Consider the following 57671-nt stretch of genomic DNA (forward strand, 5'->3'; position numbering starts at 1 on the left):
AAGAGTACGATACATTTAAAGAATTTATTAGAAATACTTTTGCCCGAGGAAAACGAGAAGCAGAAAGTAAGGAAAATGCTGAAGATAGAAGAAAAACGTTAAGCAAACCTATTATCGTTACCCCAAAAGAAGAAGAGGAAAATTAATTTCTTAACCTTCCTCTTTCTATTAAAATTATCTTTCTTTCATGATGGTATGACCCATTTTATCTCTTTTAGCTTTTAAGTAGAGTTCGTTATGCTTGTTAGATTCAATTTCTATTGGTACATTATCAACTACTTCTAAGCCGTAACCTATTAAACCCGCTCTTTTTGTAGGATTATTAGACATTAATTTCATCTTTCTAACACCTAAGCTCCTGATAATCTGAGCCCCTACCCCATAATCTCTTTCATCCATACCAAAACCTAAAGCTATATTAGCTTCAAAAGTATCCATTCCGTTTTCTTGTAGATTATAGCTTTTTAGTTTATTTACCAAGCCTATGCCTCTACCCTCTTGGTTCATGTAAACAATTAAACCCTTCCCTTCTTTCTCTATCATCTCCATGGCTTTATGTAATTGCGGACCACAATCGCATCTGCAAGAGCCAAAAATATCTCCAGTGATACAAGAACTATGTACCCTAACCAGGATAGGTTCATCGTCTTCCCAACTTCCTTTCACAAGTGCTAAATGGTTTTCTCCGGTATTAACCTGAGTAAAAGCAACCATTTCAAAATCACCCCATTCTGTTGGCAATTTAACAGATACTTCTTTTTTGATAAGGGACTCGGTTCTTAAACGATAGCTAATTAAATCCTGAATAGAAACAATCTTCATATCCAGTTCCTTTGCCATTTCTAGTAGTTCTGGTAAGCGAGCCATTTCACCTTCTTCATTCATGATTTCACAAATCACTCCGGCAGGTTCAAAACCGGCTAGTTCTGCTAGATCAACCGCAGCTTCTGTATGTCCGGCTCTTCTAATAACACCACCATTTTTAGAAATTAAAGGAAAAATATGTCCTGGTCTACCTAAATCTTCCGCTTTTATTTTAGGGTCTATAAGCGCCATAATAGTTTTAGAACGGTCTGATGCAGATATACCGGTGGTGCAACCGTGACCAATCAGATCAATCGAAACCGTAAAATTGGTTTCAAAAGTGGCTGTGTTTTTACCTACCATAAGTTCAAGGTTTAGCTCACGACATCTATCTGTTGTGATAGGAGCACAAATTAAACCTCTTCCATGCTTAGCCATAAAGTTAATCACTTCTGGTGTGGCGTTACGAGCAGCTGTTAAAAAATCCCCCTCATTTTCGCGGTCTTCATCATCTACAACTATGATGATTTTACCTGCTTTAATATCCTCAATTGCTTCTTCTATTGTATTAAGCATGTTTTATAATTTATGTATCTAAAACGTAAACAAATATTGGCTACAAAGTTTAGTTTTTTTGATACAGACAAATTTAATGATTTTAAATACCAATTTTATGTTTGGATGGTTTATAGCGTCAAGCCTTTGCAATAATTACTGAATATTTTTTTCTTTCCTTTTCAGTAATTTCTTAAAGAAATTTTTATAGGAATCTGTATCAAAAAGTGCAGAATCTACCGTTGCCTTGTAAGTTAAAAATAATCCTAGAGGGGTAAGTACAAATATAGCTATCCACATTCCCATTACTGGTGATAGCGAACCTTCTTTAACAGATTTCTCGCCAACGGTACTGATGACATGATAGACCAAAAAGAAAATAACAGAAACTACTACAGGTAAACCTAAACCACCTTTTCTTATAATTGCACCCAAAGGAGCTCCTATGAAGAAAAGAACTAAACAAGAAACAGATAGGGTAAATTTACGGTTATACTCTACTAAATACCTTCTAATGGTTTTCATAAACTCTTCTGCTTGAAAAGTATGAGTTTCTAAACCATCTTTAGCATATCTAACATTATCAAGTGCAGCAGTTACAGCAGCGGCATGCTGGGCGCTATCTAAACCTGCTAAAACACCATCTTTTTTAAAATTCAAACCCGTTTTCCCTACTGCAGAACCATACTTAGCTGTGCCATAGTATATTTTGTAGTAAGACTCTAAAGATTTTGCTCCTAAAGTTCTAATGCTATCATACCTCACCCTAGTATCTTTCTCGGCAGAATCCAACTCTTTCAAATTCATCATCTGAAAGTTGTTTTTAAATAAATTTTCATCCTCCCTTTTGAAATTAAATGATGATAAATCAAAACGTTGTTCGGTTTCCTTGAAATTAAAGCGTGTTAAACGTTCTCTAGGATCATATCCTTTCCCATTACTTTCTTCGTACCGTACACCATCTTTAAGTTTAAGAATAAGGAATTTTTTATCCTCAGTCTTGTACATTTCACCTTCATTAGCCATCAACACATTTGTATTTCCTGTTCCTTTAGATTGGTCGTAAATGACGATATCTTTTAAGACATCACCACTATCTGTTTGTAGCTTTTGCTTAACTCTGATAGAGTAACCCGGGATACTATTATTAAAAACGCCTTCTTCTATTAAAAAAGCTGCCTTTTGATTTCTAACATCATAAAGTAAAGAACCCATTTTTAGATTAGCAACGGGCAGCATAAAATCTGAAAAAAGGAAGGCTGCAATACTTAAACCTACCACCATAGCTACTAAAGGAGCCATTGCCTTTTGTAAAGAAATACCAGCAGATTTTATGGCAACCAATTCGTAATTCTCGCCAAGGTTACCAAAAGTCATGATAGAAGATAACAATACAGCTAAAGGCAATGCCATGGCTACGTTGGTAGCAGCGGCGTACATTAATAACTGTAGAATTACGTACCACTCGAAACCTTTTCCTATTAAATCATCAATATATTTAAACAGAAAAAGCATCAATAAAACAAACATCACAATAAAAAATGTGACGATGAAAGGCCTAATGAAAGCTTTAATTATGAGTAGGTGTACCTTTTTCACTTTGCAAAAGTAGCAAAAATCAGGCTCCTATAACACTTAAAAGGTTTTCTATTTGGATATTCCAAATTAATTGGCGGTCTTTTAGATTTTCTGGAAGTGCAAAATCTGTAATAACCAATGCTACATCATTGGTTAACTCATCCTTGATAATCTCTAACTCAAAAAACGTATAAGGTTCATCATCTAACCAAGCAAATTTAACAGATTTAGACTCCTTTGAAGATAACATTTTGGCTTTTTGTTCTTCTCCATCATCCCATACAAAAGTATAAACATGATCTTTAAAATAAACGTCATCAGCAAACCATTGGGACAATCCATTAGGTTCACTTATAAAACCATATAAAATTTTTGGTGAGCATTTAATCTCGTATTCTAATGTAAACTTAACTTTATCAGCCATGTATAAGATGTATAAATTGCCAGAGTAAAAAATATCAAAGTTTTTTTCACAAACTTTTCTAAAGAAAGGTATTTTACTTTATATTTGCAAACCTTTTCAAAAAGACCATATAGGAATAGGATAATTTAAGTGTCTTTGATTTTTATATAAAAGACCACCAGAATTAAACTCTGGTTAAAATACAAGTAAGCCCTTGGCGGGGTAGCTCAGATGGTTAGAGCGCAGGATTCATAACCCTGAGGTCGGCAGTTCGATCCTGCTCCCCGCTACTACAACCAAAAGCCACTTAAAGTGGCTTTTTTTGTTTATGTTTTAAAATTCAAGTAGTTTATTTTCTAATGATTAATTGTTATCGTCTTTATAAATGAGCAAAATTTAGACGTGTATTTTTTTCCCCTAATCGGGAAATCAACATTACACAACCTGTCCGAATCAGAAATAATAGTTTATTTTAACAAACAACCACAACAATAAAACAGTTAATATTTCTTTAAAATTAAAAAATAAACTGGTATCTGCTTTGTTACCCCAATAAAAAACAATTATTTGTAAATGATAAATTTTGTACTTAAGTATTCGAGAAAGTCTTTACTCTTTCTGTTTTTATTAAGTTGCTTTTCTACCCTAGCCCAACCTAATAAAGATGGTAATTTAACTATAACCACAGCAAAAACTGTTGTGAATAGATATACAAGAGTTGTAGCAGACATCAATGCAGGAACTAATAAAATTATTGTTAGTGATATTAATGATTTAAACAGGGATAATATCACCTATTTACCTGCCGGTTATACGACCAATAATAGTGTTTTTGCAAATAATGTTTTAGCTAATGGCGATTTAATTTTGATTTATCAGGCACAGGGTGCCAGAATAAACACTTCAAACACCGTTAATTATGGTGATATTTTAGATTTTAACGGTGCTGGACGATACGAGTTTGCTTATGTAGAAAGCACAAACGGAAATGAAATAACGTTAATTTGCGGTACTAAGTTATCTTATTTCTCTAGATTTTATGTACAGGTAATAAGGGTTCCACAATACAATAGCCTCACTATAAATACAGGCGCTAGCGTAACGTCTATTCCTTGGGGTTCACCATCTTTTGGTACAGACCCTGATAGGAATGGTGACATCAACGGAATAACATTAGCCCCATCCTCTTTAACCAGAAGAAGAGGTGGTTTTACTGCCATACATGCTACAAATATTGTAAACAATGGCTCCATCAACAGTAATTTTGCTGGGTTTAGAGGTGGTACTATAGACCCTTACACTAATGTGGCAGGATCGGAAATTGTTAAAGAATATCGATCTAAAGATCCTAATAGAGGTGCGGAAAAAGGAGAAAGTATTGCTGGTTATCGCGAAGACTATGAAGACCGACCTTATCCTAATACGATAGAAATTGGTAGATGGGGCCGTGGTGCACCTGCCAATGGTGGTGGTGGCGGTAACGCTCACAACGCAGGCGGCGGCGGTGGCTCTAATGGAGGAAACCCTAACAACTGGTTTAGAGGTGCTGGAGTCATGAATGATTTTGGGGGCTCTTGTGCTTCAGATGCCTGGAAGCTAGATCCTGATTATATTGCGAATAACAATCAACTAACAAATTCTTCTGGTGGTGGTAGAGGTGGCTATACTTTTGCGGGACTAATAAATTTCGCCTTGGTTGATGGAGATGCTTGTACTGTAGGGCCTTCTTATGCTGCAAATGAAATTGCTCCAAATATCCCTCCTACTGATATTTTAAACATCAGTTGGGGTGGAGATTATAGAGTAGCAGCCGGAGGTTTAGGTGGCAGACCTTTAATATCTCCAAACTTAAGAAATCAATTGTTTTTTGGTGGCGGTGGTGGTGCTGGAGATGGTAATGATTCTTCTAATAGCGACGGCGGCGATGGCGGAGGTATACTTTTCTTAATCGTATCTAATGGATTAACCGGAAACGGCTCTATAGAAGCCAATGGAGAAGACGCTACTAATACTATAAATACTAACAATGATGCTCCAGGCGGTGGTGGTGGCGGTGGTACAGTACTTATCCAGTCTAATACTATTGCCAGTACGTTAACTATCAATGCTAATGGTGGTAAAGGTGGCTCGCAACTGATCACCAATTTCGAATCTGAAGGTCCGGGCGGTGGTGGCGGTGGTGGTGTAATTTCTATTAACGCTACTAGCGATGCATCAATAAAAAATGTTAAAGGTGGGATAAACGGCAGAACAACCTCTTTAGCTATGACAGAATTTCTGGCCAATGGCTCTACCAGTGGTAGCGAAGGCTCAATCATCAATATACCTATTAGGTTAGATGTTGGTGCTTGTGACGTTGATTTAGAGATTAGAAAAACTATCAATAACAACACACCTAATGTTAATAGTAATGTAACCTTCACTTTAGAGGCTATTAACAATGGCCCTGGTGATATAACAGGTGTTGTAGTTGAAGATTTATTACCAAATGGATATACGCTTGTAAGCACTAGCGCAACCAAAGGAAGTTACACAACACCTAACTGGAATATAGGCAGTTTAACAGCTAGCGAAAGAGCTACTTTAACTGTTGTAGCAACTGTATTATTAAATGGTAGCTATACCAATACTGCGGTTATAAGAGGCGATAAATCTGACTCAAATGTAGCTAATAATACTTCTACGGTTACACCAAGTCCAAGAGGAATTGCTGATTTAGAAGTAACTAAAACACTACCAAGTAATTATCAAGTGGCGGGTACTACAACTTCTTTTACCATAACTGTAAAAAACAACGGACCAAGCGTTGCCAGAAACATTATTGTTAATGATGTACTACCAACAGGTTATACTTTAGTAAGTGCAACTTCTTCTGCAGGTATTTGGAATGCTCCAAACTGGGTTTTAGATATCCTTAACAGCGGACAAAGCCAAACTCTAGTAATTTCTGCTACTGTTAATGCTACAGGCAATTATACCAATACAGCAACGGTTAGTTCAAGCTCTCAAACAGACCCCAATCCGTTAAATAATATTTCAACCATTACGCCAAAAGTAATTGGCGCAGGTAATGATGCCGGTAATGTTAATGGAAAAACTGGTGGTGTAGCCATTGTAAATATTTTAGTTAACGATAATTTAAATGGCTTACCAGCATCTGTTAATAATGTTGATATTATCCAAATTAGCACTACCAATAGCACCATCAACATCAGTACAAATAATGGGCAGGTTGTGGTACCACCAGGTACTGTCCCAGGCATATATACCATCAATTACAGGATTACCGATAAAACAGACCCTTTAAATACGACTACAGCTACTGTAATTGTAACGGTTAATAGTTCACCTGTATTAGGTTTGGCAAAATCTGCAAGTGCGGTTGCGGTAGATGCAAACGGAATTAATACAGTAACTTATACCATCACAGCAGAAAACTTAGGTAATATTGAACTTAATAATCTTAATATTACAGATAATTTAAGAGTTACTTTTCCTGATCCATTAGAATTTAATTTAATAGGAGGATTAACCACTACAGGCAACTTAATTGCTAATAATAGTTTTAATGGTATTTCTGTTATCAATCTTTTAAATGGTGGCAGTTTAATACCTGGCGAAAGACAAAGCGTAAGTTTTACACTTCAAATCAATACCAAGAAAAAAAATGGTACTTACCTAAATACAGCTAATGCAACTGCTGAGAGTATAGACGGAACGGTTAATGATACTTCTACTAATGGTATAAACAGCGACCCTGATAATAGTGGTGTACCTGATGAACAAATACCTACACCTGTTATCTTAAGAGGAACTTCTATTTATATTCCAGAAGGTTTTTCTCCTAACGGCGATAGTACTCATGATAATTTTGTTATAGAAAATCCTAATAATGATTTATTACTATTAGAAATTTATAATAGATGGGGTAATCTTGTATTTAAAGATCCAAACTATCAAAATACATGGAACGGTATTTCAAATCTAGGTATAAGAATAGGTGAAGACCTCCCAGACGGAACATACTTTTATATCCTCATTGTAAATCAACAAGAAAGATATACTGGCTATATCACGCTAAAGAGATAATAATATGTACACAACATCAAAATATATCATCGGCTTTTTGCTTGCTTTCTTTTGTATAAACGTCGTTTATGCACAACAAGAAGCCATGTACTCGCAATACATGTTTAATACACTTGCTATTAATCCTGCTTATGCCGGAAGTAGAAATGTTGTAAGCGCAACTGCCTTATACAGAAACCAGTGGGTAGGTATTGAAGGAGCGCCAAGTACACAAACTATTTCTTTTGATGGCGCAACATCAAATAAAAAAGTTGGTTTAGGCTTTCAGGTATTTAATGACGAAATAGGAATTAGTAAAACTACCGGAGCATTTGCCAGCTATGCGTATCGTATCAGAATGGATAAAGGAACTCTAGCATTTGGTTTACAGGCGGGTGCAGCATTATATTCTGCTAATTTTAGTCGTGTTGCATTAAATCCAACTGGTGCGCCAGATGTAAGTTTTGCACAAGATGTTAGAACCGTACAACCCAATTTTGGTGCTGGCGTTTATTATAATTCTGATAAGTTTTATTTGGGTATTTCTGTACCACAAATGCTGGGTAATACCTTAAATAACAATACCAATATATCAAGCAGTAGACTTATTGCAAGACAGTATACCCATTTATTTATTGCAGCAGGCTATGTTTTTGATATCAATAAGGATATAAAAATTAAACCATCTGTATTGTTTAAAGGTGTACAAGGTGCTCCATTGCAATTAGACATTAATAGCAATGTTTGGTTTTTTGATATCTTTTCTATCGGTTTACAATACCGTACAGAAGCTGATATAGCAGCTATGACAGAGATTCAGTTAAATTCGCAAATAAGATTTGGTTATGCTTATGATAGAAGCACCACCAGACTTGCAGACTTCAACTCTGGCAGTCATGAGTTTATGTTACGCTATGAATTTGGTTCTGCAAAATCTAAATTATTATCTCCACGATATTTTTAAGAAAGATGTTTATGAAATTTAGCACTATACTATATACCATTTGTTTGTTACTTTTTAGTTTACGAGCAAAATCTCAACTTTTTGAATCGCATCTTAAAGCTGGCGAAAAAGAATATCAAGCGTTAAGGTATAAAATGGCTGTCCCGCATTTCTTAAATGCTTATAAAAAAGATACCACAAATAGCTTAGTTATAGAGCGGTTAGCTAATAGCTATCGTTTAGTGAAAGATTATGATAATGCCGAGATATGGTATACTAAACTTAGTAAAACCAAAAAGAGCCTAAATACCAATGATTTAAGATACCATGCAGAAGCTTTAGCAAACAACGGCAAGTATGAGGAATCTCAGATGATTTCTAATAAAATAACCAATGCTAAGTATAGAAAAGATTATATTAATAATACTTCCGATAGTAGCAGATGGAAAATAAAGTTAACTAATTTTAACACACAGTTTTCAGAATTTAGCCCGGTATATTATAAAGATGGACTTGTGTTTACAAGTAACCGAACCTTAGATAAACTGGTAAAACACATTTATGGTTGGGATTTATCGCCTTATAACAACCTATACTTTATAAGTAATGATAAAATTATCACCACCGACTCTAGTAATGCCAGCTCTATCACAAAAAGTAAATATCCTTACATTTTTAATGATGATGATACTAAAGCAACTAGTAATGATAGTAAATTATTAAACACTTACAGCCTCAGTACAAAAACCAATACTAGTATTTATACTGATAATTTTGTAGAAGCCAAGAAATTTAGTACCAATTTAAAATCAAAATTTCATGATGGAACAGCTACTTTTTCTGAAGATGAAAATGAAGTTTTCTTCACCAGAAATCATGAGAAAAAAGATCAGAATGGAACTTATAAATTAAAAATCATGACTTCTACCTTTCGAGATGGAGCATGGACCAAACCTACAGCGTTTGCATACAATAGTCAAGAATATTCTACAGGACACCCTTCTTTATCTAAAGATGGTAAAATTTTATTCTTTTCATCAGACAAACCTGGCGGCTTGGGAGGGTCTGATATTTATTACTGCACAAGAAGAGGAAATAATACATGGAGTAACCCAACCAATTTGGGAAACATGATTAATACCGCAGGTGAAGAACAATTTCCATTTGTTGATGATGATGGTAATTTATATTATGCTTCAAGCGGCAAAGGAGGTTACGGCGGACTCGACATATTTTTCGTCCCGCTTAAAGATTTAAAACCGAATGGACCAGTAAGAAATCTAGGCGCACCTTTAAACTCTAATAAAGACGATTTTGGCTTTATCATCAACAAACAAAAAACAGAAGGATTTTTTACTTCGAACAGAAATTATAACGATGATATCTTTAGCTTTGTGCAATTACCCTCAAATCGTTTAGATTTAATTGTGGATGTTGTTGATGAGAATGACACCCCAATCGAAGGAGCACTTGTTAAGTTAACATCATCAAGCAGTTATACTTTTGAACAACTTAATGATGTAAATGGGAAAGCATTTTATGAGTTAGAGCCCAATTTAAACTATATCATAGAAGGCTCTAAAAAAGGCTTTACAGCTCAGCAAGTTAGCATTAATACTGTAGATAAGTTACCTAACCAAACCTTATATGCTAAAATAGTATTGAGCAAACCACCTAGGGGTATAAAAACAGTTAATGTTGACATTAAACTTAGCGCCAAATGCGATTCTCTAAAGAAACATTACTATTTACCAGAAATTTATTATGATTTAGACCAGTCATACATCAGGGCTGATGCCGTACCAACCATGCAACGCTTACTTGGCTTATTATTGGCAGAACCAGAACTTAAAGTATTGATAGGCTCTCATTGCGATTCTAGAGCCGGAGTCTTGTATAATTTAGATTTATCTAAAAGAAGGGCACAAGCTGCAAAAGAATATTTAATGCAAAGAGGCGTGGCAGAATCAAGAATTATAGCTACTTTCTTTGGTAAATCTAATCTTACTAATGGTTGCGCAGATGGTGTACCTTGTCCAGAAAATTTACAACAACAAAATAGAAGATCAGAATTCCAGATTATAAGAAATGGTAGAAATTTAAATATAGAATGCGGCTTTGGCTTCTAGTCAAATAGCTCACGATAGTTATTTCTATATAAATAGGCTGTTTTAAAAACCATTTAATTAAGTTGAGCGCTTTGCTGAACATGAGATGGTAATTTAAACAGCCTATTTACATTTAAAAAAATTTTACTTTTATAAGATGTTTCAAAAGCGTTTTGGATGTTAATGCGGCAACTTATCTTTGATGACACCATAAAGATACGTTCCGCCTAAGGCACCTGCTATTACAATAAGCATAGCAAAATATCCGTAGCCAACATTTACGAACATTGGCCCAGGGCAAGCACCTGTTAAAGCCCAGCCTAAGCCAAAAATTGTACCGCCAAGGATATATTTTTTCCAGCTTTTATCTTTATCCTGAAAAACAATAGGATTACCTGCTGTATCTCTTAAGCCAAATTTTTTAATCAAAAAAACGGCTAATACACCCAAAGTTACCGCAGTACCAATAATGCCGTACATGTGGAAAGATTGAAAGCGAAACATCTCTTGGATACGATACCAAGATATAGCTTCTGATTTAGCCATGATGATTCCAAAAACTAATCCTGCTAGTATAAATTTTAATCCTTTCATGTCTTAGAATATTAATGGTAAAATAAAATATGTCATGGCTAAGCCTCCTATAAAAAAGCCTATTACTGCTACTAAAGAAGGTATTTGTAAATTTGATAAACCACTTATAGCATGGCCAGAGGTACAACCACCAGCGTATCTTGATCCAAAACCTACTAATAAACCACCTATCAATAATACCAATATGCCTTTAAAAGAAGTGGCAAATTCTAACCCAAAAATATGGGAAGGGTTTAGTTGCCCGTCAAATGCAATTCCCAGTTGTTTTAAATCTTGTATGGTTGATACTGAAAGCGATAAAGGCTCATCATTTTTTAAAATGGTTGATGCTATAATACCTCCAATTACAGAGCCCACTAAAAATAGTAGATTCCATTGCTGTGATTTCCAATCAAAATCAAAAAACTTTATTTTCTTACCGGCGCCTGCCATGCTACACATGGTTCTCAGGTTTGATGAAAAACCAAATGATTTCCCAAAAAACAGCAATAAAATCATTATAAAAGCTATAGCCACACCAGATACATACCATGGCCATGGCTGTTTTAAAATTTCTAACATCATAAACTATTTAAATGATAAGTAAGAACTGGTTTAGCGCAATGGTTGATTAAACGCTCTGCCACGCTACCAAATAATAAATGACCAAACCCTTTACGTCCATGCGTTCCTATGCAAACCAAATCCATTTCATGGTCTTTATTAAAATTGTATACACCTTCATCAACCTGATCATCAGAATGAAGAAAAACGTTATAATTTTCCAAGTTATTGATAACCGCAAACTCTCGCATATTATACTCTATATCTGCTATCATACCTATTTCATTAGGTTTTAAAATATGTAACAAGTTGATACAAGCATCTTGATCAGCAATTTTATGAATAAAATCTAATTGAGGGTGTGTGCTTGGCTTTTCAAAATCTAACAATAATAAAATCTGCTGAAGTTTAGTTGGAGTACTATATTGGTTTACCGTAATGATGGGCACAGCAGCGCCTCTTGCTACGTGTTGTGCTTCTGAACCTACTAAATGCTCCATTAAACCAGAAGAACCTTTTGTTCCCATGATGATGACATCTACACCTAACTCTATAGCCATTTCATTAATGGTTGAGGTAATAGCTCCTTTTTTTAAAAGATAATCAAACTTCCAGTTTAATTGTAAAGCTTTAAACTTTTGTTTTGCCTCATCTATTAGGGTAAGTACTTTATTTTCTGCGGCTTCTTCATCTAAAATATTTCCGTTTACAGGTATAACATGCAACAGGGTAACCTGAGTATTTACCTTTTTTTGAAGTAAGCTAACCACAGCATCTGCTGCGTTAAAAGTGCTAGAAAAATCTGTTGGCACTAAAATTTTTAATGTTTCCATTTGATTAAGATTTCATGGTGCTTGGACAAACATAAGCGCTGATGTTAAATTTCTCTGTTTCTTTGATGGCTTTAAAACCACCTTTTACATCAATCAAATTCTCGAAACCGCGGGCTCTTAAAATAGAGTTAAAAATCATGGAGCGATAACCACCTGCACAGTGTACATAATAAGTCTTATTCTTATCTAAAGTACTCATTTGGTTATTGATATAATCTAAAGCCACGTTTTCTGCCTCCACAACATGCTCGGCAAAATACTCTGTATCTTTTCTTACGTCAACCATATTTACGGTTTCACCTGAAGCCATTTTTTGAGCTAATTCCTCAGCAGAAATAGATGCTATTTTATCAACTTCTTTACCTGCTGCTTCCCATGCTTTCATACCTCCGGCTAAATAACCAATAGCAGCATCGTAACCTACTCTTGCTAAACGGGTTACCACTTCTTCTTCTCTACCTTCATCAGTTATTAATAATATTTCTTGTTTGATATCTGGAATTAAAGAACCCACCCAAGGTGCAAAATTTCCATCAATACCGATATTAATAGCGTTAGGGATAAAACCTGCTGCAAAAGTTTGTGCATCTCTGGTATCTAACAAAATGGCACCTGTTTCATTAGCGGCCGCTTCAAAAGCATCCGGAGATAAAGCCTGCGTACCTTTTTCTAAAACTTTCTCAAAACTTTCATAACCTTCTTTATTCATTTTTACGTTTTCAGGGAAGTAGGCTGGCGGCGGAGTTAAACCATCTGTAACTTCTTTTACAAACTCCTCTTGTGTCATGTTTGCTCTTAAGGCATAGTTGTATTTTTTCTGATTGCCTAAAGTATCAGTAGTTTCTTTACTCATATTTTTACCACAAGCAGAACCTGCACCATGTGCTGGATATACAATAACCTCATCTGGCAAAGTCATCACTTTATTTCTTAACGAGTTAAACAAAGTAGCTGCTAGTTCTTCTTGGGTCATGTGTGCTGCTTTTTGAGCTAAATCTGGCCGACCAACATCACCAATAAACAAGGTATCGCCAGAGAAAAGAGCCGTTTCTTTACCATTTTTATCTAATAGTAAATAACAGCTAGACTCCATGGTATGGCCTGGAGTATGTAATACTTTAAAGCTGATATCGCCAAGTTTGAAAATTTCTCCATCTTTAGCTATATGCGCATCAAAACTTGGATTTGCTTGTGGTCCGTAAATGATTTTTGCACCTGTTTGCTTACTTAAATCAACGTGACCGGATACAAAATCTGCATGAAAATGGGTCTCAAAAATGTATTTGATGGTAGCGCCATTGGCTTTAGCTTTTTCTATGTAAGGACCAACTTCTCTTAAAGGATCTATAATGGCGGCTTCATTACCTGATTGAATGTAGTATGCACCTTGTGCTAAACATCCGGTATAAATTTGCTCAATTGTCATCTATATAATTTTTCTATTTTATGTATTCAAATTTCGACTTCGTTTGTGATTTATTTGGTGACTTTTATCACTTTACAGATATATTTCTTTAATCAGTATATATATCCCCATCAACAATACAAACCAACCAAAACCTTTTTTAAGTTTATCTCCAGTTATCTTCTTTCCTAAAATTCCTCCTATAAAAATCCCTGCTATCGCTATCGTACTTATGGTTAACAAGAAAATCCAATCGATTTTAAAATGACCTAAGTCTCCGGCAAAGCCTATTAAAGAGTTTAAAGCAATGATGAGTAAAGATGTGCCGATAGCTTTCTTCATGGGTAGTTTAACCAAGAACACTAGTGCGGGGATTAATAAAAAGCCACCTCCGGCACCTAAAAGACCGGTTATAATACCAATAGCTATACCATACCCTAACAGCTTTAAAAATTTAATACAATCAGTACATTCTTTATCAGGAGCTGCTAAATTCCCGTTTTTTATCATACTTACAGATGCTGCCAGCATTAAAATGGCAAACAAAACCATGGTAAAAACAGATGAAGAAAACTCAAAACCTGCTACCGTAAATAAATGATGAGGAATACTAGGCACCAAAAATTTTCTTGTTAAAAAAACAGTGATGATAGATGCTGCACCAAAATAGATAGCGGTTTTAACGCTTACCAAATTATTTTTAAAATTATTGTAAGAGCCAATTAAGCTAGTTAAACCTACTATAAACAAAGAATAAGAAGTGGCTAATAAAGGATGTATCCCAAATAAATAAACTAGTACGGGCACTGTTAAAATAGAACCCCCGCCACCAATTAATCCTAATGATATTCCAATAAGAGCCGAAGCTAAGTAACCTGCTATTTCCATTTATTGTAATTTACAACAAAGATGCTGCAATGGCTACTGCTTATTGGTGACTTTTGTCACATCGTTAAAAAAACATCAAAAAAATTATTTTAACCACTCTACATAGTTACGATGCAAAATAACATCGCCTCTTTGCTCTATTTTTTTAAGTAGCCTTGAGATTACTTCTCTGGATGAGTTTAAATCGGCCGCAATTTCTTGATGTGTTAAGGGTAATTGCTTGGTATTGAGTTTTTCTGCTTGTTTTTTGAGGTAGAACATCAAGCGTTCATCTAAACCTTTAAATGCTACACTATCTATCACTTGTAAAAGTTCTTCAAAACGATTTCTATAGGTTTCGAGTGTAAAATAATACCAGGTTTTGTAATTACGAACCAAATCGTCCATAATTTCTATCGGGATAGATAAAACCGTGGTCTTTTCTACGGCTTTAGCCATTACCTCGCTGGTTTCTTGCTTAGTGGCACAAATTAAAGACAAAGCACAGGCATTACCTGGTTCTAGATAGTACATAAAAAATTCGCCACCATCTTCGCCTTGTCTATAAAGTTTTACCTTACCGGCTACCACCAACATGGTAGAACGAAAATACTGTCCAGGTTGCATCATCAACTCGCCAGTTTCAAATGTTTTGATACTGGTGTGCTGAGCTAGCTTCTCTTTTAAGGCCAGTTCAAACTGAGGGAAATATTTATTTAGATAATCGTTTGCAGAAAGGCTTGCCATTATTTATAAAATGATTTTTTTCTAAGATAAAGCTTTTACCTTTTTGATATTGAGTTTTTAAACATTTATGATGATGATTTAACAAACCAACATCGGCTTAAAGCCAAATAATGGGATATTTTATAACTAAATTTCTAATAACTTCTTCTACTTGAGGTTGATGATTTAAAGCCGCCCAAGTTTTAAACCACTGTGTTTGTTTAAAAGCATTTGCCCCAAAAACTAGTGCTGGTTGCGCCACAGGCCACTCGTTCCAGTACATCACATCAGGTTTTAATGGCCATTTACTTTTATCAGTTAGGTAAGGATATAAAAAAGTAATACCTTTTTGGATAGATTTTCCATCTTCTGTTTTATAAGCCCATAAATTATCTTGAGGGGTTGATAATATTTGGCAAAGTGTGGCCATAGCATCTAAATTAAATAGCGAATAACCATAAGGTTTGGTACGAGCCATTTCTAAAGGAAAACTTCCATCTAACGCCATTTGATTAGGTAATAAAACAGTTTTATACCTGTTTCTACAAAATTCTAGAAGCTTTTCATCGCCAGTTAGTTTAGCAAAAGAAGCTACCTGCATGGTAAAGCAAGTACCATGATTATTTTTAGCTTCCATTTCTGCCTTACCGTAAGGGTGTGTCATTAGCCAGTTCAAATATTGGGTAAACCAATTTTTTATGGCTTTTAAATCTTCTGGTAAAATTCCTTTTTCCATAACGATTACACCTTGTGCAACATCCATGAGGTGAATGGTATCAATAATACCTATACCTCTGCCTGTAAAACGACCTTTTATGGCCTGTGCATATAAAAGATGAGGATTCATCTTCGTATCAGCATTTATAAACCAAGCTTTCAAATGTTTTACAGCGTGGTTAATATATTTTTTATCTCCGGTTAGCTTGTAAGCTGATGCTAAAGAGCCAATAATTTTACCTAACCTAATCACCGCAAAACGATGGGCAACAAAATTATCTGGATTGGTTAAACCATCCTTTTGTATATAAGGCCCATCTGGGTTTTGAGGATCTGGCCACCAATAATCGCCTTCAGAGTAGAAATCATTTTTGCCACCAGCACTTCTTGGTGATGAGCTTGCTGTTAAGGTAACAGGTTGCTCTTTTAAAGCCCAAGTAGCTTCTTGAAGTATTTGCTTTTTTAATACTTGGGTAATTTGTTTTTCTAAATGAGGAGCAGCATTAGCGCTTAAGCCTAAGAAGAAAAGGCAAATAAAGATTAAAATACGGTTCATTTTGGTTTAATATTTAAGCTAAAATATCATTTAAAAAAGGGATTAAATAACGATGACCCATTTATTTAGTACTTGTAGGTGCTTTAAAAATTATTTCTTGCAACTTTCCAAGCTGGCCCTACCTTTTCTGTTAACCAAAATGGCTTTTTTAAGTTGTTTTTCAATTGCCAAACTCCATCAGATTTTATCAATTCTTGTTTAGCTTTCACAAAACCTTGGGTCAAATTAGCTCCCAACAGCTGATTATTTTCCAATTGTAAGTTCTTAGGTTGATCTTCTAAAGTCATTAGCTTTTGAGGGTTAGCGATATAATTCTCTGTTATTTTAACGCCATCTGGCACCAAAACACGGGTAGCATTTTTACCCGAACCCAAATTAAAAGCCTCTGTACAATCTGCTATAATATTTTTGCTAATCACAGCATTTTTCACTTGCCAATACTCATTAAGTTTTGGTTTCTCAACAGCATTCATCACAGAAATGGCAGCTCTTAAACCTGTTCCGCTTAAGCCTTGTAAATAATTACCTTCTACTCTTTGGTTTTCACCGATGATTCTGATACCGCCTGTATTTTTCTTTTTGTTACCGAGGAAATAATTATCCAATACTTCAGAAAAATTACCATGTCTAAAAGTTAAGGTTCCATCACACTCGTAAAACAAATTGCTTTTTATGGTATTATGACCAGATTTTATGGAAATAATCTCTGTTTCTCCATCGCATTTATCAAAAATATTATGAGATACCTGTGTGTAAGAATCATGCATAGACCAATCGCTAGTACCAATTCTAATGGTTTCGCCTCCGTTGGCCTCTAAAGGCGGACGAGGACCAAAATAATTATGGTCTATCTGATGATAATTATGTTTATCAGCCAACCAAACTACTAATGTTGTGCCCATGTGGGTTTTACCTGTAAATTCACAATGGTCTACCCTATTGTAGCTTCCGTATAAAGAAATCCATTTATAATCGGTTTCTCGTGAAGGCGGATTATAATTGATGATACTACTATTGGTTAACCTACAGTTTGATGATGTTGTTGAAAAATAAATAACATGCCCCTTATCTAGGTAACCATCGGCGAAAGCCAAACCATCTACAACCAGCCATTCTCCATCAATTTTCAAATTAGAACTTCCTGTCAATTTTATTGTACCCGGGTTTGCTGTGGTTAAAGTAATTGGCTGCTCTTTGGTCCCTTTTCCTTTAAAATTCAGTTGTTGGTTAGACCAATCAGAGGCTTGCATCACCACCTTATCTCCGGGTTTTAATACTAAAGCATTTAACTCGGCAGCAGATTTAATTTTATAAATCTTTCCTTCTAAAAGTGCTTGACTTGCTATAGCTGAAACCAATTTAGGTTTGGCAGCATGCGCCATAAAAGCCTGACTTATAATTATCATGAACAGGCTGGTTAGCATATTTTTAATTTTCATATGTGTTAAGGTTTATTATAAATTGGCACCTAAAGTTTTCCCTGTTGTTGATTTATCTGACAAAGCAGACCCCGGCTTAAGATTGAAATTAAAAGAAGAGCTATCTATAAAATCGGGTTTAATTTGATAGATATTTTTACCTGCCACGGTGCCGTAAAAAGAGTCTATCCTACCAGCATTATAAAAGTTACAATAATCTACCTTGATATCATCCCATCTAAACTCTCTAAATTCTATAGAGCGACCGCCTTGCCCGCTATTCATAAAAATACTATTGGTAACCACAGCCTGTTGCGCACCAGATAAACGAACAACAGTACCTTGCTCTCTATTTTCTACTTCATTAAAAGTGCAATAATCTATAGTTACAAATGGCCCTAAAGTACTTTCATCATTTCCGCCACGGTATACATTTATGGCAGAGCCTAAAATATTGGTAAACACACAGTTTTTGATGATGGTATTTTCTACACCATATATCCCTTTGTCTTCCTTCTCCTCGGCCAAATTAATACCCATTCCAGAAATGTTTCTAAACAAAGAGTTGGTTATTAATAAGGTATCAGCAAAGGTACTTTTACTTGCTTTAAAGCCAGAAAAAGTGCTCTCGTTATAATCATAAAACTCACAACCATCTATTTTTACGTTGTAATGCTTATTCATGGCTTGGTCTGTAGAGCGTATACCACATTGTACATCGCCATAGCTTTCAAAATTTCCTTTAAAAGCTAAACCTTTTACTGCTAAAGAGCCGCCGTTAGCAATGGTAATAAAAGCGGGAAGGGTTTTAAAGCTGCTGTTTACTAAAATTGGTTTGCCTTTTAAGCTTTTATCAGCTATTAAATGCAGCATTTTATCTAAAACTATTTCTTTATCTAGCTTATAAAAAGTAGCATCTGTAAAGCAAATGGTATCACCAGAAATGGCATTTGCTATAATTTTATGAATTTGTTGGCTTTGAGCCGATGCTAAACTAAAAGTCTTATTGGCTCTTGAAGGTTTAACTTCTTCTTTTACATACCAACCAGCTCCTGTTTGTGATTTTTGCACAAATGGTAGCTTTTTAATATCGGCACCATAATTTTTATGATAAGGAATGGATAAGGCATCCTTTTTATGTTGATTTACTTTGATAAGAGTAAAACCATCTGTTAATGGGGCTTTGGACAGGTTTACAACAGCGTTATTTTTAAGACTGATACCCCCATCTTTATTAGTATCATCTATTAAATTCCCTGTAGGATTTACCATTAAATTACTAGAAAATGTAACGCTTTGAGGCGATAAAGTCCGCTCGGCATCTTTACCAGCGCCAAATAAAACCGGACCACAATTGATAAAAGTATTACGCTCTATCTGGGCATCTTTAACCTGATAATATCTGTTGATTAAGGAATTTGGTACACCATTCATCACCGCCAAAGCCGAGCGAAAAGCTGTCCCTTTTAAATCTTTAAACACATTATTGAAAACTTTATGACCAGGATTAATGACCCTAACCCCACCTGTAAATGGTTTATGATTGCCTAAAAACAGATTACCCTCCACAGTATTGTTTGAGCCATGTCTTAATACTAATGAGCCTTCACACTCGTAAAAAGTATTGAAACTGATGTTATTTTCACCAGATTTAATAGAAACAATTTCTACCTCGCCATTACATCTTTCAAAATAATTGTTGATGATTTGAGTACGAGATGCAGTTAAAGAATAACGCGAAACACCTATCCTAATAGTTTCGCCACCGTTAGAACCAAAACGTTGTCTGCCTTTAAAATAATTAGCATCTATACTATGGTAATTTTCCTGACTACGTTCATCATTTAACTCGGCAATGATAACAGGGCCAGCACTTAATTTATCAATAAAAGTACAATGGTCTACCCTATTACGTTTACCCCAAAAAACCACCCACACATCATTTTTAAAACGTTCTGGCTGACTAAAATCTTCTATCACAGATTCTGTTAGTCGGCAATGATTAGCCAATAAATCATTATTAATTCTAAAAGTTATTACCTCTCTTTGCGGGCTGTAACCATTTTTAAAATGCAAGCCTTTAATGATTAAATGTTCGCCCGCAATACGTAAAAAAGACTGTCCGCTAATGATTACCTTTTTTGTAGCCTTCGGCATAATCACAATAGGTTTTATGGCAGTTCCTTTCCCATAAATGGTTAAAGCAACATTTTTCCATTCTTGATTTGCTAAAAAAACCGTATCGCCTGGCTTAGCTTGTTTAACAGCGTCTTCTAAGGCATTTGCATCTTTAACTATTTTATTTTGTGCCCAAATGAAAGGGCTGTACAATAGTATTAACAAGTATAAAATAATCTTCATGATGGAAAGGTTTAGGAAATGGTAAGGATAATTGGCTTCAAGCGTATATCCTAGAATGCTTTGAGGGCTTGTTTTTCCCTCAAAGCGATAAATATTTAAGAGAAACTTATACCTCCGTTAATATCTATGTTGTTACCTGTAATGTAAGAAGACTCATCTGAAGCTAGATAAGCTACCAAATCTGCCACTTCTTCTGCCCTACCTTCTCTTTTAACAGCTGTTGCAGCAGCAACATTAACCCTAACTTCTGGCTTGGTGAAACTGTCATGAAAAGCAGTAGCTATCATGCCCGGTGCTACAGCATTTACACGAATGCCTTTAGGACCTAACTCTTTTGCTAAAGCTCTGGTATAAGTCATGATAGCACCTTTTGAAGTTGCATAAGCACTTGCGCCAGGGCCACCACCGTCTCTTCCTGCTAAAGAAGAAAAGTTAATAATAGCAGAACCCGCAGGCATGAAAGGAATCACATTTTTAACAGCTAAAAACACCGATTTTAGATTTAAACTCATCACATAATCCCAAAAATCTTCGTCCATTTCTAGGGTAGCTTTTCTGGCTACTAAACCACCAGCAACATTAACTAAAACATGAATTTCATTGCCAAAAGCAGCTTTTGTTTCTGCTACTAATTGCTCTACTTCGGCAGCTTTTGTCATATCTGCTTTTACAATGATACCTTCACCACCTACTTCTTTAACTAATTTTAAAGTTTCGTTGGCATTATCCTCATTACCTAAATAATTGATGACAACTTTTGCTCCTTCTTTTGCTAATTGAACAGAAACTGCTCTTCCAATATCTCTTGAACCGCCTGTGATAATGGCTACTTTATTTTTTAAACGCATGATATAATTTATTTTATTTAAGATTTTAATTTTTTTGTTGTGATATATTTTATGCTTATCCACGAAAGTGGAACTAAAACTGCTGCTAATACAAAGAATGAAACATAGCTAGTTTGTGTAATAACTGGTACTGCCCATGTAGTTAGTAAAGTACCTGCCACGGCTGCTGTACCCGCCATGCCTGCCACTACGCCAACATTTTTTCCGTTAAAATAATCGCTAGGTAAGGTTTGCAAATTGCCAATTAGAAACTGAAAGCCAAACAAGGTGGTACCTATTAATAGCATGGCCAATGTTGGCATCTCTTTTAAACTTCCTAAGAAATAGACAATGGCTGTTAAAGAAATAATCATCACAAAACAACCAATAGCAATAGCATATTTACGAGCTTTTTCAGCAAACATTCCATTTTTTATAAGCCTTGATGAATAATAACCACCTGCCAAACTACCAATGGCAGCAAACAAATACGGTAACCAAGTAAAAGCGCCTATTTGCTTAATATCAAACATGAATTGTTCTTTTAAAAAGGTTGGCAACCAGGTAACAAAAAGCCACCAAACAGGATCTATAAAGAACCTAGCCATGATAATACCCCAAGTATTTCTAAATTTCAACAGCTCTTTCCATCCTAAAATAGGCGCTTCAACAGCTGCTTCTGTAAGATGCGTTGTTGTGGGCTTTGCTAAAATATGCACTCTTTCTTCTTCTGTTAACCAAGGGTGTTTATCTGGCGTGGCTTTGTTAACTATTAACCAAGGCACTACCCAAATAATACCTAAACCTGCTATTAATACAAAGGTTAATTTCCAACCAAAAGCAATATAAAGAAGCGCAATAATAGGTGCCGATACCACCGAGCCTAAAGCTGCTCCTGCGTTAAATATACCTTGTGCTATAGCTCTTTCTTTGGCCGGAAACCATTCTGCATTACTTTTTGTTGCCCCTGGCCAGTTTCCTGCTTCGCTAAAACCTAGCATAAATCTAAAAATATTGAAAGACATCAATGATTTTGCAAAAGCATGTAAGGCTATAGAAATACTCCACCCGATGATAGAAATCGTCATCCCTAAACGCGTTCCAATAGCATCCATAAGTTTACCTGTAAAGGTTTGTCCTAAGGCATATGCTATCATAAAAAAGGTGGTAATGAGTGCTAAAGCACTTTTATTATCCGCATCAGCGATACCAAATTCTTTATAAATGTATGGCCATAAGATGTTTATAGCGCTTCTATCAACGTAATTGATAATGGTTGCAATGCCTATTAAAGCTATGATATACCACCGTAATCCTTTTACTTTCATATATTTTATTTTACTGATGGATACCTAAGTCTTTAAGGAAATTCATAATAGCAGCATTAACTTCAGCATTTTTTTCTTTCGTGAATTTTCCATGCTCGCCACCTTCTACCGTGATAAAAGTGTTTTTCACTCCCATTTCATCCAGTTTCTTCTTCAGATTTACAGATTGCTGATAGCTAACTACAGGGTCTGCATCGCCGTGTACAATAAATACTGGCGGGCTATTCTTTTTAACATGATAGATGGGTGAAACAGATTGTACAAATGCCGGATTTTTTATCTGGTCTCCTAGCCACATGTTTAACGATTTACTTGGCCAATCTCCTAATTCTGCTATACCATACTTATTAATAATAGCAGCAACTTTAACATCTTTTACACCTTTGCAATTGGTATCAAAACGGGTATCATTACCTAATAAACCACCCATTAAAGCCAAATGGCCCCCGGCAGAACCACCCATAATTACAATTTTATTGACATCAATATTTAATGCTTTTGCGTTCTTAATCAAATAAATTAATGCGCATCTGGTATCTTCAACAGCAGCGGGTGCTGGTGCAACTTGCGATAAACGATAGGCGATATTAGCTACAGCATAACCTTTCTTAAAAAAGGTATTAAAGCCTGTTTGGGATTCTTTTGAACCTTTATTCCAACCGCCACCATGAATATTAATGATAACAGGACTAAGACCTTTATCTTTGGGTGGCAGATATAAATCCATTTTACCTTCCCAGTCATTTGCCTTGGTATAAACTACATTAAGTTGCTCTGTATATCTTGATGGATATTCTACTTTTTTGAATTCTGGTGTCTCTTGTGCTTTTGAGGCAAACCCCAAGAATATCAAGAAGTATAAGGCTATTATTTTTTTCATTTGTACGGTTTTTTTTAACCTAGAAAATCTTCTCGGTGCGGACTAAATACATCTATCAATACACCAGGTTCTATGCAAACACAGCCATGTATGGTATGCGGCTTTACGTAATAACCATCGCCCGTTCTAATGATTTTTTTCTCGTCTCCTATAGTCATTTCAAAAGCACCACTTTCTACATAAGTTACCTGCGAGTGGTAATGCTCATGTAAAGTGCCTACAGCACCTACCTCAAACTTTACTTTTACCATCATGACCTGATTATCATAACCATACATTTTTCTTTGTATGCCGTTTCCTAAATCTTCCCAAGGGGTTTCCTTTTCAAATTGAAATGAATTGCTTTGCATTGTTTTTTATAATTAATTGGTTTATTTAAATGTGATATAATTATTTTTATCCTGATAGTTGATGGTATAGTTATAGGTTTTTCCTTTTAGCTGAAAGCTGATGTGGGTTTGCTTATCATCGCTATTGAGCAAGGTTAAATTGCTAATGCCACTACCAGCTGCTGTAATAGTTTCATTGATAGGATCTACCCCACCATGAGCCTCTGTAATGCTTACAAAAGTTTGCTGATTTGCAGTTGGCTGAGATAACATGAAGCCTTTGCCCGGGAAAAGACTCATATCTGGGTCATTAGCGCCAATAGCTATCTGTTTTACTACAAGTGGTTGCCCACTAGTAAAATGTGTAGTATAAAACCTTTTCTGGTTTAAGATGGTAATGAAACCACCCTTCGCATCGATGTTATTTTCGGCAACCTTCCAAATATGCTGATAACCGTAATCCTTACCTAAAGCTGTTAAATGATTGGTAAAGGCATTTATTTTAAAAGAAGCATTTACAACATGACCATTATACCAAAAAGGTAAATCGTACTGGTGGCTGCTAGCAGATTTCGCTTGATATACATCAATCAAAAGAGCTTTATGAAACTCTGGAATTTTCACCAAAGCTGTTGTCCTGTACAAATCAACATCAGCGTAAGCATGTGTTTCTTTAGCACTTAGTACTTGTAACAGGGGTTGATTACTAAAGTATAACAGCTCTGGATGTTGTTTTTCTCCCAATTCTTCCTTGCCTTGATAGTGTGATTTTTCATCTACTACCAAAGTATTGTGTGCTACAGTTTGCTTGGCCCAACTGGTATTTTCTGGTAAATAATGGCCACCTCTTTTAGATTCTATATTGATGAACCTAGCGGCGCCATAATCCACAAAAACTTCCGTATTATTATCGTAATACAAAATATTTAGCCTATCAAAATGGCCATGTCCCATGCCCTGAGAAGCTGCTTTAAAAACCAAAGCTTGTTGGTCTTTATTATCTCCGGCTCTTAAAACACCTACGCCACCTTCATCACCATTACCGCCATCTCTTATCCACTGAGATTGATATTTGAAAGGCTCGGTTTTACCTGCTGCTATAGCTTTAGCAACTTTTAAACCTGCATCAGAAACAATTACTTTTCCTTGTTTTTGAGCAATTTCTAAGAGGTGATTTTCTTCTTTTATATCCGCGTAAGCGAGATTTAAGCCATAAACCAACTCTATTGATTCATAAGTTTTATCTTTAATAGCATCGTTAAAAGGGAATAAAACGCCGTTGGTATAAGTAAGCTGTAAAGATGTATTGATAGCTTTTGCTAGCAATTTATCTCGGTACTCAAAAATATTTAGCTGAGGCTGATAATTATTAATCGCTTTTGCAAAAAGGATAAACGGTAACAAAGCATAGCGCTGATAATAAGGCCCTTCCATATAATAACCATCTGGAGAGAACAATTGATTGATTTGTGCTAAATAGCCGGTTTTACCATCTTTTTTAGAACCTTTTATTGCCATTTCTACATAATCAGGCTGATTTAAGACATAACCGGTCATCCCTACCGCAGCAACATTCCAAGTGCCATGGTTATGAATTTTATTGAAAGTTTCATAGCTATCTACCGTTAAAAATTTAAGGATAGGCATGAAAAGATTTTGCTCTATTTGCTGGCGTTCTTTTGTTGTTAGGGCATTGTAAACCAAATCATAGCCTTGTATCACATACACCTGCCAAACACAATCATTTAAACCTTGCCAAAATATTTTTCCTGCTGGATGATTTGGCTTCCTCTTTGGATGTAAAGGCCATTTCTGATATTGAGAAGCATAATTGAGCAAAATATCTTTTACATAATCGGCATATTTTTTATCCTGAGAGATTTGATAGGCAACACCACAATTTAAAATATTGATATAATTTCTTTTATGTTGCTCATGCGTAACGCCACCACCACCATCAGTAGGGATAGGCACATTTAACGGTGATTTTAAAGCTAAATCTGCCTCTGCTTTAAGAGATTCATAAGACGTTTGAAGTAATGGATATTGCTGAACGCCAGTTCTAATATGGGGTAATTGTATTTCTGTAAGCATTAAAGAAGGATGCTTTTGCGCAAATGCATTTGTGCAAGAAATGAGGCAAAAAAGTACAAATACCACTGTTTTTAAGTAGTTCATAAAAGAAAATAACTGTTTAATTATTTATTGATTTATCCTTCTCTTAGAATTTATAATTCTGCTTGTTTAATGATATGCTGTGTAGCAAAACCTGCTTTGCTAATCTGCCATATCTCATCTAAATGAGCTGCCATAGCCTGTTCTGCTAAACTAACATCCTGCTTTTCTATAGCTTCTAACACTTTACGATGTTCTGCTACAGCTCTTTTCCCTCTGTTCTCGCCACAAATTTTACTTTCTACGATATTCTTAATCAAATCAGGAATAAGAATTAATATCATAGATTCTACGACAGAATTTTTAGACGCTTTAGCAATCTTGATATGAAAAATCATATCTTCTTCCACAGCACCGTCTGCTCCATTAAGCAGTTTATTTTCGTAATCTTCTGAAGCCGATTTAATCTCTGCTAAATCTTCTTCAGTTCTCCTTTCTGCCGCTAATTTTACCGCAGTTATTTCTAAATGATATCTTGCTTCTATTAAAGCGTTAAAATCATCCTTATTAAACTTAATAATATCAGAAATGATATTATCAATCACGTTGATGCTAAGCCCAGAAACATAAGTACCACTTTGTGGATTGGTTCTTAAAAGCCCATAAAATTCTAGCTTTAAAATAGCCTCTCTTACATAACTTCTGCCTACACCAAACTTCTCTGATAAAACTCTTTCTGCTGGTAACCTATCACCTGGCTTTAACTGACCTGATGTGATTAAATGTTTTAACTGCCCAATGATTTTATCAGCGGGTGATTCTGGTTTTATGCTTTTTTTGGTTTCTGTAAGCTGAATCATTCACATAAAAATTGGTTAACCAAATATAGTTTTTAAAATTGGTTAACCAAATTTTATTTAAATTTATATAAAAGGCCTTTATATTTCTACAAAGGCCTTATGCACACTAACTATAATGGATTTCTTTCTTAGTCTCATTTTTTCAATAAAACACTTGCTAATATCAGTTATAAGAGCAAAAGAAAAGTAAGGCTGATTAGCAAAGGATTAGCTCATCTTAACCTATTTATGATCAAGAACTTACTAATTAAAGAATCATAAATACAAATTCTATTTAAGAAGATAGGATAAAAGAGATAAATGTAAAAGCAAAAGAGTTAGCCTAGGCTAACTCCCTTGTTTAAATTCTAATTCGCTGTTTAACAAATAGGCACCTTTGGTAACCACCAAATCGCCTATTTTTATGCCTTCTTTAATTTCTATTTGGTTGCTGTTTTCTAAACCTATCATAACTTCCTTTTTGGTATAGGTATTTTTACCCGTTTTTAGCCAAACCACATTGGTTTTGCCGTTTCTAAGTACTGCATTTATGGGTAGTGATATGCCTTCAGAGGTTTTACCTTTGAGTTTTACATAGGCCAGCATTCCAGGTTTTAATTGTAAATCGGTATTTTTCACATTAATCCTGACCAAATTTACCCTGCTATTTAGATTAATTTCTGGGTTTTGAAAATCAACACGACCTATCATTTCTTTTTCAGGAAAATCAGGAATATTCACTTTTACTGCTTGTTGTAAATTAACTTTTGCTAATTGTGAAGTGTATAATTGAGCTTCTGCCCATAAATTAGATAAATTTACCAGTTTCAAAATTAAGGAACCTTCCATCACATAATCTCCCTCTGTTACCATAAGCTCTGTAATGTAGCCTGATTTTTTACTATAAAAAGAAGTAAACTTATCTATCTTCTTTTGTTGGGCCAAGGTTTTAATCTGTTGTTCTGTCATCCCCCATAGTGCTAATTTTTGCTTTGCGCTTTGCAATAAACGACCATAATCTATCAAGCCATTTTTAAACTCTTGTTGCTTCTCTAAAGCTGCCAGATATTCTTGTTTAGCACTATTTAACTCTTCACTATAAATATCCATCAGCTTAGCTCCTGCAGGAACAAAATCGCCTATATTTTTAATGTATAAACGCTCTACCCTACCCGCTACTTTTGCACTGATAGCTTCTTGTAAATTTTCGTCGGTACTTAAAGTTGCTGTAACGGTAATTTCTGTGTTTACGCCACCTGCTTTTACTGTATCTGTTTGGATATTCCCTAACTGAATTTGCTGGTCGCTTAACATCAACTCGTTTACTTGTTTACTAGCATTTTTTTGCACCGCAATTAAGTCCATTTTACAAATGGCACAAGTACCCGGCTCTGGCTCCATAATCTGCGGATGCATAGAGCAGGTATAATAAGTATTGCTGTCTGCTGTAGTTTTTTTATCGCCGTTACAGGCATTTACCAAAAACAAAACAGCTAGCGAAATCAATTTTAATATTTTCATCTTATGGTTTAATTGCGATAAAACTTTCACTATCTATTAAATATTGAGCATTTACAGCCACTTCATCTTTTGCCGTAAGACCTTTTAATATCTGCACCTTAGCATTCACTTTATAACCTGTTTTTACCTGATGCACTTTAAAACCAGCAGCTGTTTTCAACATTACAACCTCATGTAGCCCTAAACTAATCACAGCACTTTCTGGCAACCAATTACCAGATAAAGTTTCGGCTTTGATTGTTGCCTTTACCTGCGCTCCTACAGGTAAATGTTGATTAGGGTTATCGATATTGATTCTCGCTTTGATAGTTTTAGCTCCTTCTCTAAAAAAAGGCTCGATAAAATTTATTCTAGCTTGGATTGGCTTATCAGGATGCGTTTCTACGGTAAGACTTACTGGCGAACCTACTTTCACCATCTTTTGCTGATGCGTATAAACATCAACCAACACCCATAAATGCTCTGGATTATAAACCTTAAAAAGTATATCTCCTTTATTAACATACATGCCCTCTCTAAGCTGTAGCTGGGTGGTATTCATATTAAGCTGCATAGCTTGCTCTTCCTCATTAACATCATGGATATGCCCTGTATAAGAACTATAAACCGGCAAAGTAAAATTACTTTCCTTAGTTTTAATGATTTGATTAATTTGCTGGGCAGATACTCCCAACAATTGTAGTTTTTGCTTTGCAGCTTGAATTAATACGATGTTTTCAGCATCATTTTTAACCAAAAACAATAGTTCTTCTTGTGCGGTAAGCATCTCCGGACTGTAAAGTTCTAATACTTTTTGCCCTTTGCTTACATCCTGAAAATTATATTTCAGATACATTTTTTCTATTCTCCCGCCAAATCTTGCCGATACCGTACCTGTATAATTATCATTATAAGCTGTAAAGCCTAAAGCATCAATAGCTATTTCTTCTTCGCTTTCGCTGATTTTAGTTAAGCCTATTTTAGAAACTACCAAACTATTGGTAGGCTGTAGTAAACTTTCTAAACTTACATCTTTCACCTGCTCTGCTTCGGTTATTTTAGGTACCAAATCCATTTTGCAAATTGGGCAGCTGCCAAATTCATCCCTTATAATTTCTGGATGCATGGGGCAAGTATATTGCGTGGTATGTTCATGTGCTTTTTTATCTGTAAAAAGTTCGCAAGAAGAAATTACAGCTATAAGCGAGAGCATTAGTACAAAAACGCTTTTTTTATATCTTAAATTCACCATTTTAAATCTTTTATATGTTAATGGTTTATCTTAACTCTAGAATCCTATCTAACTCTATTTGCATCTTGAGGTACTCCTTTTGCAAATCGATATAATTAAGTTGGATCATGTTTAAGCTTTCCCAAGCATCAAACAACATAAATAGTTCTGCTGTATTTTGCTCGTAGGCCAATTGTAAACTTTGGTAATTTTTTCTAAAAGCAGGGATAATCTGCTGTTCAAAAAGTTTAAGTTGCTTTTCTTTGGTTTGTAACTCACTAACCTTACCAAAAGCCCTTCCTCTTATCTCGCTTAAAAGCATATCTTTTTCTTGCCTTAAAGCTTCTGAGCGCCATTTCAAACCTTCAATATTTGCCCTTTCAGATTTGGTAGACCAAGCCACAGGTATTTTAATCATCCCCATTAAAGAATATTGCATAGGCATGCCGCCAAAACCAAACATGTGCTCGTACTTCACGCCAAATTCTGGTTTCAACATACTTTTCTCTACAGCTTGCTCTAAACCATTCAATACAATACTTTGCACTATAGCTTTGATATCACTTCTATGGTTAGCTAATGTTGTGCTATCATAAAGGGATGATTGATATTGCTTTTGAGGATAAACCGTATCGATATCAAAATTAGATAGCTTATTGCGGTTCATTAAAGTGTTCAGCATAATTCTATTCTGCTTGATATCGTTCTGCAACATCAACTGCATATTTTCTATATTGGCCAAAGCGGCTTTTGCTTTATAATAAGTATTTAACTTTTCTAAACCATTTTTATATCTGATTTCGGTACTCCTAATCATAAAGCTTAGCAATTGCTGATTTTGCTCCAGAACCTTAGCTTTTTCTTTTGCTAATTTCCACTCCACAAAGTTTTGCTTTGCCAAGCTAAACAAATTAAAAGCAACACCTTTTTTGTTTTCTAGCTCTACAGAAGATGCTGTTTCCATCAGTTTTGCATTGGCATTAAGGTTACTTTTATTAGGAAACATTTGCTCTAAACTGATAGCGTATTGGCCCATTCCTGTGCTTCCATCCATTCCTCTTCTCCACATAGAAGTATTGTAAGGCACCATCCATAAGCCGGTTCCTAACTGCGGACTTTCCCAATCTTTAGCGCCTTTTGCCATCTCATCCATAGATTTGATTTCGGCATCGTACATCTTCAACTGTGGGTTTTGCTGCTCTATCTGCTTCAAAATAGTTGCTAAGTCTAACTTTTCTTGTGCTTTTACAACCACAACTTGCAAAAGCAGCACTAGCATCATTAATCTTGTTTTCATCTTATTAAAATCTAGTGTTTAGCATCTAAAACTTCTATTTTACCATACTTCTTCAACTCGTACTCTTTAGTCATTAGAAATATTAATGGTGTAACTAATAATATATGTGTTGATGATGTTAACACCCCACCAACCATAGGTAGCACAATAGGAATCATCACGTCGCTACCTACACCAGTGCTCCATAGGATAGGGATTAAACCAAACAGAGAAACGCAAACGGTCATGAGCTTTGGTCTTAAGCGTTTTGCTGCGCCAGCTATCACGTAAGTTCTTAAGTCTTCTTGGGTAATGGTTTCTCTAGAGTTTCCTTTTAGTGCAACCAATTGCTGCATGGCATCATTCAGATAAATTACCATCACAATACCTGTTTCTACTGCTAAACCAAAAAGTGCAATAAAACCTACGGCTACCGCCACAGAAAGATTAACACCCCAGAAATAAACCATAAAAGCACCACCAATAAGGGCAAACGGAATAGATATCAAGCTAAAAAACGCTTCTCTTACCGAGTGGAAAGCGAAATACATACATAAAAAGATGATGATTAACACGATAGGGATAATCAATTTCATGGTACGCTCGCTACGGATAAGGTTTTCATATTGCCCGCTCCATTCTATAAAATAACCTTTAGGTAATTGCCCTATCATGGCATCTAGCTTCTCGCGAGCTTCTTCTACCGTACCTGCTAAATCTCTATCTCTTACATTAAATAAAACAGTCCCGCGTAGTAAAGCATTTTCTGAATTAATCATGGGTGGACCTTCAGAAATCCCAATATCAGCTACAGCTTCTAAAGGAATTGGACCAAAATCCATGGTTTGTACTTGCAAACGTTTTAAATCTTGCAGGTTATCTCTAAAATCTTGGCCATAACGGGCATTTACAGAAAATCTTTGTCGGCCTTCAATCGTAGTTGTCAATTGCATACCACCTAAAGCACTTTCAACTACGGTATTTACATCATCCACACTTAAATTGTATCTGCTTATTTCATCTCTTTTAATGGCTATATCAATATATTTACCACCAGTAATAGGCTCCACATATAAATCCTTAACCCCTTCTATACCTTGCAAATAGCTGCGTATTTTTTGAGAGAAAGCATCAATGGTATCTAAATTTTGACCGTAAACTTTTACACCTACATCTGTTCTGATACCTGTAGAAAGCATATTGATACGGTTGATGATGGGCTGCGTCCAACCGTTAGTAACCCCAGGTATTTGCAACTTAGCATTCAATTCGTTGATGATATCGTCTTTCGTAAGACCAGAACGCCATTCGTGTTTAGGTTTAAGTAGGATAATCGTTTCTATCATACTGATAGGCGAATTATCTGTTGCTGTTTCGGCTCTTCCGGCTTTTCCTAAAACATAGCTAACCTCTGGCACAGATTTGATAATCTTATCCTGAACTTGTAGGATACGTTTGGCTTCGCCATTAGAAACATCGGGTAGCGTTACAGGCATGAATAAAATAGAGCCTTCATCTAACGGAGGCATAAACTCTCTACCTAAGCTCCATAACATCGGCACACTAATTAATAAAGCCAGAATATTAATACCTAGTGTAGTTTTTCGCCAGTGTATACATTTGGTAATCAAGGGTTCGTACCAAGCTTCTAGCTTTCTGTTAACCGGGTTTTCATTTTCGCTTTTAAACCTACCTTTCATAAAATAAGAGATGAGTACCGGTGCTAAAGTGAGCACCAAAATAGCATCTATCACTAAAATGAAGGTTTTGGTATAGGCTAAAGGGCCAAATAGTTTTCCCTCTTGCCCGGTTAATAAAAACACAGGTAAGAAAGAAGTAATGATGATAACGGTAGAAAAGAACACCCCTCTTGATACTTGCTTACAAGCATCGGCAATAATTTGCAAGCGGGTAGCTTCAGGAATAGGTGTATAACCTAAATCTTCCTTTTTCTTGTTGAATATATTTTTGATGAATCCTATCATGATTTTTGATGTTTTGGATTGTTTTGCCATTCAGACAATCGGCGATAAGCGTTTTCAGACATGATGATTCCATTATCTACAATAACACCAATAGCCAAAGCAATACCTGTTAAAGACATGATGTTAGATGAAATACCAAAAGCATTAAGTAATAAAAAGCTAAGAGCGATAGTTACCGGTATTTGTAGAATAATACTTAAAGCACTTCTCCAATGCATCAAGAAAATAATAACGATAATACACACCACTATAATTTCTTCTAACAATTTTACTTTGATGGTATAAATAGCCGCTTCTATTAAAGAACTTCTATCATAGGCAATATTAAACTTCACACCCTTTGGCAAACCCCTTTCTACTTCTTCCATTTTGGTTTTAACAGCAGCAATAACTTTATCGGCATTTTCTCCATAACGCATCACCACAATACCTCCAACAGCTTCGCCCTCGCCATTTTCATCAAAAATACCGAGTCTTAAATCGCCTCCCATTTGCACTGTACCAATGTCTTTTACCCTTACAGGGATCCCTTTGTTATTGGCTATAGCGATGTTCTCTAAATCCTGCTTATTCTTAACATAGCCCAAACCTCTGATGATGTAGGCCATATCGCTCATCTCAAACTTTCTTCCGCCAACATCATTATTGTTTGCCTTCACCTTATTCATCACATCCATTAAGGAAAGGTTATAGAATTGCAATTTTAAAGGATCTATCACCAATTGGTATTGCTTTTCGAAGCCACCAAAAGAGGCTACTTCTGCAACGCCAGGTACGGTTTGTAAAGCCAGTTTGATGTACCAGTCTTGTAGTGCCCGTTGCTCGCCAAGGTCCATTTTACCGGCATCCAAAGTATACCAAAATATATGACCAACACCCGTTCCATCAGGGCCTAGTGTTGGGGTAATACCTTCTGGTAATAATCGCTGTGCGTAGTTTAATCGCTCTAATACACGGGTACGAGCCCAATAAATATCCGTTTGATCATCAAAAATGATGTATACAAAGCTCATCCCAAACATAGAACTCGCTCTGATATCTTTTACCTGTGGGATACCCTGTAAATTACTTACCAATGGATAGGTAATTTGGTCTTCTATGACTTGCGGACTTCTACCCATCCATTCGGTAAATACAATCACTTGATTTTCTGATAAATCAGGGATGGCATCTATCGGATTTTCTTGTACAGCATATATCCCCCAGCCAAACAAGCCCATCGTTATCAGTAAAACGAAGAGCCTGTTTTTTAAAGAAAAATCTATAATTGCTGGTATCATCTTTTTTAGTGATTATGGTTATGATGAGTAGTATCGCTATGTATATGTGTGGTATCACTCGCTACATCAGCCTGGGCTACTAAATCCATTTTACATTTAGGGCAAGTACCAGGCTCGTAGGCAATTACTTCTGGATCCATTGGGCAGGTATAGGTTATGTTTTTATCTGTTGCAGTGGCATCATTAGTTTGGGTATTGTTGCTACATGCGGTTACAACTAAGGTTGTTAAAATCACTAAACTTAAAGCTATTCTTTTCATTATAAAAAATTTAAAATCAACCCTTTGCAGGGTTATTATCTGTACATAAAAAAATTAAATACTAAGGTTGGAGATATGCTTTTAGGGTAGGATACCCAAAAACTTGAAATAGGGAACTGTAATAAAGTGCTGTCCTTCGACTTTTCTATCATCTACGTTATTTATTAATATTTCAAATTAAAGCATTCACACACCAGCTCTCCGGCCTCTTGACCGGCCATGTCAAGTTACTTTTTTCCGCAAAAAGTAACCAAAAACTCTCCGCTGCGCCGCTTGCTTCTAAAGGTTCTGCTAAGGCTAATTCTGTAGATACCGCAACCGCCAAGGCGGAATTTAGTGTAAACGGTTGTTTCTACTTAGGCTCCATTATCGAACTACTTTAAAACATCATCACATATTGATTGAAATACTTGCCTGCGGTAAACAGGCATTAAACGTTCAGGACGACATTAACTTGTTTTGCTGTCTCACAAGAAATGGCATTTTGATACAGCTCCGTATTTACGAAGTATCAGGAAGAAAATCAGATTCTGAAATTGCAGTTTTGTAGATAGATGGGAGATTTAGCTCCTAATGGTGGTGCATGACTTTGGTAAGCCAATACCACTTCTTTTGTATTTACAACTTTAAAATCAAATACGGGGATTGGTGATAAAAGCGTTGCAAAAAGTTTAGCCTCTAAAAATTTAGCTGAGCTTGACAGGTGACTGTCTTTAACTTTAAATGTTTGTACCTCATTTTGGCAACATCCAGCATCTTTACTTTCTTTACTAGCCTTTAGATATTTTTCTGAGGTTGTGAAAGTAACCGATTCTAACTCGCCACAGCAATAAAATTTATTTACCGCTACTCCGAAAACGGAAAGCGAGTAAAGAAATACCAGCGTAAGCGTAAATAGTTTTTTCACGCTGTAAAGTTACGTTAATATTTATTAAAAAAACAAAATGGTTTAACTACAAACTTATGGTAGCTATTTGGTACTAGTTTACTGTGAGTAATACCAATTTATAACAAACTATTATTAGCTATATTTCTTGAATAATTGTTAAGTTCCGATATAATTATGAGATTTTGTCTTATATGAAGTATAATATCATTTATCGGACATTTATCGGATATTTAGTGGTTTTATCGGACATAGTATATGTACTTTGTACCTTTTCCCTTACCAATGCGATATAGCAAGTTCTTTTCAACTAGCTCTACTAAATCTCTTCTGGCTGTTTTATCAGAAACAGAAAAGCGACTAACATACTCAGCATTAACAATTTCTGCCTTTAATTTAAAAAACAACAGAGCATCTTTTTGTCTTTCATTAAGTGCCATTTCACGCAAATATTCTTCATTATAAATATCTTTTCTGAACTCTACCCAAAAACCTGAACTTTTAAAAATGAATAAGGGTGCAGGAAGTCCAGAATTTAGACATTGCTCTGTCATTTTAGAAATACCCCGACCCCAAGATTCAATGTATCCGCTACGAAAAAGTGCGTTTGCGATATCAGGATTGAATGGCTTAGACGAGTGCTTGTCTAAAAGTGTTTCGATAGTCCAGTTTTCTGGAAGTTGTCCTTCGTTCCAAATCATTAATTTATCTTTATACACACTAATTTGAATTGGAACACCACCTGCATAGTCTTTATGGGCAACTGCATTTAATAGCGCTTCTCTAATTGCTTCTATCGGATATTCATAAGTTTCCACGCGGTTCAATCCTTCATAGCTTATCAAGGCCTTAATATATTTTGTGAATAGTATTTCTGTTGTCTTTTCAATTTGTTCAAAAAGATTTCCGTGAATTTCGTCTTGAAATCTTAAGTCACTATTACTTTCAAAAAAACCAATCTTTATGTAAGCTCCTACTACATGCTTTTCAGGCTTGGGATGGAAAAGTAAAATAGATGCTCGTTTAAGAAATTTACCCTCTTTAAGTTGTAAATTTTCGATAAGATGTTCATTACTGTCAGCTAAACTTTCTTCATCAATTCTTTAGCTTCTAAAAGCCCGTTTTCGAAAAAAATCAAATATTTCTTGAGTAAAATCATTTATAGAAACATTCGGAATAGGAACACCGTCCCATCTTTTGCCTTTTTTCTCTAGGAGGAACTTATCAAGTGCGGCTCCTTTCAATTCTTGTTTGGTACTTCCGCTTCTGTAATGATATTGCCCTTTGTAATTGACTGGATAAGGATGTTGCTCAACAATAATTTCGATATATTTACCAAAGTTAGTTTGGTGCAGATTAACATCAACCAAAATCCCTAAAGCATCTCTAACCTTGTTTGGTATTTCTTCTAAAAGTTTCTTAGAACCCTGCAAATCAACTACATTTCCAGTATCATCTTTTCCGATAAAAATAGTTCCGCCATAGGCATTTGCAAAACCACAAATCCATTTTATGTACTCATCTCTCCAGATTAATTTAAACTCAATATTTTGCGTTTCTGGCATCACTTCATACAGATTAATTTGAACGTTACAAATTTACTCTTTTTTCTAAAGTTATTTTTGAGGTTTGGATTTTCAAGATTAAGCTTTAAACTTATCACATTTGGCATAATAGCTGATATATCATACCCAAAACATTTAAAATGATACCAGAAAAATACAGAAAATGTATAGAGGCTTGTTTGGCTTGTGCGGTTGCTTGTAACCAATGTGCTACTTCATGCTTAAAAGAAGAAGATGTTACAATGATGGCAAAATGTATACAAACAGATTTAGAATGCGCTGCGATTTGCCGCTCGGCAGCCGAACTGATGAGCTTAAATAGCTCGTACAGCACCCTCATTTGTAATATTTGTGCGGATGCTTGTTATAACTGCGCTTTAGTATGCGAGCAACATGCCGAAATGGGTATGCAGCATTGCCAGATTTGCGCTGAAGCTTGTAGATTATGTGCTGACGAATGTGAGAAAATGGCTGCTTAAGCTTGCCTGCATTTCGCACATATACCGGTAGCTATCAATTGTACATTTTCTACCTGATATCCGGCAGGTACGGTAAATTGAGGCAATACGCATTCATCTAAACAATATAAATGATTGCATTGGGTACAGTTAAAATGTAGATGGTCATGGTGGTGCTCTTTTGCGTTGCACTGGTGTGAGCACATGGCATAGTTAGCTGTACCTTTATGGTCTATTACTTTATGGATGATACCTTTATCTTCAAAAGTTTTTAGGGTTCTGTACAACGTTACCCGATCTATCTCTTTACCTAAAATAGCTTCTAAATCTGGCTGTGAGGTAGCCATCTCACGAGATGTTAACACTTTTAATACACTTAAGCGAGGTTGGGTTTTCTTTAAATCGTTTTCTTCCAGAAGTTTGGTGAAGCTATTGGCCATATCCCATTTGAATTTTTGATTTTCAAATATCATCATTTAAAACAGAGGTTTAAATTATTCGGGTACTTTTTCTTTCTTGATATTTTGGCCCAGATAATTGATGATACGAGGGGCAGAAAAGCCGTGTATAACGATAGATACTAAGATGGTAAAAAATACGGCAGACCATAACTGGTTTTCGAACTTAAAATCTACTTCTTTTATGGCAAAAGATAAATAGAATATAGAACCAATGCCTCTGATTCCTAAAAAACTGATAGCCATTTTCTCTTTGAAATGAAATTTTAAAGCGTATAAACTGAGGTAAGCAGCAAGAGGTCTTATCACCCATAAAAAAGCTACCACGCAAATTCCTATTTCCCAGTTCAGGTATTTTAAACCTCCCTGCACCAAAGAGCCTCCTAACAACAAGAGTACAATTGCTATTAAAATACGTTCTGTTTGGTCGATAAAATTGTGTAAGTGGTGGTGGTAATTGTCTCTTTTTTCTGAATGTCTTAGTGTAAAGGCGCTTATGAAAACAGCGATAAAGCCATAAGCACCAAAAGCCTCTGTAATGCCATAAACCAATAATGTTAAGGCGAGCGCCAGAAAACCATCTTGTGATTTTAGAAAATCAAATCGTTTGGCCAAATTAAAGATTAAATATCCGGTAGCTTTTCCTGCCAGGTAGCCAATGGCAATACCTGCTAAAATTTTATACACCAGCATTAGGGAGAACCATTCCAGTAAGTTATTTTTCTCCCCTATTTGGATAAAAGCAATAGTAATGGCTAACCAGGTAAAAGGGAAAGCCAGACCATCATTTAAACCCGCTTCTGCTGTTAAAGCAAATTTAGTTTCAGATTTATAAGCTTCGTTAGGTGGACCAACTTGTACATCTGATGCCAATACAGGGTCTGTAGGTGCCAGTACAGCCGCCAATAAAATTGCTGAAGCCAAATCAAAATTTAATATATAATAGGCTAAAAAGGCTACCCCTAGCATGCAAAGCAGCATGGCTATGGTAACCAAGCGCAAGGGAGAAGCCCAGTTTTTGAGATTGAAAGGCCTATCTATTTTTATACCTGTACCCATTAAAGAAATGATGACCACCATTTCTGAAAGATGCAAGCTTATATCAGGATGAGCTTTAGGATGAGCAGATGGTAAATGTTGCGGAAATAAACTGTAGATGATAACTCCGAAGACTAAAAAATATAGTGAATAGGAAACTTTAGTTTTTGCGGTAATGGCAGGCATAAAAGTCATGACAAAAGCCGCAGCTCCTATTACTGTTAGCATTACAAGATATTTATCCATAACTTCTATTAACGTTTCTTAAAAACATCTTAAGATTAAGCATTTACGCACCGGCTTTCCGGCCTCTTGACCGGCCATGTCAAGGTACTTTTATTCAAAGTATTTATTTTTACTTTGGCCTTCATGAATGCTTCGCATTTTCCCGTAAAAAGTACCCAAAAACTCTCCGCTGCGCCGCTTGCTTCTAAAGGTTCTACTGGGGCTAGTCTTGTAGATCCCGCAACCGCCAGGCGGAATTGGGTGTAAACGATTGTTTATGCTTAGGCTCGACTAACGAAATACTGGAACACATCATTTAATATTGACTTATATGAAATACCTAGCTGCAGCATGCAGATATTAGATTTCATCATGTCAAAATTAATACCAGCCTAATTAGGAAGTCTTGGCTTCAGATTTTTTAGCGTAAATAGCGCCAATAATTGGCGGCAAGGTGGTAAATAAACTGATGATTAAAATTACCCAGCTAAAATTATTTTTTACAAAATCTAAATTACCAAACAGATAACCCAGAAACAGGAAACTCACAATCCAAATGAAACCGCCGGTAATATTGTAATAAGAGAATTTGCTTATAGGCATTTTAATAACGCCTGCTACAAAAGGTACAAATGTTCTTAATACGGGAAAGAATCTGCTAAACACTACAGATTTGCCACCATGTTTAAGAAAAAACGTCTGCGTTTTCTCGTAATAGCTATATTTTAAAATTCTATTTTCTGGTTTAAATACTTTAGGACCAAAATAATTTCCTAATAAATAATTGACCTGATTTCCGGCAATAGCAGCAATAAAGAGTAATAATGCCAACAGGTAAATATTTAAGCCTGTTCCACCACCAGCTATTAAGGCTCCGGCAGCAAACAATAAGGGGTCGCCCGGTAAAAAAGGCGTTACTACAAAACCTGTTTCGGCAAAAATGATGATGAATAAAATGAGGTAAGTCCAGAACTGATAATTAACAATAATTTCATTTAAATGCTTGTCTATATGAATGATAAAGTCAAATACGTATAAGATAAATTCCACAGCTCTCTTTCTAAATTGAGCGGCAAAAATAATTAATAAAAGGCATACACCTAGTGAACTAATGAAATAGTAATGTAATTTTTAAGATTATTTGATTTACTGCTGAAATTGAAACAATTTCTCATCGTGAACGTTTCGTATTTAATACACTCATAAACAAAAAGATGCAAATCTTAAGCTTGCTTATTCTTGCTTTAAGTCTGGCTTATCGCCCTCCTCAATTTAAAGATTATAGAGAGCTTATCCTATTATCGCCTCGTAAAGAAGACGAAACTTTTCTTCGTCAATTAGCATTATTAAAAGCAGATGAAAAGGGTTTAGCAGAAAGAGACATCAAAGTAAATACTTATTTTTTTGATGAAGGCTTACCCAAGGATAAACTCAAGCTCATTACAAAACCCAATACCTTCACCATCATCCTTGTGGGTAAAGATGGCGGAGAGAAATACCGTTCTCACCAAATAACCAGCCTGAATATGCTTTATAAAATCATTGATGTGATGCCTATGCGCAGAGCAGAAATGGGTAAATAAAAAAGCTTTATTTCATCGTTCATCAATATTGAATTTTACTTCTTAAAGCTTATTGATTTTTCTATCTTTGCGCCTTCAAAAATTTAAATTCATGAACCACCCAGTAAAAATCAAAAACGCCTTAATTTCAGTTTTTTATAAAGACAATTTAGAACCGGTAATTTTACAATTGCAAAAATTAGGAGTAAATATTTACTCAACCGGAGGTACCGAAACCTTTATCAAGAACTTAGGTGTGGATGTTATCCCAGTTGAAGATCTTACTTCGTATCCTTCTATCTTGGGTGGTAGAGTAAAAACTTTGCATCCAAAAGTATTTGGAGGCATTTTAACTAGAAGAGCGCATAGCGGCGACCAGGAGCAGATTGCTCAGTACGAAATCCCAGAGATAGATTTGGTAATTGTTGATTTATACCCTTTCGAGGAGACTGTAAAATCTGGTGCTCCGGAACAAGATATCATTGAAAAAATAGATATTGGTGGTATTTCTTTAATCAGAGCTGCTGCAAAAAACCATCAGGATGTTGTCATCATCGCATCTAAAGATGATTATACTACCTTAAATAATATCTTAGAAACACAAAATGGCGAAACCAGCTTGGAGCAACGTAAGGCTTTTGCAAGAAATGCTTTTCATGTTTCTTCTCATTATGATAGTGCTATTTTCAACTGGTTTAACCAGGGTGATGATGCGTTAACTGTATTTAAACAAAGTGAGCAAAAGGCAACGGTTTTACGTTATGGCGAAAACCCTCACCAAAAAGGTTATTTCTATGGCGATTTAGACGCTATGTTTGATAAATTGAATGGTAAAGAACTTTCTTATAATAACCTGGTAGATGTTGATGCTGCGGTGGCTTTAATTGATGAGTTTACGGAGCCTACTTTTGCCATCTTAAAACATACCAATGCTTGCGGTGTGGCCAGCAGACCAAATTTATTAGATGCATGGCAAGATGCTTTAGCCTGCGACCCAGTTTCTGCTTTCGGCGGGGTATTGATTTGCAATGGCGAGGTTGATGAGGCTACCGCTTTAGAAATCAATAAATTATTCTTCGAGGTTTTAATAGCACCAGCTTATTCTGCTGCAGCAGAACAGGTTTTGACCAGTAAGAAAAACAGGATCATCTTACGTAGAAAGGATGTTGCTTTACCGGGAAAACTCTTTAAAACCTTATTGAATGGGGTGATAGAGCAAGATAAGGACAATACGGTAGAGGGTCCTGAATTGATGACGGCTGTAACAAGGCAAAAACCTACTGAGCAAGAGTTGAAAGATCTTTTCTTTGCTAATAAAGTGGTGAAACATACCAAATCTAATACGATTGTTTTTGCTAAAAACAATACTTTAATTGCCAGTGGTGTGGGGCAAACTTCTAGGGTAGACTCTTTAAAGCAAGCTGTGATTAAGGCAGAAAGCTTTGGTTTTTCTTTACAAGGTGCTGTTATGGCTTCTGATGCTTTTTTCCCCTTCCCGGATTGTGTTGAGCTAGCTGCCGAAGCTGGTATAAGTGCTGTTTTACAACCTGGTGGTTCTATCAAGGACCAAGACTCTATTGATAAAGCTAACGAAAAAGGTATTGCGATGGTTACTACCGGTGTACGCCATTTCAAACATTAGTATGCTGAGGAGCGTAGAAAGTTGGAGGTAAAAAGTACTGAGTAGCAAGTAAAAAGACCTAACTACTGGGTAGTTTATACGACAATTGGGTCTGTGATTTGATTTGTTGTTTTACTTGGAGGTTGTTTTTTCTTGCGCTCGTTTGCAACGAGTGCTTAACATGGTGTGGCGATGGTATCGCTTTTTCTTGTGCTCGTTTGTAACGAGTACTTAACATGGTTTGGCGATGGTATCGCTTTTTTAACAACAAGGACGCAAAGGAATGAGCTGGGTAGTTATGGTGATTTGTTTTTAATCTCTTCAATTGTATCGGTTTAACCGCAAAGATTTTTTTAATGTTTTAACCGCTGAGGGCACAGAGAGCACTGAGCTGGGTGGTTACCTGAAAGTTATAGACTTTTTTTTTGTTTAATCGGTTTAGTTTGTCAAGCGAGGTACGTGGCTTCTCTTTATAAGCTATATGAAGGGATAGCCTTGTATGAAGGGAGAGCTTCGCTTTGTTCGCTATGAACAAAGTAATCGGGACAGCCTTGCGTGATGAGATAGCTTCTTCGTTCCTCATCGCGATGACGAAAAAATGTGTTAGCGATGACAAAAAAGTGTGTTCGCTATAAAACGTTTGTCACTGCGAGGAACGTGGCTTCTCTCATAATACTTATAGGATAGCCTTTAAGAAGAGATAGCTTCTTCGTTCCTCATCGCTATGGACAAAGCAATCGGGATAGCTTTATAGCTGTCAATTTATTTCTCTACCTGATGAAACCAATTTAGGAAACCGCTTAATCTGTTACGACTTACCTTGCATTTTAAAGGTTCATAGGGCATAAATTTTATTTGTAAATGGTAGCTATAATCTGACTTACGATAGTAGCCTTTTAAGGCCCATCTCGCATAGATTTCTGAACGGTTTACCTGCATAAAGTCTTGAGCAGGTAATTTCTTTACGTGTTGCTCTAAAGATTCTGTGGTGTTATATAGTTTTTTGTTCGTAGTATAGATAGTGCCTACGTTTCCATTTTTAATAATGGCTAGTATTTCTATGGCTTTGATGTAAAATACACAATCTCCTAAACTTACCCTCACATTTATTTCTTCACTACTTTGTGCCTTCTTTATGTGGTAGGCTAAATAATAATACCTGAATACATATATCAAATTTAATAGTAAGACCTGAATGGTGATGATTTGAAACTCCACCTGCATATAGCCACTAGCCTCAAAATCATTATCAAAATACCAGAAGTAAAATCTGATAAATAGGTAATCTAGTAACAATACCAGTAACACTCCAAATATCAATTGATAGCTACCTCTTTTCCATAAATTGTCTTCCCAGTTGATACGACTATCTAAATATCGAGTGGTACTATGTACACATTGCAAAAGTGCAACTGCTATCAAAGTACTAAATAGCATTGCCCAATAGTAATTGGTTTGCTGCATGATTTGCCAAAAAGATTTCGTTTGAGGTACAACTACTAGATAGTGAGACACTAATAAGGCTACTATTAAGCGTACACCAAAAGAAAAGTATTTTCCGTCTTTCTTATTCCATAAGGTAATGAATGATTTCATTTGTTCATGTTTTTCAAGTAAAAAATCAAAAGTATAAAGTCAAAAGATGCTTAAATAGTGGATAGTTTACACTTATTTAATATCAGATGTTGATGCCTAACTCCCGATAGCCGGGAGGAGATTGCTTACTCATTTCGGCGAATAGGGTATTTTATGATCGCTTGTTCCTTCTAAAAGCTGAAAACATAAAATAAATCTTTATAAAACAAATCTCAGAAACAACATCATACTGATTATAACTTCATATTTTTTATGGTTTCCTCAAATATATTAGCTCTAAATATCAAGAGCCAAAAAAAAATTTGCATTTCATCATCTAATTTCTACCATTCATCACTTTTGTGGGTTTTCTGTTAGATTTTTTAAGCTTTTAGCCTCTAATTTTGTTAAGCCGGCCGGCCTATCTATTCATCAATTTAAAAAAACAACTATGGAAAAAGTTCCTTTTACTCCCGCTGGTTTACAGCAATTATTAACTACTCTTTACGCTTTGAGCGACCAAGAATTAAATTTAGTAGCTGATGCCTTACACCAAAATTTCAAACTCTGGGTTGCCGAACATTTCGACTTAGATGAAGCTCAACTAGCTTACCTCTATAGTCTTGATGAACGCTTTATTAGTCAGGCTGCTGCTAGAGGAAGCTATTTTATGGCGCATCGCTTACCCATTACTTTAAACAAAATGGAAGCTCCGGCTTTACGAAGCGATGGCAAAGACCGTGGCAAACTGCTCAACTTAAATGAAAGTAGCAATAGCAATTTTATGCCAGAGGAGGGTTATAGCAACCTTGAAGTTTTAACTTTTAATATCACCTATTTTAATTAGTTGAAAAAGGGAACGCTGAAAACCTTGTAACAGAGTAGGCATTAATTCATGATTTTGAAGAATGAAAATAATATGATAATTCCTTAAGCTCAGCCTCGCCTGCCCTCATGCCGGGCAATGGCATTTACTTTTCTCCCGCGAAAAGTAAACAAAAGCTCCCGACTGCGCCCTTTGCTACCAATGGAACTGCTTAGGCTTAAGCAGCACTGCCGCAAAGGCCAAGGTCGAATAAAAGCTTATGTTCAGGTACTGCTTAAAGGATTTATCATAAAAACTCAATCAAATTAAATAAGTGGGATAGCTGCAAGTACATCCCCTTCAAAACAACTGATGCTTACAGTAATAAGCACCTGTTGTTTTAATGCTTCAAGAACAAAGGGGGACGCCGAAAACCCTGTAACAGAGTAGGCATAACCAAAATGTTTGATTTTGAAGAATGAAAATAATATGATAATTCCTTAGGCACAGTCTCGCCTGCCCTCATGCCGGGCAATGGCATTTACTTTTATTCAAAGGGTTTCATGTTTTTCTTTTGCCTTCATGAATGCTTTGCATTTTTTCCGCGAAATTAAACAAAAGCTCCCGACTGCGCCCTTTGCTACCAACGGAACTGCTTAGGCTTAAGCAGCACTGCCGCAAAGGCCAAGGTCGAATAAAAGCTTATGTTCAGGTACTGCTTAAAGAATCTATCATAAAAATCAAATTATTCATTTTCAAACCTTTCATGTAAAACTCTATGGCTTCGAGATGTAGCAAAGCCAAATCAAAGATGAAGAAAAAATTCATCATTCCTATGATTGCTGTAGCAGCAATCTCAGGCGCTGTTTTATTCTCTGCTTTTAAAGCCAATAGTGGTAAAGCAACAGAACAGCTTTGGTTTCAGTATAGTGGTAGTGGCGACCCTACCCAGTCTGAAAATTATGTCCTCTCTGGTAGTGCTGCTCCTGATTGTGGTGGCGACCAGCAAGTTTGTGCAATCAGGGCACTAGACAATGGTTTTGACCAGCCAGAAATTACCAGCACTCTGGCTGCTGAAATCAATGCCGCTGTTAGCAATAATACTCCAAGTGCTAATGTAGGCTTGAGAAATTAATGCTTGAAACGGGGTTATCTCTATAAGTATCATTCGCTTTGCTAAAAAGACTCGAAATAAACTTGAGATAACCTCGTTTTGTTTATCTATCTAGGATTTTGTTCTAATCCTCCTCTTTCTATAACATCACTAGGTATAGGAAATACATAAGCATTGCTATTAGGTAATAAGCTATAGGTTTGCCCGGCTACTGTTCTACTTAAGGTGGTTGATGTTGCTGCTGACAAATTCAAACGCTTCAAGTCATACCACCTTAATCCTCTAAAAATGAGTTCCTTTCGTCTTTCTCTCAAAATCACTTCTAAGGCTACTGCATGATTACTTACCACCATTGGTGTATAGCTCCCATTTCTGAATCTCTTTAGCAATAAGGTATTTAAGTCTGCCATAGCAAGTGTCGTTTCATTTTGCCTTGCCAAGGCTTCTGCTCTGTTTAACAATACTTCTGCCGTGGTTATACCTGTAAACATGCTACTACCGTTTTGCCCACTGTAGTTTCCTTTAAACTGGAAAGTTCCGTCGGCGTTAGCTCTAAAGAAAAGCTGCTTGCGTAAATCTTGTGCTTCATACTGCTGGTAAAGTTCTGGTGATATTCTACATCTGCTTGGGGCCAAAATAGTATAAACTCCTGTTGCATAAAATAGGGTCTCGGCATTTAATCTTACAAAAGGGATATTTGAACTTGTGCTGAGGCTATTGTAATCTATCAAATTATTGTTGATGGCTAAAGCACTATCGGCATAGGCTTTTACCATCGCATAATCTTGTTTATACAAGGCTACTCTAGATAGTAGTGCATAAGTATTACATCGGTCTGGGCGGGTGGCTACTATTCCCCTTGGTTCCAAGAGTTTGCTGGCTTCCTGTAAATCTGTAATGATTTTATCATAGCATGCTGCAAGACTATTTCTACCGTTTACCTGATTAAAATCGCTTGACAACCTAAGCGGTATACCTAAGTCTGTGGCTGCTGTTGCTTCCTGATAGGCGGGTGCAAATATCATCAATAGATTGAAAAAATTATTTGCCCTATGAAATAAAGCTTGGCCTTTTAACTGTGATGCTACATTTTGGTTATCCGAATAATTATTAGCCTCTAAAGTTTCTAATACCACATTACATGCTAAAATAGTACTGTACATCCTTTGCCAGTTGCCAGCATCGCCATCATCTGCTGTATTTCGCCAGAGGTAGATATTTCTTTCTCGCTCAAAGGGAAAGGAATTAAAATCTGCATCGGTAAGAAAGTAGTTGTCTGCTGCTCCTTCTGCTATAGCCGGAACGGTATTGATAAAGGTCTCATCCAATAGGGCTTGCAAATCATTCAGCTTTTGTGGGATTACCAATTGTTGATTGGGCTTTACTTCTAAAAAATCCTGACATGCGGTTAATATCCATAGCAACATGACAGTGGCTACAGAAAAGCGCTGTTTAAATATTTTTATGTTCATCATTTTCATTATTATGTATTATTTCTACTTAGTAACTAGCTCTTAAACCTATAGCAAATGTGGCCCGGGCGGGAATATTTCTACCATAGTCTGGGTCTATACCTGTTTTTGATGCCTGCCATAATATCCCTAAATTACTAGCATAGGCAAATAGCTCTGTTTGCTGTGGCATCCATTTACGTCCTTTATCTTTGGGCTGATAGCTGAGGCGTAAATCTTGCAGGCGGATATGGTCTGCCTTTTCTATCAATGTTTCGGTATTTCCATAAAAGGCGTCCCGCTGACTGTTTAAAGGATACAGGAATGCGGGTACACTTGTTCTTTGTTCATCCCCGGGCTGCTGCCAACGTAAATCATAATCGGGATGGCTGTTACCTATAACCAAGCCGCTATAATCTATGGTTGGTCTTCTAAAGAAGTAGTGCAGTTTAAAACTTAAGCTTACAGACAAACTCATTGGACCATAGGTTAGGGTATTTCTGAATATGCCATTATATAAGGGGATTGCCGAACCATGAAATACCAATTCTTCTACTGCAGTAGATGCGGTTATACTGGCATAGTCTGTACTGGGCTGTCCGTTTAAAATACCTCTAACCGCCCCTGTTTGCGGGTCTAAACCTCCATTTTTATAGCTAAACAGTGGGTATACGGGAAAATTTTCCAGAGGTAATATATTTGCTCCGCTGCTTACATAGTTACGGGCTACAAAATCATTTTCATAACGCTCTACCTCTGTTTTTGTGTAGGCCAGCATCAGCATACTACGCCAAGAAAGCTTTCCTTTCAGATTGATACTGCTAAGAAGCAGCTCTGCTCCTTTTCCTCTGGTAGAGGCGTTATTGATGGTATTAAAGGCAAAGCCTGTAGTGGGATCTATAGGCTCTAAAGCCAATAAATTATTTGTTCTTTTTTGGTAGACATCTATACTTCCACTGAATCTGTTATTTAAGCTCGCAAAGTCTAAAGCTAAATTGAGGGTATTTACCCTTTCCCACTGCAAGGCACTATTAGGTGGATTGATGATACTTGCCATAGGCAAATTGGTAATGCTGTTTACAGAAGGGTCGTAACGTAAAACGGTTAAAGCAGAAATACTGTTGTTAACATTACCGCCCGAGCCATAAGATAAACGTAGTTTTAATAAAGGAAGCTTTTTCCAGTTATAAAAAGCTTCTTCATGGATATTCCAAGCGATACCCGCCGACCATAGCGGTGTGCCTTTCTGGTTTGCTGCTACACCAAATAAATTAGAGGCATCTTTTCTGGCGCTTAAAGTAAGTAGGTACCGTTGTTGATAATCGTATCCTAGCTGCGCATACAGGGAGGTGTTATGGTCTTTTAAACCTGTATTAAACTGATTATTGGGTATATTTCCTGCTAATGCTAAATTCCCGAAGGATGGATATACTGTATTATAATTTACTAAAGCACTGGTAAGAATATCTGGGTCATAACCGTATTGCCTAAAGGCCTCGCCTGTGGTTTTTAGTGCTCTTCGCTCTGCTCCAGCCATCATTTGAAGCTGATGTTTTTCTGCTATGCGTATATCGCCATCTAATTGAAAGCGTAAGGCATGGCTTTGTAATACACTTTGGTTTTGGTCTATAATACCTCCTAGTGGTATTTGACGCTGTACAATGGTTCCATTTAATTGTGTGTACTGGTTAATGAGGTTACGACTATAATAGCTATCCTGACTGTAGTAGTCTAGCTCTTGGCTTTTTTCTTGTTGATATTGATACCTTAAAGAAGCTTTTAAAATGGGTAACACACGCCATTTGGCACTACTTTCCAGCGTAATGTTATTTCTTTTGAGCTGGTTTTCTGCCTCGGTTAATTCCTGCAAAGGCCTGTAGGCCCAATCTAGTAAAAAGGGGTTGGCATCTATAACACTTTGCAGCGTTAGGCTTCTGTAATCTTTGTCTATGGCAAGGGCTTGTCCCTTATCATCTGCCAAACGGGCATAAGGGTAGAGGTTGAAGTTCCCTTGTCTGATTTGACCATAGCCTACCAAACTACGCGATCCATTCCGCTGGTTGTTTGCCTCTACATAGCTAACTGCTGTTTGTAGTTCTAGCTGTTTAAATAATTTTAAGCTTTGGTCTGCTTTAAAAGTATAGCGCTCTCCGCTGTTGGTGTTTAAATGCTGCTGGTTACGGTCGTAACCAGCACTTACTAAAAAATGCTGCCCTGCACTTCCTCCTGATATATGGACATTGTATTGCTGGTTGGTAGCTGGGCGGTAAACATAGCGGCTAAAATCGTCTCTTACATCGTATTGTGCCAGTAGGGTCCGCTGCTGGATATAATCCGCTTCGCTTAAAGTTCCATTGGCTCTGGCTACCAATAGCTCTATACCGGGTGTAAGGGCGGGTAACCTCCTGTTGTTTAATAAAGCATTGTAAAAACCTCTGCTATAAAGAAAAGCTTCTGCCTCCAGATAAGAATTGGTATTGAGTTGCGGTAGGGCAAAAAGATCTGGCTGTTGGGTGTATTGATAGTTTTGGCTAAAAGATACTTTCGTTTTCTGCTCGTACCTTCCTTTTTTGGTGGTAATTACAATTACACCATTTCCTGCTCTGGCTCCCCAGATAGCTGCCGCAGCAGCATCTTTTAAAATCGTGACACTCTCGATATCATTAGGGTTGATATTGTTAATATCACCGGGATAAGGAAAGTTGTCTACCACTACTAAGGGTTCACTGTCTGCATTGATGCTGGTGATTCCTCTAATGCTAAGCCTATTATTGACCCCTGATAAATTGGGCGAATTGCTTCGTCTATCAAATTGTAAAGTAGGTGTTAAGGCTTCCAGACGCTCTACGATATTTGCACCTGTGGCTCTTTGGATCTCTGTTTGTGAAATAGCTTCTGCACTACCTGTCATCCTACCGGGAGCTAAAGTTTGGTAACCTGTACTGATGGTAACCATGTTTAAGGTTTGACTGCCTAGGCTTAAGCGAATGTTTATACTTGTCGGATAAGGTGCTTGTAGTTGAAGCTGTTTTTCCTGATAGCCTACATAATGAACAACCAGACGGAGTGTTGTTTGGCTGGTACTAAAAGTAAAGCTACCGTCTTGCTGGCTTTGTAATTGTAAATCATCTGTTTTGATGCTTGCCCCAACAAGTGGATTGCCTAAGCTATCTGTGATGATACCTTTTAAGGTATAGCTATTTTGGGCTCTTGCTGGCATAGTGCTACAGAGCAAGAGTAGTAGAGAAAGCGTTAAAAGTTTTTGCATGTTTTTGATGTTTGGTTTAGTTTATGAGAAAATGCTAATGGGTTTCTGTAAAGACGATAAATTCTACCAGCCTTTCTTGTATGCTGAACTGTAATTGGTAGGGCTTTAAAGCTGCATTTACTGCCGCTAGGTCTTCCATATCTTTTACTTTGAGTTGCAGGTCTATCCTGCCTGTATAGCCGGTTTCATCCAGTACAGGGATATGATCTGGTTTAAAGTTGTAATAGCTGGTGAGCGAAGTAAGGCTGGCATTGCGTAGCTCTTTGAGTTCTTGCTGTCCATTTAAGCTGTTGAATACTTTTTGGGGTTTGGCAGGGCTGAGTGTTCCTGTTTTTTGCAGTACCCATACTTTTACCTTACGGTACTCTTCTCTGGTATGTAAGCCTAGGCTCTGGTTTAAGTCTGCTACGATTTTCTGTAGCCTGATGCTGTCTGGGGTATGCAGGGCTAATACCGACTCGTAGCAATAGGCATAGCGCTGAGACCATGCTTCTTTATCCATCGTAGATAGCTCGGGCAGGTAAGCTGCTTTATCTTTTACTTCCCATAACAAGCGGTTAGGAAGTATAAAGAAGGCTTTTTCAAAAGCCATGAGGTAAATACGGTAGAGCGGAAAGTTGATGATATAGGTACGTATAGTTTGCTTTAGGCTATCTCTTTGTACACCATAGCTGCTTGTTGCCCCTGCCAGATAGGGTTTTACCAGACTATAATAGGCTGCCTGCCCCGGATAGCGTTCTTGCAAGAGTGGTTCTTTGGGGTTAAAGTTTAGAATATCTGCTTTTAGTGGAAGCTTGATGTTTTGCTGCTGCTTAAATTGCAGCAGGTTCTCTTCTTTTAAGGCACTGCTATGGCTGATGGCTGCTACCTTGCCTTGCGGACTGATCCAGACCAGGTGTGGTGCTATACGGTGCGGAAAAAGCTGATGCCAATAGCCATCTTGTATTACCCAGCGTAAGCCTTTGCCTGCGCTGTAAGCTTCCCGTGTTTGGCTATTCATTTGTGCCGGGCTTTCTTTGGTTACAGCTAGTATGCTGATGCCTGTTTGCTGGGCCAAGCTATCTGCAAGCTTCAGTTGCTGCTGAAAGTTTTTACAGGTGGAGTTGATGAATAATAGCAAAAAGGCTTTGCCTTGTAAGCTTGGCTCTTGCTGGTAGGCTGCTGCTGGTAGCTCTTCTCCTATTTGTAAAGCCTGCTGGGCTTTGGCTTTTTTACTGTATGATACCACAACTAGCAGGAATACAAGTAGTTTGATAGTATTGTACCTCTTAAAAAAAGGCAGTATGTATCCTATACGATGTTTATCGTTCATTTTTTTGTGTTTGGGTTTAAGGGTATGTCACATTGAGCGTCTAACCGAAAGTCATCCTGAGCGGAGTCGTTTGTCATCCTAAGTAAAGTCGAACTGTCATCCTGAGCGGAGTCGAAGGATAGCACTTCCAATCTCTAGCTACCTCTATCTCTCAGCCTGACAAAAACTTCCTATAGACGCTACAAAAAAACCGGCCGGGCTATTAACAGCTTTTTAACTTATTTCTTGGGATGCAATGGGCCAGACCGGTTGATGTCTTAAACACTATTCCGGTGCACAAATGATGAGGGCGTAAATTTGTTTTTGGTGCTCCATGGTAAATATATTGAGGAGCCTTTTGATAAGTTAGGAAACACTAAAGGCGTGGAACTCAACTTACTGTTCTGGAGGTTCTGCTATACCTTTGGAAACGAATAAGTGAGCCCACGCCTTTAGCATGAGCATTTTCACTTATCGTCTCGTTTCCCTAGAATTTTAGCAGATTTCCAGAACAAGACTCTAAGTGCGAATGCTTTTAATATTTTAAGTATTCGCTAAATTAACAAACTTATTAATCTTCTAGACTATTTTTTTGACGTTTTGCCAAGAATAAGCCTTGTATATATAAATTAATATACAATAATATATAATATTATATATTTTAACAAATATTATTATACATATACTAGATTTTTTTATCCATTATATTGTAATTCTTTACAATTATAAAATTGAGTAATAAAAAAGTTAATATTTCTAGAGGCGAAGTACTTCATAAAGTAGCTAAAACTAGTCGTTTATCCATTAAAGAAATTGCTGAAAAAGCAGGTTACAAATACCCTACATTTTATTTACATATTAAAAAGGCTGATTTACCTTATGAGACATTAGCGAGGTATGGTAAAGTGCTGGAGCATGATTTTTCTGATGAATTTCCGGATATGATTGATTTTACTTTTAAAGACAAGCATATTGCTTATGGAGCTAAAAAAATGAGTTATGAGGAATTGGAAGTAGAAAAAGACCGATGGTTGAATAAGTATCATCAGTTAAATGAGAAGTACCAATTGCTTTCTGAAAAGTACCATTTATTGCTGGAAGAAAAATTGGGGTTAAAAGAGGGGTAGAGTTTAAGATAATTGTGTTGGGGTGATAAGGGGGGGAAGTTCAAATGTTTTTGAAATTATGCTTTTAATTTATGACTTTGATTTTTTAGATAGAGTTATAGGTTACTTTGTAAAAAAAGCTATTTACTTTGTGCTACCGTCTTTAATAAAGGTGCGTGGCTTCTCTTTATAAGCTATATGAAGGGAGAGCCTTGCATGAAGAGATAGTTTCGCTGCATTCGCCATTTTTTAACCGCAGAGGGCGCAGAGGACACCAAGCTGGGTGGTGACCTGAAAGTTATAGACTTTTTTTGTTTAATCGGTTTAGTTTGTCTAGCGAGATACGTGGCTTCTCTTTATAAGCTATATGAAGGGAGAGCCTTGCGTGATGAGATAGCTTCTTCGTTCCTCATCGCGATGACAAAACGATGGTGATAGCTTCGCTGTATTCGAGGATGACAAAGTGATGGTGTAACCTTATAAAGTTCAGGATGTGCAATACGCTGTTATAACAAAATGAGTTAGTATTGCCACTGAATAAGCAATCAGAATAATTATATCTGATAACTCAACTTACGATATTCGAGTTTTAAAAAAGTAAATTTTCTTTCCCTAGAGTTGTAGTAGTTTTTTATTTCAGAGTCTTTCTTTTTAGCTATCTCATCTTGCATTAAAATCAGTTGGTCAATTGCTGGGATTCTTAAAATAACGTTCAACGGCTTTCAATCTGTTTCTGCTGCGGACACCGGTCAAAATAAACCTACAAAACTTCTTTGAAAGATAAAGTTGTAGACACCAGATTATTTTCCACGAAGACGAAAACAGCAAGCGCAAGCCCAGCAATAGTTGAAAACCGCAGTTATACAACGGTTTATTTTAATTTCTTTTTCTTAGGGTTTTGTCTATTTGAAAAGAATGAAAGAATTTCAACATTATTTTCATTAACTCTATAGTACAAAGTATTTAATTTCAAAATAACAGCTCTTCGAATATCTATTTTAATTTCTGATGCTTGGAAAAGATATGGATTATTAGAAATTAGATTTAAAGTATTCTCAAGGTTAGTAGCTAAATTTCTTAGCTCTTTTTCGGTCCAATGTTCCTGTAAATATTCAACAGTTTTTTGTAATTCTTTTAGCGCATTGTCAGTCCAGAGAATTTTATAACCATTTTTCATATAATTCTCTAGCTTTTGAATGAGGATTTAGTTTTCCTGATTCTGCATCTTTCAAACCAAGTTCAATAGATTCTTTTTCACTTTCGGAAATAGAATTCCACCAATCTTTGCTTTCCTTTTTTTTTAAATCCATTATTTTCTCAATAATTGAAGAATCTTCAATTGTAGATAACCATTGAATCAATTCCAACTTCTGATTCAAAATATTTAGATTCACATTCATAATGGCAAATTTTAAAAAATAAAGTTAATAATTTATTACGATAGTTCTATAAAAACGTGGATTAAAAGCTGTTGTATAACTATTAAATATCCCTTATCCTATAGCGCATATCCAGCCTAAAAATTCAGATTATTAGTAGTAGCAAAAGGAGAAAAGAGGAAGGAGAAAAAGAGGAAGGAGAAAGGAGGAAGGAAAAAGGAGAAAGGAGAAAGGAGAAAAGGAAAACTAATTCGCCATTAAAGAAATTGCTGAAAAAGCAGGTTACAAATACCCTACATTTTATTTACATATTAAAAAGGCTGATTTACCTTATGAGACATTAGCGAGGTATGGTAAAGTGCTGGAGCATGATTTTTCTGATGAATTTCCGGATATGATTGATTTTACTTTTAAAGACAAGCATATTGCTTATGGAGCTAAAAAAATGAGTTATGAGGAATTGGAAGTAGAAAAAGACCGATGGTTGAATAAGTATCATCAGTTAAATGAGAAGTACCAATTGCTTTCTGAAAAGTATCATTTATTACTGGAAGAAAAATTGGGGTTAAAAGATGGGTAGAGTTTAGGATAATTGTGTTGGGTGATAAGGGGGCTTCAATTTTAAATACTTTAATTATTGATTTGAACCTTAAGAAAGGACGGTGATATGAATATTGATTTCAAAATGGAGTTATAAGCTTCTATAATGCTTAGGCCCAATAAATAATAAAATATTAGCAAAAGCTCTTTTTCCAATCATTTAAGATTATAAGTTTATTATTTCAAAAAGAGCATCTAATGATGTAATGAAGGGGTAAACCAAGCGAACAAAAGCTTCTTGTGCCTTAATAATACAAATGTAGTGGAAAGAGATGTAAAGGAAGCACAAGAAACCATTACATAGGCTTAAGGCTACGTTGCGCTATATTGGGGAATTAGGATTTATACAATGGCAGCTCTGCGGGATTGCTCTTATTTGTTTGTCCGAGTTTGATGAAATACTTTTCAAAGTATTGATAAACATAGTAGCTGATGATAAGGGTGAGGAAAACTGACAACATTAGTCTTGCTGGCGCATGGAAGTTGTATTTACTAAAAACTCCGTTAGCGTAGCCTGTTAGTATCCAAACGATTGGGTGCAAGAGATAAACGGAGTAGCTGGTTTCGCCTAATATGGTAAGTGGTTGGTGTATAAAAGTAGGAAACTTGAACGTTAGTTTGTAAAAACAGAAACAGATTAAAAAACAAAAAAAGGTAAAAACAAGTCGGTTTGTTCCTGTTACCAGGTTGATGGTGTTTCCCGAGGCAGGATAAAAGGTAAATGCCGTAAATGCTAAGATGGTTAAAGCAAAAATAATGGTGTTCTTAATTTTTGTTTGGTGAAAGAAGAAGCCAATTAAGAAGCCACCAAGGAATAGAAAAACCTGATTGAGAGGGTTTAAATAGTTTTTCCATTGTTGGCTGAGTGTTAGTTGGGGATTAAGTTTGACAAATGCGAAATAGAGATAGCACCCTAAGAGGAAAATTGTTAATGCTAACATGAATGGTTTAAACTTTTTGATGAAAAGTATAAAAAAAGGGAAGAAAACATAGAAGACTAATTCGTTACCGATAGACCATACACCTGGCGAAAAATATTTGTCCCATTTGATAAATCCAAATAGCCCGGTAAGGTTTAGCAAAAGATCGTAAAGGTTTGGCGATTTTTTAAATAAGATGATGGCAACAATGGTTACCAACCAAAGCAATGGGAATATTCTAAAAATCCTTTTTTTGAAAAATAAGATGACCTCTTGTTTTGAAGGATTCATTCTATTACCATAGACATGGTAAAGTGTAAGTCCGCTGAGCACATAGAAAATAGAGACTCCGTAAATACCAAATCTGCCCATAAAAGTATCAGCCGAAAATTCATCTACTGTCCAGATTAGATAATGGTAAATCATGATTCCAAAAGCTGCTAAGCCTCTTAAGTAGTCTAAATTGTATAGTCTATTCATTATTGTTTTTGGTATGCTTTGCCGTTTGGCATGATTACAGGGTACAAAGAAACAAAATATCGGGTATTTTATGAGAAAGGTTGCATTATACATACCTACAAGTCATGCTGACGATAGGAAGCTAGGTGGTTACTTGAAAGCTGTAAGCTTTTATAAGTGAATACGCTGACTTTACTTTATTAAGCGAAGAATCATGCTTCTTATCCTAATCTTCATATAGAGATTATTTCGGTGTGTTCGCTATGAAAAGTGAGGGTGTAACCTGTATGAAGGGATAGCCTGTATGAGCTGAAAGCTCTAAAGGTGGAAAGCTTAAAGCTTAATCAATCAAAAATTCAAAAATCAATCTTCAATCAATATAAACATGAGATAGCTTCGTTATGTTTATCTAGTTTGTCACCTTCTAGTTTGTCACTGCGAGGTACGTGGCAGTCTCTGTTATAACTTGTATGAAGGATAGCTTCATTGCGCTCGCTATAACAAAGCAATCGGGATAGCTTCGCTGTCTTCGCTATGTTTTAACCACTGAGGGCACAGAGAGCACTGAGCTGGGTGGTTACTTATAAGTTATAGAGTTTTTTTGTTTAAACGCTCTAGTTTGTCAAGCGAGGTACGTGGCTTCTCTTTATAACCGGTATGAAGGGAATAGCTTTGTATGAAGAGATAGCTTCACTACGTTCGCTATGAGAAAACGATGGTGATTGTTTCGCTGTGTTCGCTATGAAAAGTGAGGGTGTAACCTGTATGAAGGATAGCTTCACTGCGTTCGCTATAACAAAGCAATCGGGATAGCTTCGCTTTGCTCGCTATGTTTTAACCACTGAGGGCACAGAGAGCACTAAGCTGTGTGGTTACTTACAAGTTGTAGAGTTTTTTTGTTTAAACGCTCTAGTTTGTCAAGCGAGGTACGTGGCTTCTCTTTATAATCTGTATGAAGGGAATAGCTTTGTATGAAGAGATAGCTTCACTGCGTTCGCGATGAAAACGATGGTGATTGTTTCGCTGTGTTCGCTATGATAGAGCAATGGTTAAACCTGTAGGAAGAGATTGCTTCATTTTGCTTGTCATGAGGATAAAACAACCTTCTTAACCGACATTTTAATCTAACCAACTAACAATCTAACCACCTAACTAACTAACTAAAAAAACCACCTAAAAAAACTGCTTTAATTTTCTTAAGGGTTTCCATAAGGAGGCTAGAAGTGGAAATGCAATTCCGTTTGTTTGCATGGCTAGTCGGTCTTCTTTGTTGGCTCTCCATCTATTTTTTAAATTAACATTACTGGTACCTCCTACCCGCATTTTCACTAATACTTCTGGTATATAGGCTGTCTTAATCTGGTAACGATACAAGAACCTTAATATTAAATCATAATCTGCTGCCGATTGATAGTTCAGTTGGTAGTTTCCAAACTTCAGAAAGCAGTCTTTTCTGATGAATAAAGTTGGATGAGGAGGCATCCAACCCCAATTCAATTTTTCTAAAGTCATTTCTCCAGACACCCAGTTTCTGATGATCTTGCGGGTATTTTCTCTTTTT

The 57671-nt window shown here is 36.3% G+C and carries 48 protein-coding genes and 1 tRNA gene (1 of these 49 running past the window's edge); 11 read left to right on the top strand and 38 right to left on the bottom strand.

The annotated features are described in order from the left end of the window. Positions 1-174: 174 nt before the first annotated feature. From H510_RS0107100 to H510_RS0107115, 3 genes are all read right to left on the bottom strand, one after another. Complete coding sequence (locus tag H510_RS0107100) at positions 175-1380, bottom strand: bifunctional 3,4-dihydroxy-2-butanone-4-phosphate synthase/GTP cyclohydrolase II (protein WP_026903692.1); 1206 nt, start codon at positions 1378-1380, stop codon at positions 175-177. Between the two features lie 135 nt (positions 1381-1515). Next, positions 1516-2958 carry an LptF/LptG family permease gene (locus H510_RS0107110; RefSeq protein WP_026903693.1) on the bottom strand — a complete coding sequence of 481 codons (1443 nt, stop codon included), beginning with the start codon at positions 2956-2958 and terminating at the stop codon, positions 1516-1518. A 19-nt stretch (positions 2959-2977) separates the two neighbouring features. Next, complete coding sequence (locus tag H510_RS0107115) at positions 2978-3361, bottom strand: START-like domain-containing protein (protein ID WP_026903694.1); 384 nt, start codon at positions 3359-3361, stop codon at positions 2978-2980. Positions 3362-3556: 195 nt separating this feature from the next. Here H510_RS0107115 and H510_RS0107120 point away from each other — a divergent pair. The 4 genes from H510_RS0107120 to H510_RS0107135 all read left to right on the top strand — a co-directional run bounded on the left by H510_RS0107120 (position 3557) and on the right by H510_RS0107135 (position 10480). Next, positions 3557-3630, top strand: a tRNA-Met gene (locus H510_RS0107120). A 283-nt stretch (positions 3631-3913) separates the two neighbouring features. Next, positions 3914-7429, top strand: a complete 3516-nt coding sequence (locus tag H510_RS0107125) for a T9SS C-terminal target domain-containing protein (RefSeq protein WP_026903695.1) — start codon at positions 3914-3916, stop codon at positions 7427-7429. A 4-nt stretch (positions 7430-7433) separates the two neighbouring features. Continuing rightward, positions 7434-8372: a PorP/SprF family type IX secretion system membrane protein gene (locus tag H510_RS0107130; protein WP_026903696.1), complete on the top strand. Its 939-nt coding sequence runs from the start codon at positions 7434-7436 to the stop codon at positions 8370-8372. 11 nt (positions 8373-8383) lie between these two features. After that, the gene (locus H510_RS0107135; protein WP_162143064.1) at positions 8384-10480 is read left to right on the top strand and encodes an OmpA family protein; all 2097 of its coding nucleotides are present in this window, start codon (positions 8384-8386) and stop codon (positions 10478-10480) included. Between the two features lie 159 nt (positions 10481-10639). Here the strand turns inward: H510_RS0107135 and H510_RS0107140 are convergent, their stop codons facing one another. The 24 genes from H510_RS0107140 to H510_RS20390 all read right to left on the bottom strand — a co-directional run bounded on the left by H510_RS0107140 (position 10640) and on the right by H510_RS20390 (position 36780). Beyond that, positions 10640-11053, bottom strand: coding sequence for a DUF6691 family protein (locus tag H510_RS0107140; protein ID WP_026903698.1), 414 nt, complete (start codon positions 11051-11053; stop codon positions 10640-10642). A gap of 3 nt (positions 11054-11056) precedes the next feature. Next, entirely contained in the window at positions 11057-11617 is a 561-nt protein-coding gene (locus H510_RS0107145; RefSeq protein ID WP_245584802.1) for a YeeE/YedE family protein, read from the bottom strand. Beyond that, the gene (locus H510_RS0107150) at positions 11614-12429 is read right to left on the bottom strand and encodes a universal stress protein (protein WP_026903700.1); all 816 of its coding nucleotides are present in this window, start codon (positions 12427-12429) and stop codon (positions 11614-11616) included. The genes H510_RS0107145 and H510_RS0107150 overlap by 4 nt, the downstream gene beginning before the upstream one ends. Before the next feature lie 4 nt (positions 12430-12433). Next, positions 12434-13855 carry an MBL fold metallo-hydrolase gene (locus tag H510_RS0107155; RefSeq protein ID WP_026903701.1) on the bottom strand — a complete coding sequence of 474 codons (1422 nt, stop codon included), beginning with the start codon at positions 13853-13855 and terminating at the stop codon, positions 12434-12436. A 72-nt stretch (positions 13856-13927) separates the two neighbouring features. Next, positions 13928-14722 (bottom strand): sulfite exporter TauE/SafE family protein, encoded by a 795-nt coding sequence (locus H510_RS0107160; RefSeq protein WP_026903702.1) that lies wholly within the window; start codon positions 14720-14722, stop codon positions 13928-13930. Positions 14723-14806: 84 nt separating this feature from the next. Continuing rightward, a complete protein-coding gene (locus tag H510_RS0107165; RefSeq protein WP_036692222.1) occupies positions 14807-15448 on the bottom strand; it encodes a Crp/Fnr family transcriptional regulator in 642 nt (213 codons plus the stop codon). Between the two features lie 97 nt (positions 15449-15545). Continuing rightward, positions 15546-16700, bottom strand: coding sequence for an alginate lyase family protein (locus H510_RS0107170; protein ID WP_026903704.1), 1155 nt, complete (start codon positions 16698-16700; stop codon positions 15546-15548). Positions 16701-16783: 83 nt separating this feature from the next. Beyond that, positions 16784-18106 (bottom strand): polysaccharide lyase 6 family protein, encoded by a 1323-nt coding sequence (locus H510_RS0107175; protein ID WP_245584803.1) that lies wholly within the window; start codon positions 18104-18106, stop codon positions 16784-16786. Positions 18107-18154: 48 nt separating this feature from the next. Next, complete coding sequence (locus H510_RS0107180; RefSeq protein ID WP_036692225.1) at positions 18155-20479, bottom strand: chondroitinase-B domain-containing protein; 2325 nt, start codon at positions 20477-20479, stop codon at positions 18155-18157. A 95-nt stretch (positions 20480-20574) separates the two neighbouring features. Further along, complete coding sequence (locus H510_RS0107185) at positions 20575-21327, bottom strand: SDR family NAD(P)-dependent oxidoreductase (protein WP_026903707.1); 753 nt, start codon at positions 21325-21327, stop codon at positions 20575-20577. A gap of 17 nt (positions 21328-21344) precedes the next feature. Continuing rightward, entirely contained in the window at positions 21345-22634 is a 1290-nt protein-coding gene (locus H510_RS0107190) for an MFS transporter (protein ID WP_026903708.1), read from the bottom strand. A 10-nt stretch (positions 22635-22644) separates the two neighbouring features. Next, positions 22645-23514 carry an alpha/beta hydrolase gene (locus H510_RS0107195; RefSeq protein WP_026903709.1) on the bottom strand — a complete coding sequence of 290 codons (870 nt, stop codon included), beginning with the start codon at positions 23512-23514 and terminating at the stop codon, positions 22645-22647. A 14-nt stretch (positions 23515-23528) separates the two neighbouring features. Then, positions 23529-23864, bottom strand: a complete 336-nt coding sequence (locus tag H510_RS0107200) for a cupin domain-containing protein (RefSeq protein WP_026903710.1) — start codon at positions 23862-23864, stop codon at positions 23529-23531. Positions 23865-23885: 21 nt separating this feature from the next. Then, on the bottom strand, positions 23886-26021 hold the full coding sequence (locus H510_RS0107205; RefSeq protein ID WP_026903711.1) for a heparinase II/III domain-containing protein: 2136 nt from the start codon (positions 26019-26021) through the stop codon (positions 23886-23888). A 50-nt stretch (positions 26022-26071) separates the two neighbouring features. Continuing rightward, entirely contained in the window at positions 26072-26818 is a 747-nt protein-coding gene (locus tag H510_RS0107210; protein ID WP_026903712.1) for a FadR/GntR family transcriptional regulator, read from the bottom strand. Between the two features lie 327 nt (positions 26819-27145). Next, positions 27146-28318, bottom strand: coding sequence for an efflux RND transporter periplasmic adaptor subunit (locus H510_RS0107215; protein ID WP_026903713.1), 1173 nt, complete (start codon positions 28316-28318; stop codon positions 27146-27148). Position 28319: 1 nt separating this feature from the next. Then, on the bottom strand, positions 28320-29549 hold the full coding sequence (locus H510_RS0107220) for a heavy metal-binding domain-containing protein (RefSeq protein ID WP_026903714.1): 1230 nt from the start codon (positions 29547-29549) through the stop codon (positions 28320-28322). A gap of 25 nt (positions 29550-29574) precedes the next feature. Further along, positions 29575-30825 carry a TolC family protein gene (locus H510_RS0107225; protein ID WP_026903715.1) on the bottom strand — a complete coding sequence of 417 codons (1251 nt, stop codon included), beginning with the start codon at positions 30823-30825 and terminating at the stop codon, positions 29575-29577. A gap of 11 nt (positions 30826-30836) precedes the next feature. Continuing rightward, positions 30837-32789, bottom strand: a complete 1953-nt coding sequence (locus H510_RS0107230; RefSeq protein WP_026903716.1) for an efflux RND transporter permease subunit — start codon at positions 32787-32789, stop codon at positions 30837-30839. Beyond that, on the bottom strand, positions 32786-34069 hold the full coding sequence (locus H510_RS0107235) for an efflux RND transporter permease subunit (RefSeq protein ID WP_026903717.1): 1284 nt from the start codon (positions 34067-34069) through the stop codon (positions 32786-32788). Before H510_RS0107235 ends, H510_RS0107230 begins: the two co-directional genes overlap by 4 nt. A gap of 5 nt (positions 34070-34074) precedes the next feature. After that, a complete protein-coding gene (locus tag H510_RS0107240) occupies positions 34075-34329 on the bottom strand; it encodes a heavy metal-binding domain-containing protein (RefSeq protein ID WP_026903718.1) in 255 nt (84 codons plus the stop codon). A 523-nt stretch (positions 34330-34852) separates the two neighbouring features. Beyond that, positions 34853-35236: an HYC_CC_PP family protein gene (locus tag H510_RS0107250; RefSeq protein ID WP_026903719.1), complete on the bottom strand. Its 384-nt coding sequence runs from the start codon at positions 35234-35236 to the stop codon at positions 34853-34855. Positions 35237-35457: 221 nt separating this feature from the next. Then, on the bottom strand, positions 35458-36033 hold the full coding sequence (locus tag H510_RS20385; RefSeq protein WP_211226550.1) for an ATP-binding protein: 576 nt from the start codon (positions 36031-36033) through the stop codon (positions 35458-35460). Positions 36034-36318: 285 nt separating this feature from the next. Then, on the bottom strand, positions 36319-36780 hold the full coding sequence (locus H510_RS20390; RefSeq protein ID WP_211226551.1) for an AlbA family DNA-binding domain-containing protein: 462 nt from the start codon (positions 36778-36780) through the stop codon (positions 36319-36321). 140 nt (positions 36781-36920) lie between these two features. Here H510_RS20390 and H510_RS0107260 point away from each other — a divergent pair, with 140 nt between their 5' ends. After that, positions 36921-37259: a four-helix bundle copper-binding protein gene (locus H510_RS0107260; RefSeq protein ID WP_026903720.1), complete on the top strand. Its 339-nt coding sequence runs from the start codon at positions 36921-36923 to the stop codon at positions 37257-37259. Here H510_RS0107260 and H510_RS0107265 read toward each other — a convergent pair. The 3 genes from H510_RS0107265 to H510_RS0107280 all read right to left on the bottom strand — a co-directional run bounded on the left by H510_RS0107265 (position 37256) and on the right by H510_RS0107280 (position 40009). After that, positions 37256-37714, bottom strand: coding sequence for a Fur family transcriptional regulator (locus tag H510_RS0107265; RefSeq protein ID WP_245584804.1), 459 nt, complete (start codon positions 37712-37714; stop codon positions 37256-37258). The two genes, H510_RS0107260 and H510_RS0107265, sit on opposite strands and share 4 nt — an antisense overlap. Before the next feature lie 18 nt (positions 37715-37732). Continuing rightward, positions 37733-38980, bottom strand: a complete 1248-nt coding sequence (locus tag H510_RS0107270; protein ID WP_026903722.1) for a cation:proton antiporter — start codon at positions 38978-38980, stop codon at positions 37733-37735. Positions 38981-39355: 375 nt separating this feature from the next. After that, a complete protein-coding gene (locus H510_RS0107280; protein WP_026903723.1) occupies positions 39356-40009 on the bottom strand; it encodes a VTT domain-containing protein in 654 nt (217 codons plus the stop codon). 164 nt (positions 40010-40173) lie between these two features. Between H510_RS0107280 and H510_RS0107285 the strand changes: the two genes are divergently transcribed. Together H510_RS0107285 and purH are read left to right on the top strand one after the other, a co-directional pair. Next, on the top strand, positions 40174-40542 hold the full coding sequence (locus H510_RS0107285) for a DUF4174 domain-containing protein (protein ID WP_026903724.1): 369 nt from the start codon (positions 40174-40176) through the stop codon (positions 40540-40542). Positions 40543-40633: 91 nt separating this feature from the next. Further along, the gene (gene purH, locus H510_RS0107290) at positions 40634-42163 is read left to right on the top strand and encodes a bifunctional phosphoribosylaminoimidazolecarboxamide formyltransferase/IMP cyclohydrolase (RefSeq protein ID WP_026903725.1); all 1530 of its coding nucleotides are present in this window, start codon (positions 40634-40636) and stop codon (positions 42161-42163) included. 741 nt (positions 42164-42904) lie between these two features. On the opposite strand, the gene H510_RS0107295 is transcribed toward purH, so the two are convergent. Continuing rightward, the gene (locus H510_RS0107295) at positions 42905-43738 is read right to left on the bottom strand and encodes a LytTR family DNA-binding domain-containing protein (RefSeq protein WP_026903726.1); all 834 of its coding nucleotides are present in this window, start codon (positions 43736-43738) and stop codon (positions 42905-42907) included. 430 nt (positions 43739-44168) lie between these two features. On the opposite strand from H510_RS0107295, the gene H510_RS0107300 reads away from it, so the two are divergent. After that, entirely contained in the window at positions 44169-44564 is a 396-nt protein-coding gene (locus H510_RS0107300; RefSeq protein ID WP_026903727.1) for a hypothetical protein, read from the top strand. Positions 44565-45333: 769 nt separating this feature from the next. Next, on the top strand, positions 45334-45657 hold the full coding sequence (locus tag H510_RS0107305) for a hypothetical protein (RefSeq protein ID WP_155977882.1): 324 nt from the start codon (positions 45334-45336) through the stop codon (positions 45655-45657). A gap of 86 nt (positions 45658-45743) precedes the next feature. On the opposite strand, the gene H510_RS0107310 is transcribed toward H510_RS0107305, so the two are convergent. From H510_RS0107310 to H510_RS0107320, 3 genes are read right to left on the bottom strand one after another with little or no spacing between them, the layout of a single operon-like run. Then, positions 45744-47111: a RagB/SusD family nutrient uptake outer membrane protein gene (locus H510_RS0107310; RefSeq protein WP_162143066.1), complete on the bottom strand. Its 1368-nt coding sequence runs from the start codon at positions 47109-47111 to the stop codon at positions 45744-45746. 25 nt (positions 47112-47136) lie between these two features. Then, positions 47137-50355 (bottom strand): SusC/RagA family TonB-linked outer membrane protein, encoded by a 3219-nt coding sequence (locus tag H510_RS0107315; RefSeq protein WP_081659221.1) that lies wholly within the window; start codon positions 50353-50355, stop codon positions 47137-47139. Between the two features lie 34 nt (positions 50356-50389). Then, the gene (locus tag H510_RS0107320) at positions 50390-51667 is read right to left on the bottom strand and encodes a hypothetical protein (protein WP_026903731.1); all 1278 of its coding nucleotides are present in this window, start codon (positions 51665-51667) and stop codon (positions 50390-50392) included. A 710-nt stretch (positions 51668-52377) separates the two neighbouring features. Here H510_RS0107320 and H510_RS0107325 point away from each other — a divergent pair. Continuing rightward, entirely contained in the window at positions 52378-52773 is a 396-nt protein-coding gene (locus H510_RS0107325) for a hypothetical protein (RefSeq protein ID WP_026903732.1), read from the top strand. Between the two features lie 850 nt (positions 52774-53623). Here the strand turns inward: H510_RS0107325 and H510_RS0107335 are convergent. After that, on the bottom strand, positions 53624-53929 hold the full coding sequence (locus tag H510_RS0107335) for a type II toxin-antitoxin system RelE/ParE family toxin (protein WP_026903733.1): 306 nt from the start codon (positions 53927-53929) through the stop codon (positions 53624-53626). After that, complete coding sequence (locus tag H510_RS0107340) at positions 53913-54152, bottom strand: hypothetical protein (RefSeq protein ID WP_211226552.1); 240 nt, start codon at positions 54150-54152, stop codon at positions 53913-53915. Before H510_RS0107340 ends, H510_RS0107335 begins: the two co-directional genes overlap by 17 nt. A 337-nt stretch (positions 54153-54489) precedes the next feature. Between H510_RS0107340 and H510_RS0107345 the strand changes: the two genes are divergently transcribed. Further along, entirely contained in the window at positions 54490-54711 is a 222-nt protein-coding gene (locus tag H510_RS0107345; protein WP_026903735.1) for a hypothetical protein, read from the top strand. Positions 54712-55066: 355 nt separating this feature from the next. Here H510_RS0107345 and H510_RS0107350 read toward each other — a convergent pair whose 3' ends face one another. Together H510_RS0107350 and H510_RS0107355 are read right to left on the bottom strand one after the other, a co-directional pair. Next, positions 55067-56131 (bottom strand): acyltransferase family protein, encoded by a 1065-nt coding sequence (locus H510_RS0107350; protein WP_026903736.1) that lies wholly within the window; start codon positions 56129-56131, stop codon positions 55067-55069. Positions 56132-57283: 1152 nt separating this feature from the next. Next, a protein-coding gene (locus H510_RS0107355) for a glycosyltransferase family 2 protein (protein WP_026903737.1) crosses the window boundary here: on the bottom strand, positions 57284-57671 show its 3' portion. It continues 362 nt past the right edge of the window; only the last 388 of its 750 coding nucleotides appear in the window; the start codon falls outside the window, past its right edge; it ends in the stop codon at positions 57284-57286.

Source organism: Pedobacter glucosidilyticus DSM 23534, from assembly GCF_000425145.1.
GTDB lineage: Bacteria > Bacteroidota > Bacteroidia > Sphingobacteriales > Sphingobacteriaceae > Pseudopedobacter > Pseudopedobacter glucosidilyticus.

Coding starts and splice junctions, on each gene's coding strand:
- H510_RS0107100 (WP_026903692.1), bottom strand. CDS start 1,380: ATGCTTAATACAATAGAAGAAGCAATTGAGGATATTAAAGCAGGTAAA.
- H510_RS0107115 (WP_026903694.1), bottom strand. CDS start 3,361: ATGGCTGATAAAGTTAAGTTTACATTAGAATACGAGATTAAATGCTCA.
- H510_RS0107125 (WP_026903695.1), top strand. CDS start 3,914: ATGATAAATTTTGTACTTAAGTATTCGAGAAAGTCTTTACTCTTTCTG.
- H510_RS0107130 (WP_026903696.1), top strand. CDS start 7,434: ATGTACACAACATCAAAATATATCATCGGCTTTTTGCTTGCTTTCTTT.
- H510_RS0107135 (WP_162143064.1), top strand. CDS start 8,384: ATGAAATTTAGCACTATACTATATACCATTTGTTTGTTACTTTTTAGT.
- H510_RS0107140 (WP_026903698.1), bottom strand. CDS start 11,053: ATGAAAGGATTAAAATTTATACTAGCAGGATTAGTTTTTGGAATCATC.
- H510_RS0107145 (WP_245584802.1), bottom strand. CDS start 11,617: ATGATGTTAGAAATTTTAAAACAGCCATGGCCATGGTATGTATCTGGT.
- H510_RS0107150 (WP_026903700.1), bottom strand. CDS start 12,429: ATGGAAACATTAAAAATTTTAGTGCCAACAGATTTTTCTAGCACTTTT.
- H510_RS0107155 (WP_026903701.1), bottom strand. CDS start 13,855: ATGACAATTGAGCAAATTTATACCGGATGTTTAGCACAAGGTGCATAC.
- H510_RS0107160 (WP_026903702.1), bottom strand. CDS start 14,722: ATGGAAATAGCAGGTTACTTAGCTTCGGCTCTTATTGGAATATCATTA.
- H510_RS0107165 (WP_036692222.1), bottom strand. CDS start 15,448: ATGGCAAGCCTTTCTGCAAACGATTATCTAAATAAATATTTCCCTCAG.
- H510_RS0107170 (WP_026903704.1), bottom strand. CDS start 16,700: ATGAACCGTATTTTAATCTTTATTTGCCTTTTCTTCTTAGGCTTAAGC.
- H510_RS0107175 (WP_245584803.1), bottom strand. CDS start 18,106: ATGATAATTATAAGTCAGGCTTTTATGGCGCATGCTGCCAAACCTAAA.
- H510_RS0107180 (WP_036692225.1), bottom strand. CDS start 20,479: ATGAAGATTATTTTATACTTGTTAATACTATTGTACAGCCCTTTCATT.
- H510_RS0107185 (WP_026903707.1), bottom strand. CDS start 21,327: ATGCGTTTAAAAAATAAAGTAGCCATTATCACAGGCGGTTCAAGAGAT.
- H510_RS0107190 (WP_026903708.1), bottom strand. CDS start 22,634: ATGAAAGTAAAAGGATTACGGTGGTATATCATAGCTTTAATAGGCATT.
- H510_RS0107195 (WP_026903709.1), bottom strand. CDS start 23,514: ATGAAAAAAATAATAGCCTTATACTTCTTGATATTCTTGGGGTTTGCC.
- H510_RS0107200 (WP_026903710.1), bottom strand. CDS start 23,864: ATGCAAAGCAATTCATTTCAATTTGAAAAGGAAACCCCTTGGGAAGAT.
- H510_RS0107205 (WP_026903711.1), bottom strand. CDS start 26,021: ATGAACTACTTAAAAACAGTGGTATTTGTACTTTTTTGCCTCATTTCT.
- H510_RS0107210 (WP_026903712.1), bottom strand. CDS start 26,818: ATGATTCAGCTTACAGAAACCAAAAAAAGCATAAAACCAGAATCACCC.
- H510_RS0107215 (WP_026903713.1), bottom strand. CDS start 28,318: ATGAAAATATTAAAATTGATTTCGCTAGCTGTTTTGTTTTTGGTAAAT.
- H510_RS0107220 (WP_026903714.1), bottom strand. CDS start 29,549: ATGGTGAATTTAAGATATAAAAAAAGCGTTTTTGTACTAATGCTCTCG.
- H510_RS0107225 (WP_026903715.1), bottom strand. CDS start 30,825: ATGAAAACAAGATTAATGATGCTAGTGCTGCTTTTGCAAGTTGTGGTT.
- H510_RS0107230 (WP_026903716.1), bottom strand. CDS start 32,789: ATGATAGGATTCATCAAAAATATATTCAACAAGAAAAAGGAAGATTTA.
- H510_RS0107235 (WP_026903717.1), bottom strand. CDS start 34,069: ATGATACCAGCAATTATAGATTTTTCTTTAAAAAACAGGCTCTTCGTT.
- H510_RS0107240 (WP_026903718.1), bottom strand. CDS start 34,329: ATGAAAAGAATAGCTTTAAGTTTAGTGATTTTAACAACCTTAGTTGTA.
- H510_RS20390 (WP_211226551.1), bottom strand. CDS start 36,780: ATGCCAGAAACGCAAAATATTGAGTTTAAATTAATCTGGAGAGATGAG.
- H510_RS0107260 (WP_026903720.1), top strand. CDS start 36,921: ATGATACCAGAAAAATACAGAAAATGTATAGAGGCTTGTTTGGCTTGT.
- H510_RS0107265 (WP_245584804.1), bottom strand. CDS start 37,714: ATGATGATATTTGAAAATCAAAAATTCAAATGGGATATGGCCAATAGC.
- H510_RS0107270 (WP_026903722.1), bottom strand. CDS start 38,980: ATGGATAAATATCTTGTAATGCTAACAGTAATAGGAGCTGCGGCTTTT.
- H510_RS0107285 (WP_026903724.1), top strand. CDS start 40,174: ATGCAAATCTTAAGCTTGCTTATTCTTGCTTTAAGTCTGGCTTATCGC.
- purH (WP_026903725.1), top strand. CDS start 40,634: ATGAACCACCCAGTAAAAATCAAAAACGCCTTAATTTCAGTTTTTTAT.
- H510_RS0107295 (WP_026903726.1), bottom strand. CDS start 43,738: ATGAAATCATTCATTACCTTATGGAATAAGAAAGACGGAAAATACTTT.
- H510_RS0107300 (WP_026903727.1), top strand. CDS start 44,169: ATGGAAAAAGTTCCTTTTACTCCCGCTGGTTTACAGCAATTATTAACT.
- H510_RS0107305 (WP_155977882.1), top strand. CDS start 45,334: ATGAAGAAAAAATTCATCATTCCTATGATTGCTGTAGCAGCAATCTCA.
- H510_RS0107310 (WP_162143066.1), bottom strand. CDS start 47,111: ATGATGAACATAAAAATATTTAAACAGCGCTTTTCTGTAGCCACTGTC.
- H510_RS0107315 (WP_081659221.1), bottom strand. CDS start 50,355: ATGCAAAAACTTTTAACGCTTTCTCTACTACTCTTGCTCTGTAGCACT.
- H510_RS0107320 (WP_026903731.1), bottom strand. CDS start 51,667: ATGAACGATAAACATCGTATAGGATACATACTGCCTTTTTTTAAGAGG.
- H510_RS0107335 (WP_026903733.1), bottom strand. CDS start 53,929: ATGAAAAATGGTTATAAAATTCTCTGGACTGACAATGCGCTAAAAGAA.
- H510_RS0107340 (WP_211226552.1), bottom strand. CDS start 54,152: ATGAATGTGAATCTAAATATTTTGAATCAGAAGTTGGAATTGATTCAA.
- H510_RS0107350 (WP_026903736.1), bottom strand. CDS start 56,131: ATGAATAGACTATACAATTTAGACTACTTAAGAGGCTTAGCAGCTTTT.